The organism is Massilia hydrophila, assembly GCF_020208145.1.
Taxonomy (GTDB): domain Bacteria; phylum Pseudomonadota; class Gammaproteobacteria; order Burkholderiales; family Burkholderiaceae_D; genus Telluria; species Telluria hydrophila.
On sequence record NZ_JAHYBX010000001.1, the window covers coordinates 56,496 to 114,166 of the forward strand.

Sequence of the window (57,671 nt, forward strand, 5' to 3'; positions counted from 1 at the left end):
GGCATGATCACGTCGGTGAACAGGAGGTCCACCGCTTCCCGTTCCAGCAGCTCGAGCGCGCGTTCGCCGCTAGGCGCCGACAGCACCTCGTAGTCGGCCGCCGCCAGCATGGCCTCGGCCAGTTCGCGTACGTCCTCGTTGTCTTCCACCACCAGGATGCGGCACTTGCGGTCCGGGGCACAGGGCGCCGCCGCGGGGCGCCCGCCACCGGCGCCCTCGTGCCTGGCGTGCCGGTCCGCCGGGAAGATCATGCGCACCAGGGTGCCGCGGCCGGGCTCGCTCTCGATGTCGAGCCGTCCGTGCGACTGCTGCACGAAGCCGTGCACCATCGCCAGGCCGAGGCCGGTGCCCATGCCCTTGGTGGTGAAGAAGGGTTCCGTCGAGCGCTTGAGCACGTCGGGCGCCATGCCTTCGCCCTCGTCGCGGACGCAGATCGCCACGTACTCGCCCGGCGGCAGCCGGCTGGCCGCGCGCCGTGTCTCGTTCACCACCGCCGTGCCCACCGTGACCACGCCACCGTCCGCCATGGCGTCGCGCGCATTGATCACCACGTTGAGCAGCGCCATCTCGAGGTAGGTCGGGTCGATCGAGCAGGCGGGCAGGCCGGGACGCAGGTCGAGCCGTAGTTCGACCTGCTCGCCCAGGGTACGCACCAGCATGTCGGAAAAGTCCAGCACCAGCGTGTTCAGGCTGACCTGCCTGTGCTCCAGGCGCTGCTTGCGTGCAAAGCTCAGCAGCTGCTGGGTAAGCTTGCCGGCCTGCATGGTGGCACGCTGGGCGCGCCGGATCGGTTCAGCCGCCGCGGTCTGGCCGGCCACCAGCAGGGCCAGGTCGAGGTTGCCGTTGATGACCTGCAGCAGGTTGTTGAAATCGTGCGCCATCCCGGCCGAGAGCTGGCCGATGGCTTCCATCTTCTGGGCCTGCAGGTTCGATTCCAGCATGCTGCGGCGCTCGGTGATGTCCATCTGCGAGGCGAAGAAATACAGCAGCTTGCCTTCCTGGTCGAAGATGGGGCCGATGAACAGGGCGTTCCAGAAGGCCTCGCCGTCGGCCTTGTAGTTGAGGATGTCGACCGCCACCGCGCGCTCTTCCTGCAGCGCGCGCCGCACTTCGGCCACGGTGGCGCGGTCGGTGTCCGGGCCCTGCAGGAAGCGGCAGTTGCGGCCGATGACCTCCTGTTCCCGGTAGCCGGTGAGGTCGAAGAAGGCGCCGTTGGCGAAGACGATCGGATTGTCTTCCTTGTTGGGGTCGGTGACGACCATCGGCATGCGCGTCATCTCGACGGCGGCGAAGAAGATGTTGCCGCGTTCGTCCAGCCCGCCGTGGCCGATGTAGCCGGCCTGCCAGTGGTGCATGCCCGCGCCGCCGGTCGGCGAGATGGCATTGCCTTCGACTTCGCCGACCGCCTGCACGCCGGCGCTCTGGCCGCCGCCCTGCACGTCGCGCGGCCTGCCGCGCTGTTCCTCTTTGTCCGATCCTGTCGCCATCGTGTGTCCCGAGCAATGGCCGCAAGCGCGGCCGGTTCCGGGCTCACTCTAGCCGCGTGCGGCCAGGCATTCCGTACGTGAGCGCACACAGCGGCCGGGCCAGCCGCAGCGCTTGATCCCGGCTAACGCGCGGCCTCGACCCTGGCGCTGCCGTCGGTGATGACGATCTCGCCGATGCCGATGCCGAGCGGGCGCGTATCGCCGGGCTGGCCGCGCTCGGCCGGGGACACCGGCTGCGGCACCTCGATCGCCAGCGTGCGGGCCGTGCCGTCGGTGTCGAAATGCAGGGCGAACTCGCGCATGTGCCAGCCGACCCGAAACTCCTTGGTGACGCCGCCGACGCGGGCCTGGAAAGGCAGCTGGGCGTTGACGTCATAGGCGCGTGCATTGAACAGCACGCCCACCCGGCGCGGCAGCGGTCTGGCGAAATGGAACACGACCTGCTTCGCGTCCGACCAGCGGCCCCATGGCTCGATGCGCGACAGGCCCTCGATGCCGGTCAGCACCGCCGGGTCGGGTGGCAGCGCCAGGTTGATCCGGCTCAGCGTGGTTCCCGGATCGGGCAGCCGCACCACCGAGTACCAGGGCGTGCGCTGCAGGGTCAGGACCTCGTCCGGCACCGTGAAGTCGCCCAGCAGGACCATCCATTTCTTGTGCAGCGGCAACTGGTATTCAGCCAGCGGGCCGAAGCCCTCGTAGCTCAGCAGCGTCGTGTCGGGGTGGTCGATGTGGAACTGGGCGCGGATCATCAGGCTCAGGTCGAGGCCGGCGATCACGACATCGCCGCGCTCGGCCGCCGGCACATGCTCGCGCGTGAACACGGCCGCCATGTCGGTCGGGGTGGGCGTGCGCAGGGTCGCCAGGTGGCGGCCCACGCCCTGGTAGCTGGCCGCATAGGCCGCCGGCAGGGCCAGGCATACGAACAGCAGCGGGGCCAGCCGCGTTCCTGCCCAGCCGGGCAGCCGGACGCTTGCCGCCCAGCCCAGCAGCAGCAGGAGCTGCAGGCCGACCAGGATGCGGAAGGACTTGCCGGCCAGGTTGATGCCGAAGATGTCGGGACCGTCCACCACGTTCATGGTATAGCCCTGCAGCCGGCTCAGCGCGAGCAGCAGGGTCGCGCCCAGCAGCGCCGCCAGCACCCAGCGCAGCCACGGGTGGCGCGGCCCGGCCGTGGCCTGTCCCGGCGCCACCGCGGCCGCGGCCACCACGGCCAGCAGCGGGAACACGAAGCTGTAGTAGCGCAGGTGCAGGCGAAAGCCCTCGCGGCTGCCGGGCACGTGCAGGCCGGCCGTGTACATCACCGTCAGGCCGGCGGCCGCGCCCAGCATCAGCAGGGTGTACAGGTGCAGCAGTTCGCGCCGTGCGGTGGCGGGGGCGTGCGCGGCAGCCGCCTGCGCGCCGCGCCAGGACAGCAGGCGCGCGCCCAGCGCATGTCCCAGGATCGCCAGCGGCAGGCCGTACACCAGGGCCAGCGTCATCAGGTGGCCGCGCGCGTTCACCGAGGCCGCCGCCAGCAGGGCCAGGCGGTCGACGCCCAACTTGGTCGACTCGTAGAAATAGCCGAAGATGCTCAGGCCGTTCTTGCCGGCGAACACATAGCCGAGGCCGAACTTGAGCGCGAAGGTGAGTACCGCCGCCAGCGCCGCCATCGCCAGGCCGCGCAACAGCCAGGCACCGCCGCGCTGGTGGCTGGCCAGCAGCAGGAAGGGGCACAGGGCGGGCAACAGGAACAGGGCATGCACTTTTACCAGGCTCATCAGGCCGAGCACGGCGCCGCTGGCCAGCGCCTGCGTTGACGGGCGCCAGTCGCCGCCCGTCAGCGCGACCCAGCTCAGCACGCAGAAACCGAAGTAATACATGGTCTCGGGCATGAAGTAGGCGGTGAAGGAGTTGAGCGGCGCCAGCGTGCTCAGTAGCGCGACCGCGGCCGCCAGCGGCTTGCCCGCGTAGCGGCGGGCGATCAGGTAGACGAAGGGAGCGGCGCCGATGAAAAAGGCCAGGTTGCCAAGGCGCACGCAGTCGAGGAAGCCGGTGCCGCAGGCGCTGCTGGCGCCGAACAGCCACAGGTAGAGATAGGACGGCAGCATCGAGTCGGCCAGTGGCGTCAGGCGCGACATCTTGCTGTAGTACCACTCGTCGGCGAAGACGGAAGGCTGCAGCCCCGTATTGCGCTGGTAGAGGAAAAAGGCGACGCCGGCCAGGACCAGGGCCAGCAGCAGCGGCCAGGCCAGCTCGCGCGCGGCCGGGCGGGACGTCGTCATGGGCTGGTCTGTCATGGCGCGCTGGTCCTTTCCTCGATGCGCAGGCGGGTCAGCGAAATGCCCAGCTCGCGCGTATCGGTGGAGTTGCCCAGTTCGCTCGGGCGCTTCGGATGCGGCACCTCGATGACCAGACTCTGCTGGCGGCCGTCGGTGTCCAGGTCGAGCACGACTTCGCGCGCTTCCCAGGGCAGGCGGAAGCTGGCCTCGGCTTCGCCCGCGCGCAGCACGAAGGCTTCGCCGATGTTGGGGCCGAAGGCGCCGGCGGTCAGCACCACCGTCAGGCGCGCCGGCAGCGGCCGGGCGAACCGGAGTTCGATCCGCTTGCCTTCCGACCAGCGGCCCCAGGGCTCGACATTGGCCAGCCCGCTGGCGGCCTGCACCAGCTGATTCGGGCCGGGCGCGACATTGAAGGCATACTCGCCGATGCGGCTGCGCTGCGGGCGCGGCAGCTTGACGACGGCGAAGCCGTCGCCGGCCACCGTGGGCTGCAAGCCTGGCGGCAGCCCGTGGCTGCCGACCGCCACCAGCCAGCGCGCGCCACTGGGCAGGCGGTAGGCTTCGACCGGGGCGCCATCGGGCAGGTCGAGCAGGGTCAGTTCCGGGGTGTCGATGTAGAACTGGGTGCGGAACAGGTCGGCGCCATTCGCGACGATCATGGTGTCGCCGCGCTCGGCCAGTGGAATCGCGTCGCGCGCGGCGAGGCCGGCGCGGTCGGCCGGAGCGGGGGCCGCCAGGTGGCCCAGGTAGGTGCGCACCTCGACGTCGGTCAGGTGCAGCGCCAGCGGCAGGGCCAGCAGCACGAAGCCCCAGGCCGCGGCGCGGCGCCAGCGCAGCCACGCCACCAGCAGCAGGGCCTGCAGCAGGAACAGGGTGATCACGAGCGGTTCGCGCTTGACCAGGGCCGTGAATTCCGGACTGTCGGTGATGCGCGGATCGAAGCCGGGCAGGCGGATCCAGGCCCCCGCCAGCAGGGCGCCCAGCAGCACGACGATGGCCGCCCGCAGCAGGCGGCGCACCGGCTTGTCGTCCTGCGCGCGGGTGGCTGCGGCGCCCACGACCAGCAGCAGCGGCAGCGCGAAGCTGTAGTAGCGCGAGTGCAGCCGCAGGCCCTCCAGCGGCCCGTCGTTGGCGATCGAGGCGGTGTACAGCACGGCCAGGCCGAGGGCCGAACCGAAGCTGAGGGCGGTGAACACGGCGAGCGGCCCGAGCGGATCGGCGGCGCGGTAGGTGGCGGGGCGCAGCAGCGCGTGCAATAGCGCCGCCAGCGGGAAGGCCAGCAGCACCGCCAGCGCCATCGCATGCCCGCGCGCGCTGACCGAGGCCGGGAACAGGCGTGACAGCAGGCTGTGCTGCGAAGCCGAGCTGGCGCCGGCGCCATAGAAGGCGCCGAACAGGGTCAGGCCGTTTTCGCCCGCCAGCAGCCAGCCGAGCAGGAGCTTGATGGCGGCGGCGGTGAGCGCCGCCAGCAGCGCCGCGCCGACTCCGTGTGCCAGCCAGGGCTGGCGGGTCGGCTGGGCGCGGCTCCAGGCCGCGTACACCAGGAACAGGCACAGGGCAGGCAGCAGGAACACGGCATGCACTTTTACCAGGCTCATCAGGCCAAGCACGGCGCCAGCGGCCAGCGCGTGATGCAAGGGGCGCCAGGCCATGCCGGCCAGCGCCACCCAGGCCAGCACGGCGAAGCCGAAGAAGTACATCGATTCCGGCATGAAGAACGTGGTGTACAGGTTCAGCGGCGCAAGCAGGGCCAGCAGGGCCACGGCGCAGGCCAGCGGTGCGGGCACCACGCGCCGCGCGACCAGGTACAGGAAGGGCGCGGCACCGACATGGAACAGCACGTTGCCGATGCGCGCGCAATCGAGGAAGCCAGGGTCGCAGGCGCTGCTGGCGCTGAACACCAGCAGGTACAGGTAGGAAGGCAGCACCGCTTCGGACAGCGGCACCAGGCGCGCCATCTTGCTGTAGTACCACTCGTCCACGAATACGCCTGGATACAGGCCGAGCGTGCGCTGCATCAGGTACCAGGCCACCAGGGCCATGCCGGCGGCCAGGAACAGGGCGGGCAGGCGGCTGCGCGCCTGCTTGTCGATGACGGACTGCGTCATTTGAAGATCCAGTATTTGCCGAGCAGGAAGCCGTTGACCGTCACCAGCGGCAGCGACAGCAGCTTCCCGGCCAGCGGGTTGCCCAGCGTGGCCTGGGCCAGCGCGACGCAGCCCAGGGTCAGGAGGTAATTCAGGCCCACCAGGCACAGGTAGCGCGCCAGGCTGCCCGGATTGGCCGAAGCGGAAAAGGTCACGCCGCTATGGAAGGCGAAGTTGACCAGCAGGCCGGCGGCGAAACCGGCGCTGGCCGCTGCCGTGTAGTGCATGCCCGCCTGCAGCAGCAGCTGCAGCAGGCCGATGTCCACCAGGGCGCTCAGCACGCCGCCGGTGACGTACAGCAGGAACTGGCGCGAGGCGAATTTCGAAGCGATCCTGGCCGGGCTCATGGCGTGCTGCGGTACAGGGTCTTCTTGTGCAGCGGACGGCGCGGCACCGAGGCCACGTCGTGCGCCAGGAAGGCCAGGATCAGCTGCACGCCCATGATCACCGGCAGCGCCGCCAGCATCACGGTGCCGGCCGGGGTCTCGACGTGCGAGCGGGCCGAGGCGATCCAGTGCGACAGGCCGTAGCCGGCGCCGAACAGCGTGAGCAGCACACCCAGCGGCAGCTCGATCGAGGCCACCGACATGTTGCGCAGGTAGTAATTGTAGAAGATGCGCTTGCCGAAGTTGCGCACGTGCTTGGTGAAGAATTCGGTGACGATCTTCGAGATCTTGAGGTTGCTGACCTCGTCGCCGTACACGGCGTCCATCGGCACGTCGGCCACCACCGCGCCCAGGATGTTCAGGCGGAACAGCATGTCGGATTCGAAGAAGTAGCGTTTGCTGATCTTCTCGAAAGGCAGGTAGCGCGCGCAGTCGGCGTGGATCGCGGTATAGCCGTTGGTCGGGTCGAACAGGTCCCAGTAGCCGGAAGACAGCTTGGTCATCAGCGACAGCACGGCATTGCCGAACAGGCGCAGCGGCGGCATCGCGCCCAGGCGCTCCAGGTTGAAGAAGCGGTTGCCCTTGGTGTAGTCGGCTTCGCCGGCCAGGATCGGGCCGATGAAGGCGGGGATCAGGCTGCCGTCCATCTGGCCGTCGCCGTCGATCTTGACCATCACCCTGGCGCCGTCGGCGATGGCCGCGCGGTAGCCGGTCATCACGGCGCCGCCCACACCCTGGTTCTCGGCGTGTTCCAGCACCACCACGCGCGGATCGACGCAGTGCTCGCGCACGAAGGCGCCGCTGCCGTCCGGGCACTTGTCGTCGACCACGTAGATGCGGGCGACTTCCGGGCCGATGCCTGCGATCACGCCCAGGATGTGGCGCGTCACCTTGTAGCTGGGGATCACGACCGCGACCGCGTCGGCCGCGTCGCGCGAGGCGGGGGTGAGGGGATGGTTCACGGGAAGGTTGTCGGGAGCGTTCATGGTTTGCCAGGAAGTTGACGCACGCTGATCTCGCGCAGGAAGAAGGCGAGCGGGCGCGGGTCGCCCGGACCGGGCGCCTGCGGCGTGGCGTGTTCGAGTTCGATGTCGAGGGTGGCCGCGCGGGCGGCCGGCGGCAGCGGGAGCAGGCCGGCCTGGTCGAGCGCCTGCCAGCCGAGGTCCTGGCCGTTCACGACGACCCGGGTCTGGCGGTTCGGCGCCAGGTAGTGGCCGGCGATCAGGAGGGACTCGGCCGGGCCGCCTTCGAGCCGCAGGCGCACGCGCGAGCGGGTGCCGAGCGACCAGGCGCCGTTCCAGCCCGGACCGTTCGCCTCCAGCGTGCTCCAGCCCGAAACCAGCGCGGCGGCCGTGCCGGTCTTGAAGGCATCGTACTGGAAGCTGCGCTGCGGCTGGCTGCCGGCCACGCAGCGCAGCGGGCCATCGATGTAGCGCCAGCCGTAGGCGCTCGGCGTGACCGGCAGGTCCGGCGCCAGGCGCGCGCCCTGGCCGCACAGCTGCGCGTCGAGCTGCAGGTTGGACGCGTGCACCAGGGTCTTCACGGCCACGCCCTCGCGCTGCAGCACGTAGTGCTTGTCGGGCTGGATGTAGTTGTCGTGGTTGCCGGCGCGCTCGGCGAAGATCTCCGGTTCCGGGTGGTAGTACTGCGGCGCCCAGGTCAGCATGCGCACCGCGGCCGGGCTGAAATGCACGTAGTCGTAGCGCTGGGCGTGCAGCATGGCCACGGCCTGGATCGCGGCCAGGCCGGCCAGCACCACCTGCAGCCCGGCCGGCCAGCGCGGCAGGCGGCGCAGCAGCACCAGCAGCGCGAACACGAGGGGCATCGCGGCCCAGAAGGCATAGCGCATCACGCCGGCCGCGCCGGAATTCCAGTTCAGCACGGCCAGCGCCGGCAGCGCCAGCGCCAGCGTCAGCAGCGCCGCCAGCAGCAGCGCGCCGCGCGCCCGTCCATCCGCGCGCGGCCGCAGCACCAGCACCAGCAGCGCCAGCACCAGTCCCGGCACGCCGATGATCATGCCCTGGTTCAGGTCGAAGTAGAACGAAGCCAGGCGGGTGGCGCCGACCAGGGCCGGGTCGGAGAACAGCTTCGCGATGATGTTGGGCACGCCGAACTGCCACAGGTTGAACAGCGGCGGCAGCGCGAACAGCGCGGCGCCGGCGGCCAGGCCGGCCAGGTTGCGGCGCGTGAGCTGGGCGCGCAGGTTGGCGCCGAAGCCCAGTGCGCGGTCGTAGTCGAGCCACAGCTTGAACAGCGGAGCGAACACGAAGAAGAACACGATGGTCGGGTTCTGCTGCCCGGCCAGTCCGGCCAGCAGGCTGCCGGCGACCGGCGCGCCGCTGGCATACAGCAGCAGGCCGGCCAGCAGGCAGGCGGCGCTGACGCATTCGGGGCTGCTCCAGTGCAGGTAGAGCACGCCGCCGCACAGCATGAACAGGCCCAGGCCCAGCCAGGCCTTGGCTTCCGACCCGAAGAAGCGGCGCAGCGCCAGCGCCAGCGCGAACACGGCCAGCAGGTTCACCGCCTGGAAGGCCTTGAAGGGCGGGATGCCGAGCGCCTCGAACAGCTTGAAGGGACCGGCCGCCAGCAGCGAGTAGCCGAAGTAGTGGACCGGGAACACGCTGCCCTCGCGCCCGCGCACGAAGGCGGCGTAGAGCTTCTGCTCGCCGGCGCGCATGCCCTGTTCCAGCAGGTCGAAGGGCTCGGTGAACATGCCCGGCAGCAGGGCGCGCACGCGCGCGATGTCTTCTAGGCGGATGTCGGGCGAGCCGTGGTCGGCGATCGCCACCGTGGCCAGCGTGTACTCGACCACGTCGCCGCCGTAGTAGGGCTTGTACGTGGCCAGCAGCGCGGCCAGCGCCAGCGCCACCAGGAGCGGGAAGCGCCAGGCCGGGGTAGGGGAGAGAGAGGCGGGAGTCTGCATGGATTCAGAAAGTGGCGAGGAGGGCGAGGGCGAGGCAGCAGGCCACGACGACGAGGCTGGTCCGGTCCTTGCTGACGTACAGCACCGGGTCTTCGTTGACCTGGCCGCGGAAGGACAGCACCCACAGGCGGCCGAGCCAGAACACCAGCAGCGGCAGGATCCCGGCCAGCCAGGCCGGGTTGCGGTACAGGTCCAGCACACTGCCGGAATTGAAGTACAACATGAACACCAGCACTGACAGGAAGGCGCTGTTCACACCCATCATGGCCACCGGCATCCAGTCCTCGACCGTATAGCCGCGCCCGCGGGTCTTGTCCTTGCCGCGCTGCTGCAGGTTGACCAGTTCGCTGTGGCGCTTGAGCAGGGCCAGGCTCAGGAACACGAAGAAGGAAAACGCCAGCAGCCAGAACGAGGGCGCGATGCCGGTGGCGGCGGCCCCGCCCAGCACGCGCAGGCTGTACAGGATGGCGAGCGCCACGATGTCCACCATCAGCAGGCGCTTCAGGACCAGCGAATAGGCGAGGGTGCTGATGAAGTATACGCTGACCGCGGCCAGCAGCAGCAAATCGAACGAGGCGCACAGCAGCAGCGCGCCGATTGCCAGCAGCGGGCTGGCGCCCAGGGCCAGCGGCAGCGGCAGCGCGCCGGCGGCGATCGGGCGCGTGTGCTTGGTTGGATGCACGCGGTCGTCCTGGGCGTCGAGCGCGTCGTTGAGCAGGTAGGCGCTCGAGGCGCACAGCGAGAACGCGAGGAAGGCCACCAGCGAGGCCGTGAACGCGGGCAGGTCGAGCGCATGGCCGGCCAGCATCGGCACGAACACCAGCAGGTTCTTCAGCCACTGGCGCGGGCGCAGGGCCTTGAACAGGGCCGGCAGCGGATGGGCGCGCACGCTGCCGCAATGGCGAGTGCTGCGCCCGTCCGCCAGGCGGAAGGGTCGACGGGTCACCGACAGCGCCTCGGCGCAGTCCAGCCACACCGGCAGGTCGGCGCGCGCGTTGCCGAGGTAGTCGTAGCCCTGGGCGCCATACAGGCCGGTGAGCCTGCGCGCCTTGTTGTGGGAGGTGAGATTGATGCCGTCGCCAGTGGCCAGCACCAGGTCGAACAGGCCGAGGTGGTCCGCGACCTGCTGCGCGAAGCGCTGCTGGCTGCCGGTGGCCAGCACCAGCGTGCGTCCGCGCGCGCGCTCGGCGCGCAGCAGCTCCAGCACCGCCGCGTCATAGGGGAGGGCGGCCGGGTCGAGCGCGACCGCGTTCGCCAGCTTCGCCTTGAAGCCAGCCTTGCCCGCCAGCAGCCAGAATGGGAGCAGCCACGCGCGCAGCAGGTGCTGCTTGAGGAACAGCACGATCGATTCCCACAGCAGGTCGGAATGGATCAGGGTGCCGTCGAGGTCGACGACCAGCGGGCGCGCAATTCCAGGCACCCGGGCCGCGGCCAGCGCGCCGCCGGGCTCACGCATCGGGCGCATCGGTGCCGGGCAGCACGCGGTACCACTGCTGGCGCACTAGGCCGTCGAGCACCTGCTGCGCGCTCTGGTCCCAGGTCAGCCAGGGCATGCCGGTCGATTGCGGGGCCTGGCCGGCGCGCTGCAGGTCGAGCCAGGCGGCAATGGCGTCGGCCAGGTCGCGCGGCGCCAGGCCGTCGAAGTAATAGGCATGTTCGCCCGCCACTTCGCGGAACACCGGCAGGCTGCGCGCGATGATCGGGATGCCGTGCTGGGCCGCCTCGATCAGCGGCAAACCGAAACCTTCGCCTTCCGACGGCGACAGCAGGGCCGCAGCGCCGCCGTACAGCTTGAGCAGCATCTCGTCGGAGATGCCGTTCATCCAGAACAGGCGGCGGCCCGCTTCCGGATGCGCGGCCATGCGCTCGCACAGCTTTTCCATCATCCAGCCCTGCTTGCCGACCACCACCAGGTTGACGTCCACGCCGCGCTCCCACAGCAGCTCGAAGGCGTCCAGCGACTGGGTATGGCCCTTGCGCGGCTCCACCGTGCCGACCATCAGGAAGCTGGGGCGCTGCTTGAGGGCGGCCAGCACCTGGTCGGCGTCCGGCGGCAGCCCGAAGCTGGGCGCGCTGGCGTCGATGTCGGCGCCGAGATGGAAGTGGCCGAGCCTCAAGGGAGCGCGGCGCTGTAAACCCTGGCTGGCGATCCAGGCCGCCAGTTCGTCGGCCACTGCGCGCGAGATGCACAGCACGCCGTCCGAGACCTTGTGCACGGTGCGCAGGAAGTCGCCGAAGTACTGCTCGGTGCCGAAGGGGAAGACGTCCGGGCGCAGCATCGGCAGGATGTCGAACACCACGAAATAGATGCCGACGCCGCGGTCGCGCATCGACAGCAGCAGCTGTTCGTTCTGCGAGGTGCCGTTGGTGAACAGGTCGAGTCCGAAGAACACGTCGCCCGGGCGCAGCTCGACCGGCGCGTCTTCCATCAGCAGCGCGCCGTTGTTGCCCTCGCCGACCATCTGCAGGCCGAACTGGCGCGCGTACTGGTAGCTGCGGTTGCCGCCGTGCGAATACACCGGCTCGATCCGGAAGCCCGGCGGCGGATCGGCGATGAGCGACAGCAGGATGCTGCGCACCACGCGCTGGATGCCGGTCTTGAGGTCGGACTGCACCACCGCCGAGACGTCCACCAGCAGCTGGCGCGGCGCCTGGGGCGCGCGGTTGAAGGCGATCGCGGCGGCCAGGGGCGGCAGCTGGTGGTCTTCGAAGTGGGGCGCGCAGGCGCGCACCACCTTGCGGTAGCTGCTGGCGCGGCCCAGGCGCGCGCAATCCTCGATGGCCTCGGCATACAGGCGGCCGACGTGGGCCGGCGCGTGTTCGCGCGCCATGTGCGCCAGCGCGCGCGCCGCCAGTTCCGCGCGCAGCGCGGGTTCGCCGCGCAGGCGCGCCAGCGCGGCGGCCAGCTCCTCGCGGCTGAATGCATCGGGCAGCTTGAGCAGCAGCGTGTCGTCGATCGAGGCGGTGGAGCCATGCGCGTTGACGATCGTCGGAATGCCGTACAGCAGGCAGTCGAGCACCGAGGCCGAGGTCTCGCCGCGGGTCGAGGTGCGCAGCTGTACCGCGCAGTCGCTGGCGGCCAGGTAGTCGGCGTAGGTGGCGGCGTCGACGAAGCCGCTCACCTTGATGCGCTGCGCGGCCGCGCTGGCGCCGATGGTGCGCACCAGGCCGGCGCCGTACAGGCCGGGGTCGTTCTCGCCGACGAACACCAGGCGGCAGCGCGGGTCTTGCGCCAGCGGCGAGGCCAGGAAGGCATCCAGCAGTTCCTCGTTGAGCTTGGTGCGGCCCAGCATGCCGAAGCTGGTCACCAGGAAGTCGTCCTCGGCCAGGCCCAGGCGCGCGCGGGCGGCGGCGCGCGCCTCCGGCAGCGCCGTCGCATCCTGGCGGCCGCGCAGCAGCGGAATGGTGCGCCAGCCCTCGGCCGCGCCTTCGCCATACCAGCGGGTGGCCAGCGCTTTCGAAAAATCGGCGTGGACGATGACGCCGTCCGCGCTGTCGAGCACGCCCTTGTTGACCGGGAAGGCCCAGATCGCGGGGTTGCGCCCCTCCTTGCGGTGGGCCAGCAGGCCGGTGTAGCCGTGCGATTCGTACAGCGCCTTCATGAAGCCGTTAGGCAGGTAGGCTTCGCGCTCCAGGTTGTCGAGCACGCCGGACAGGTAGAAATCGTGCAGCACGACGATGCCGGGCACCTCGCGCAGCAGTTCGAACATGTGCTGGTGCGCGTGAGAATTGCCGACGTGGTAGAGCACGCGCTCGCAGCTGTCCGCATGCGCGCGCAGCCAGTCCGGACTGCGCAGCGGATAGCCGTCGAGACGGCGGTCGCTGGACTGGACCTGGTCCTGGTCGACCACCAGCTCGATCTCGTAGTACTTCGCCAGTTCCGGTATCAGTTCCGCGCTGTAGTCGGCGATGCCGGAGCGGGCCGGCGGCAGCGGCGACACATAGGCCAGGCGCGACTTGCGGCCTACGGGCGCGGCTACTGTTTCGGCGGCGGTGGCGGCCAGCTGCGCCAGCAGGCGGCCGGCGTCGGCCGTGGCCGGGTCGCAGGCGAGTACGGGAAACGGCAGGCCAGTGGCAGGGGCGGTGGCGGCAGGCAGCAGCACGACGTCCGGCGCCATGCCGGCCAGCGCATGTTCGCGCAGGGCGGCGCGCGGCGCGCCCGTGGCCGGCAGGTCGAAGGCACGCACCTGCACCGGCAGTTCGGCACAGGCCAGGCGCAGGGTCTGCAGCCAGTCGGCGTCGGCCAGCGGGGCGGCGATCACCAGCCGCATCGGAGGCACAAGTTCGCTGCCCAGCGCCTGGGCCAGCTGGAGGGCGGCGGACGCGTCGTGCGCCGCCAGGTCGAGGAAGTCGAAAACGATACGCATGCTGGTCAACCGGCTGGACGGGCGGGGTGGCTGGCGCGGGCGCGGCGCAGGTCGGCCATGGCCGTGCGCACCGAGACCGGCAAACCCTTGAATTCATCGGGAACGGCGGCCGTCACGGCGGCCACGGCGGCGGCCATCTGCGGCGCCGCCACCGGGTCGGGCGCGGCCTGCCTGATCGCCGACAGCGAGGCGCTGACGCGCTGGCCCAGGCGCGGGTAGCGCAGCAGGACCGGGATCAGGAGCCGGCGCAGGCGCTCGTTGCCGGTAATGCGGTTGAGCGCGCGCCGCACCAGTGCGGACGGGCGCTGCCGGCGCAAGTGGTGTACCAGCAAACCGGCAGCGCGCAGCGGCGCCGTCAGGCGCCAGGACGTGCTGGCGCGGGTGGCCAGCAGCTCGCGCTCGATGCCGTGCGCCCATTCGCTCAGGTGGTGGCTGCTGGCCAGGGAGTCGGCCAGCGCGGCCTGCAGGGCGGCCTTCTCGGCCTCGGCCTGGCTGCGGATTGACGTTTGCTCGGCCAACGCCTGGGCGCGCAGGGAGGTCTGCTCAGCCTCGGCCTGGCTGCGCAGCGCGGCCAGTTCGGCCTCGGTGCGCACGCGAAGCTGCTCGGCCTGCTCCTCGGCCTGGCGCGCCGCGTGCTCGGCATTGAGCGCCGCTTTTTCCGCTTCTAGCCGGCCGCGGTCGGCGGCCGCCAGCCCGAGTTCGGCCTGGCGGCGGTCGTGCTCGGCCTGGCGGCGCGCCAGTTCGGCTTCGCGCCTTTCCTGGTCGGCCTGGCGCCTTTCCTGCTCGGCGCCGTCCGCGCGCAGCAGGGCGTGGTCGGCTTCCTTGCGCAGCTGTTCGGCCTGGCGCGCGGTGGTGTTCACGGCCACCGCCAGTTCGGCCGCATGGCGCTCGGAGGCGCGCAGGGCCTGGGTCAGCTGTTCGCCCGCGGCCCAGGCCTTGTCCAGGTGGTGCGAGATGTAGTCGTCGAACACGTTGGGCGGCAGCCTGAAGGCGTCCAGCAGGTCGGCGTGTTCCTCCGCCACGTAGTAGCGGTTCAGGCCGTCGAACCAGGCGTAGCGGTAGCGCTGGCCGGTGACCAGGCCGTCCCAGGCTTCGTGCATGCTGTCGCGGCCGTTGGGCAGCGTGGCCTCGATCACCAGCACCCACGGGCGCCAGCGCGCGAAGTCCATCCCGCGCAACACTTCGCCCTCGAAGCCCTCGACGTCGATCTTCAGGAAGTGGATCTCGCCCTGCACGTATTCCTCGCACACCGAGGCCAGGGTGCGTACCGGCACCGTGATCTCGGCCACCTCGTGGCCCTCGGCGCGGTGCATCTCGGCCACCGCCTTGTCGGGCGAGGCCCAGCCGCGCACCTGCGGCGTGTCGTACAGGGTCAGCTCGCCGTTGCCGCTGCCGGCCGCGATGGCCAGGTTGATGTCGCGCGGGCGCTGTTCCAGGAAGGCGCCGTGGAAGGCGGGCAGCGGCTCGATGCTGATGCCATGCCAGCCGGCGTCGTAGAAGGCCTTGGTGACCGAATGCTCTTCCGGATCGTTGGCGCCGACGTCGATGTAGAAGCCGTTCTTCACGTGTCCGAGGGCACGCCACAGCAGCACGTCTTCGCCGTTCTGGGAATAGGATATGAAGCTCATGGGTCGATCAGGTACGTTGGATGTCGATGGCCGGGTCCAGCCAGGCCGAGCCCTCGAAATGGGGGCGGCGCATGTTCATCACGGTGAACACCAGCGCCAGGTCGCGCCATTCGTAGTTGTTCACCAGGTGGGTCTCGGTGCTGACGATCGCGGTAGCCACCGAATAGGTGCCGGGGCCGAGGTTCATCGGGAAGGCGAAGCGGTACACCACCTCTTCCCCTAGCGCGACGTTCTCGAGCGGCAGCCCCTTCAGGTGGGTATTGGTGCCGTACATCGGCTGGCCGAGGCGGTCCTTGATCATGTAGCCGAGCACCATGCGCGGGATCGGGGCCTTGACCTTCACCTTCACTTCCAGGGTCACGGCCGCGCCCACGTCCACCACCTCGACCCGCTGGCCGTTCTCGTCGAGCAGGGCGATGTCGCCCACGGTCGCCTCGCCGGTGCCGGAGATGGTCTGGACCTTGCCATCGTCCGTGGCGTTCTGGCGCACGGTCTCGTTTTCCCGCTCGGCGATCATGGCGTTGTAGTAGTCCATGATCTCTTCCGGCTTGCCCGCGCGCGCCAGGCGTCCGCCATCGAGCAGGATGGCGCGGTCACATACCGACTGGATCGCCTGCTTGTCGTGCGAGACCAGCAGCAGGGTGGTGCCCTCCTTGCGGAACTGGCGGATGCGGTCAAACGACTTGTGCTGGAAGTAGGCGTCGCCCACCGACAGGGCTTCGTCGACGATCAGGATGTCCGGCCGGCGCGCGGTGGCTACCGAGAACGCGACCCGCATCTGCATGCCGCTCGAGTAGACCCGCACCGGCTGGTCCATGTACTCGCCGATGCCGGCGAAGTCCTCGATCTGCGGCATCAGGCGGCTGATCTCGTCCACCGTCATGCCCAGCAGCTGGCCGGCCATGTAGACGTTCTGGCGCCCCGTGAAATCCGGATGGAAGCCCATGCCCAGTTCCAGCAGCGCGGCCACGCGGCCCTGCATCCACACGGTGCCGGTGGTGGGTTGCGTGGTGCCGGTGATGAGTTTCAGCAGCGTGCTCTTGCCGGCGCCGTTGATGCCGATCAGGCCCACGGCTTCGCCCGGCGCGACCTGGAAGCTGACATCGGTGAGTACCCACTTGAGCTGGTGGCGCGGCCCGCGCAGCGGAAGCAGCCACTCGGCCAGGCGCGACCAGCGCGTCGGGTACTGCTTGTAGGCCTTGCCCAGCTTGGAGACGACGATCGTGCCCATCAGAGTTCGTCCACCATTTCGCCGGAGCGCTTGCGGAACAGGCGCAGGCCCAGGATGCACAGCAGCAGGGCCAACAGGCCGGCCGGGATCAGGGCGTTCCAGTCGGGCAGGCGGCCTTCGACCAGGATCGACTGGTGGGCCTGCACCACCGCCGCCATCGGGTTGTAGATGAGGATCGGGCGGGCCGCTTCCGGCAGGATGCTGGCCGGATAGACGATGGGCGTGAGCCAGAACCAGAACTGCATCGCGATGGTGACGAACTGGCCGACGTCGCGGAAGAACACGTTCAGGATGCCGCTCACCATGCCCAGGCCGATGGCCAGCAGGATCTGCAGCAGCAGCACCGGGATGATGGCGAAGAACACCATGCCCGGAAAGTTGCCGGACACGAGCAGGAACACGAGGAACAGGCCGAAGATGATGCCGAAGTTCACCAGGGCGTTGAGCACCACGATGATCGGCAGGCAGATGCGCGGGAAACTGATCTTCTTGATCAGGTTGGCCTGCTCGAGAAACATGTTCTGGCCGCGCGAGACGATCTCGGCGAACAGGCCCCAGGTGAGGATGCCGGCGCACAGGTAGATCGAGTAGGCGGCCGTCGAATCGTTGTTCGGCAGCTTGGCACGCATGACCTCGGAAAAGATCACGGTGTACACGAGGATCATGGCAAGCGGGCTGAGCACCGACCAGACGGCGCCCAGCATCGCGTTCACGTATTTCGACTGGAATTCGCGCTTGACGCTGCCCAGCACGAAACCGCGGTAGGCCCAGAGCCCACGCAGCATCAGTGGCGAGATCATGGGGCGGCCCGCGCTGGCAGCGCCCCGGCAAGGTGCGTCAAGGTTGTCAACATGTGGAATGGCTGAGCCGGATGAACCCAAAATTATACTTCATCCAACAGCCAATCCGTTGTTACAGGTGTAACATCTTGTCGTTAGTTAAGGCTGATTTGTCATGGATTATCCTGCATCCGGCCGGGATTCCGCTCAGCTGCCGAGATTGGTAAAGATCCCGACCGCCAGCTCTGCCCAGCAATACAGGAACAGCAGGCCGATCAGGCCAAGGGCGACGAGGCGGCCTTGCGTACCACGCAGCTTGCGCAGGGCAAGGCTCACGGCGACGCCGGCGATCGCCAGCAGGGTGCCGGCGGCAACGAAGTCGAGCGGAGTCCACACCACTTCGTTCGTGAACTGCATGGCGACCAGCGGAATCATCAGGATCGCGGCCGTCACCACCGCGACCACGCGCAGGCTCTTGCCCATGCCCGCTTGAAGAGGGCTGTTCTTGCCCGTTAGTGTGCTCATCGTCATCTCCCCCTTGTCATCGAAAACAGCCGACCGTCCGGTGTCGTGGCGTGGGCGGGACACCCGCCCATCCTTCGTGAACTGTAGCACGCCCAAGTCAGGGCGAGCCGGACATCAGGATCCCTGCACCAGCTTCTGCAACGCGTCCGGCTTCATGATGATCAGCCGGTGTGCATCCTTCTGCACGATTCCCTGCTGCGCCAGCGCGGTGAGCGCCCGCGTCACTGTTTCGCGGCTGGTATTGATCATGTTGGCGATGTCCTGGTGGGTCGGCAGGTTCTCGACCACGGCCGGGGCGCCCGGTTCGGCCTGCTTGTTCTTCTGCATCAGCGTCAGGTAGGTGTAGATGCGCTTGGCCGTGTTGTTAATGCTCAGCAGCGAACGGAATTCGGAGTCGCGCTGGATCTTCTGGGCCAGGTGCTTCAGCATCTGGGTCGCCACCGAGGGCGAGTGCGCGAACAGGTGCATCGCGGTGGCGGCCGGCAGGAAGGCCACCAGCGCATCCGACATCGCCACCACCGAGGCGGAGCGGGTCGAATTATTAATCAGGGCGATTTCGCCGAAGAAGTCACCCGGCATCAGCATGCGCAGGCCGATCGCGCGCCCGTCCTCGGTCACGTCGATCACCTGCAGCTGGCCGGACAGCAGGAACATCAGGCCGTCGCCATGGCCGCCCTTTTGCAGGACGATGTCGCGCTTGCCATACTGGCGGATCCGTACGTCCTGCTTGACGCGGGTGATCTCCTCGTCAGACAGGCCGGCCAGCAAGGGAATCTTGCGCAGGTGAATCTGTACCTGCCGCTCCTCGGGAAGGGCGGCATCGTTCTGGGCGGGAGCCCGGCGGGCACTGGCGGTCTTGGCGGTCGCGGTCATGGTGCGGGGAGGATAGCAGTCCTCAGGAAAAGCTCACGTAGAGTTGGGCGGCGGCGGCCGTGAACGCGATGCCGGCCGCGTTCGCGCCGATGTCGCGCCAGCAGAAGCGCCGGTCGGGCACCAGTGCCTGCAGGCATTCGATCAGCCAGCCCGCCACCAGCAGGCCCAGCAGCCAGTACAGCGCCTCCAGAGGGCCCTGCGCCACGCGCAGCGCCAGCATGGCCAGCACGGCGAAGCTGGCGAAGTGAAGGAACTTATCGTTCGGCAATGGCGGCAGCCAGCGATTCGGAACCAGGCATCCCACGCATACGGCAGCCGCGGCCATGCCCAACAGCACCATGTCTCCCACCACGATCGCACAGCCCTTCCAGAATTTCTGACAGCCGTGATTGTATACGGTCGAGCCTGCTTCTGGTGGGTTCCAGCCGGTCATGCAGGGTGGGTGGCGCGTGCCTGCAACGATTATAGGGGAAGCGGCCCAGGGGGCGGCAAGCCCCCTCCCTTGATGCCGCTCAGGCCGCGCGGTCGGCTGCGCCGAAGGCCGGCGCCGGCGCGGACGCACTCCGTCCCAGCCAGCGGCGCGCAGCGCGCAGCGCGGGCGCTTCGACCAGGTGCCAGCTCAGCATCGCCAGCGGCAACACCACGGCCAGCGTGGCCAGGCTCAGGCCGATCGGGCCCACCGGCGGCAGCACTTCGCGCAGCATGATGATCACCGGCCAGTGCCAGATATACACGCCATACGAATAGTCGTGGCGCTGCACGTGCGCAGCCCAGGACAAGCGCAGGCTGCCGACGCACAGGGCCAGGCTCACCGCCAGCAGGGCGATGCCGAACCAGGTCAGGGGGCTGGGCGTCAGGGCTTCCGAACGGGTCCAGTTGAGCAGCAGCAGCGCCAGCGCGCAGCCCACATGGCGCCAGCCGATGCGCAGCTCCGGGGCCAGGGTGTGCAGCAGCATCCCGACCAGGAACAGCGACCACATGCGCACTTCCCACACATAGCCGCTCGCCACCTCCGGGAACAGGTTGGCCGCGAGCAGCAGGAACAGGGCGGCGCCGCGCATCCAGCTGCGCAGGGGAGCGGCGGCCGCCAGGCCCACCAGGGCCACCATCACGTACATCCGGCCTTCCCAGTACAGGGTCCAGAGCGGACCGTTCAGGTCCTGGCCGCCGAGCACGCCGGGAATGCGCAACTCTTGCGCCGGAATGTGGTAGACCAGCCCATGCAGCACCGTGTTGCCGAAGATGTAGCGCCAGGGCGCGCCGTCGAACAGGCCGCGCCAGCCGGCGCTGGAAAAGAACAGCACCGCCACCACCGTGCTCAGCAGCAGGCAGGCGAACAGCCCGGGCACGATGCGCGCCACGCGGCGCAGGGCGAAACGGCCCAGGTGCGGGTCGCCCATCCAGCTGCGCGTGATGAACATGCCGCTGATGACGAAGAACACGCCCACCGCGAGCGCGCCCAGGTCGGTGTTGGGCGCCAGCAGCCGGGTCAGCGGATCGGCGTGCGGCGCCGCCCGGTTCATCATCCAGGTATGGTAGGCCACGACCAGCAGGGCGCAGACGAGGCGCACCAGGTTGAAGCCGTTGTCGTGGGAGGCGGTCGCAGTGCCGAGCGGGCGGATGGGTGTCATGGGCGTGTCGTCGCGTAGCGGTCCTACCAGCCGTTCCATTGCCAGGCCAGCTGCAGCACGCGGTTGTTGTATTGAAAAATCGAGATGTTTTCCGCATTGCGGATCAGGCGCGTTTCCAGCACCAGGCTGTTGCTGCGGTCCAGCGCATAGCTCAGGCTGGCCCGCAGGACGCGCGTGCGCTGGCGGCGCACGGTGTCGATCAGGCCCGGCGCGTAGGGCGTATCGCTGTTCCAGGTTTGCTGCGACAGTCCCAGCTCAGCGCTCAGCGGGCCGCCGATCGGCAGGCGCGATTGCAGCGACAACTGCCAGCCGCGGCGGTCGCCACCGGGACGGGCGCCGCTCGCATGGTCGCTCTGGACGGCGGCGCCGGCGTTCACGCTGACGTTGCCATGGCGGATTGCCAGCTGGCTCCTGAACTCGGCGCTGGTGGCGTCGAAGTTATCCAGGGTCGGATAGCGCATCCGCACCAGGTTGGCGCTCAGCTGCAGCTGCGGCTTCAGGGGCAGGGCCAGCGGCGTCGCGATCCTTCCCTGCAGCTGCAGCTGGCGCTGGAACAGTTCGCCGCCGAAGCTCACCACGCCGAGGGCGCCGCCGGCGCTGGCGGTCCAGCGCCCGAAACGCCAGGCGCTGTCGGCACCCATGGTCAGGGCGCTGTTGTCATACTTGTGCATGCTGTCGTTGCGGCGGCTTTGCATCTGCACGAAGCCAACGGTGCCGTTCGGGGTCAGGTCGCGCCGGTATTCGGCCGCCAGCAGCTTGTAGCCGTCGTGCAGGGGCAGGAATTCCCCGGTCAGCAGCAGCTCGGCCGGCTTGTCTTCGTTGATCACCGTGTAGCGCGGGTTGCTGGCGCCCTGGTTCACGTTCTGGTCAATGCCGCGTCCCGCCACGACCGTGACCTGGCTCTGTGGCTGCCAGGCCGAGCAGCCCTGGGCGCGCGAACGGGTGATCAGCTCGACGATGCCGGGCGGCGGATCGAAGCGCTGCTCGATGGTACGGAACAGCTGCTCGGCCTCGTTGCCATGGCCAAGCGCGCATTGCAGCAGCGCCAGTTCGAGCCAGGCACCGGCATGCAGGGGTTCGCTCTCGATGGCGCGCATCAGCATCGCGCTGGCGTCGCGGTTGCGGCCTTCGGAGATCGCCTGCAGCGCCTGCTGGTACAGGTCCAGTCCCGGGGCGGGAGCGGCCTTCGCCTGCGCCGCCGCCTGGGGCAAGGGCAGGGCCAGCAGCGCGGCCGCGCACCATGCGCGCAGCGATGGCAGGATGCGGCCCTTCATGTGGTCTCCAGGGAAGTGGCGGCTGCCCGCGTGCCCGTACCGCCGCCCAGGTCGAGGGTGTACAGCATGGTGGCGCGTTCCTTGCCGCGCAGCAGGCGTTCGCCCAGGGGCAGGAAGCGGTGGCGGGTGGCGCGTGCCACGGTGCCGCCGCCGATGATCAGGTCGTGCGGAAAGTCTCGCGCCGCCTGTTCCAGGCGCGCGGCGGTGTTCACGCCGTCGCCGACCGCCGTGTAGATCGAGCGCGCGCTGGTGCCGAAGTCGCCGGCCATCGCTTCGCCGCTCTCGACCCCGATGCGCACCCGCAGCGGCCGTCCGCCGGCGGCCACCCGCGCGGCGCTGAACGCGGCGACACGGCGCAGGATCTCGTGGGCGGCGTCGAGTGCCAGGTCGGCGTGGTCGGCCAGCGGCAGCGGGGCGCCCCAGAAGGCCATCAGGCCGTCGCCGGTGTACTTGTCGAGGGTGCCGCCGCGCGCCAGCACCGGACCGGTGAGGCATTCGAGGAAGTCGCGCGTCAGGTGCGCCGCTTCTTCCACCGGCAGGGCTTCGACCTGGGAGGTATAGCCTTCCATGTCGGCCACCAGGGTGGTCACGTCGCGCCGCGCCGGACGCAGCGGGTCGGTCAGGCCGCGCTTGAGCATCTCGTCCACCACCGAGCGTGCCACATACTGGCGCAGGGCGGCCAGCAGGTTGTGCGAGCGCTGCTGGGTCAGCTGCCACTGGAAAGGCACCGCCACCAGCAGCAGGAACAGGCAGGTCGCCAGCGGGCCCGTGGTCACCAGGCCGGGGTCGTGCTGGCTGAGCGGCATTGCCAGCAGCACCCAGCCGGCCGCGGCGCCCGCCAGCAGCAGGGTCGCGGCCAGGGCCGACACGCGGCCGAAGCTGAGCGTGGCCAGCAGCGCCACCGCGGCCGCGTACAGCAGGGCGATGGCGCGTCCCGGCCATGGACGTGGCGCGAGCCCGGCCTGGTGGTCGAGCAGGGTGGACAGCATCGCCGCCTGCACCCCCAGGCCGGGCCGCTGCGCCGCCAGCGGGGTGGCCACGCGGTCGGCCTGCCCCAGCGCAGACGAGCCGATCAGCACCAGGCGGCCGTCGATGTCGGACGCTTCGGGCAGGCTGGCGTCGAGCAGGCGCGCGGCCGGGATCACGTCGAAGGCTTTCCAGTCGCGCTTGTAGGAAACGCGCATGAAATCGGCATCGGGAAGCACCAGCGGCGGCCCGCCCGCGCAACAATTGATCAGCTCGGCCGCTAGCGGCAGGTGGACCCGGCCCTCGAAGCGGGTGCGCAGAGGTACCCGGCGCAGCACGCCATCCTCGTCGGGAATGAAGCCGATGTTGCCCACATGGGTGGCCTGGGCCGCCAGCAGCGGGTGGTTGCCGATATAGCCGCTGGCCGCCACGCCGCGTCCGTCCCGGTCCGGATGGCCACCGCCGACCGCGCCGTCGCGTAGGCGGGCGCCGATGTAGTGGTAGTCGAAAGCCTGGGCCAGCACCAGCGGCGCGTGGCGCGCCAGCAGGGCCAGGCGCTGGTCGCCATTGTCCTTGCCGGCCTCGGGCAGCATGATGTCGAGCGCCACGCCGCGCGCCTTGTAGGTGGTCAGCAGCTTCTCGACCAGGTCGGCGATGCGCGCGCGCGGCCAGGGCCAGGGGCCCAGTTGCGCCATGCTGGGTTCGTCGATGTCGATCACCAGCACGCGCGGCTCCGCGGCGGTGCTTTCGTTCAGGCGCAGGTAGGCGTCACGCAGCCATTCGTCGCCAAAACGCGACACTCCGGGTGGGGGCGGCGACAGGGTCCAGGCCCCCAGTAGCAGGGCCGCCGCACCTATGAAAATGCGTGCCAGCGTCAGCACCAGATGGCGGCGAGGGGACTGAACTTTTGACAACAAGATTATTCTGGAAGAAATGAGGAATCGCGTAGTATAGCCGGTCACATCTCTTCCATAGAGAAATTGTTACTTTGGTGATAGAGACACCATGTTCATTATTGCGGAGAATGTGATGGCCGTCACAGACTGATAGGGCCGGTGCCGGACAATAATGATGGAAAAATGGGAACAACCGTGATCAAAAGAACCATACTATGCATGGGCCTGTGGCTGGCGGCCGGGCTTGCATCTGCCGCGGAGGCTGGCAAGGTGATTTTCGTGGCCGGCGACGCGCGCGCCGATGCCCGTCCGCTGGTCATGGGAGCGGCCGTCAACGAGGGCGAGCTGCTCAGCACTGGTACGGATGGCTACGTCTACATCAAGACCCTGGACGACGGCCTGTTCATCCTGCGTCCCAAGACCCAGGCGCGGATCGCGGCCTACCGCGTGGACCGGGTCAACCCGGCAAATACCCGCGTCAAGCTCGAACTGTTGAGCGGCGTCGCGCGTACCCAGTCGGGCAATGCGGTCAAGCTGGCGCGCCAGAACTTCCGCTTCAATACGCCGGTCGCCGCCATCGGCGTGCGCGGTACCGACTTCACCGTGTTCACCGACGACCAGACCTCCAGCGTGGCGGTGCTGTCGGGTGGCATTACCATCAGCGGCTTTACCGGCGCCTGCGCGCGCGAGGGCAGCGGCCCCTGCGAAGGCGCGGCCAGCCGCGAACTGTCGGCGTCGCAGAAAGGGCAAATGCTGCAGATCCGGCGCGGCCAGGGCGCGGCCCAGCTGGTGACGGGCGGCGCCACGCCGGACGTGGTGGCGCCGCCACGCCCGGACGAGCCGCTGGCCAAGGCCGCCGCCTCGAGCGCGCCGGAACCCTATATCGCGCCGCAGAAGGTGGCGGTGCTGCAGGAACAGGTCAAGGCGCCGCCTGTGACGGTTCCGCAACAGCCGCAGCCGCAGAATCCGCAGCCGCAGCAACCGGGCGAGAATCCGGGCGAGACGGGGCCTGTCCAGCAGCCCGAACCGGAAGCGCCTGTCCAGCAGCCGGAACCGGAAGCGCCGGTCACGCAGCCCGACATGCCGACCGTGCCGGTCGATCCGAAGCCGCCGGTAGTGGTCAATCCGGATCCGGCAGGCCCGGCCAAGCCCGACCCCTCGGTGCCGGCCCAGCCCGCACGCGCCCTGACCTGGGGCCGTTTCGCGGCGATTGCCGACAGGCCGGTCCAGGTCGATCTGGTACAACAGCTGGAAAAAGGGAATACCCTGATCGCGCAGAAGGGCGATTACGCGCTGCTGCGCACCGATGGCGAATTCGTGATGCCGCAGCGCGGTAGCGTGGGTTTCCAGCTGCAGGAAAGCGAGGCTTTTATCTATAGCGGCAAGGAGGGCGTGCAACCGGTCCAGGCTACGCTGGAAAACGGCCAGCTGCGTTTTGATTTCGATAAGCGCAAATTTTCCACCAGTTTCGATCTGGTAAATGCGGCCGAGCGATTCAATATGTATGCATCAGGTTCGGTGGCGGGAGATGGACGCTTTTCCGTTGATAGCCAGTTTGCCGTAGGAAATAATATGGTGGTAGACGGCGTCCTTGGAGGACGTAATGCAGATTCCGCCGCTTATCTGTTCCAGGGGCGTCTGTCGGAAGATCGCCGGGTATTTGGCGCAACGTCCTGGGGCAAGGCGCCAGGGCAATAAAAAATCCGTTTCTCCGAGCAAGGCCGGAATCGTCAAAGACGATCCCGGCCTTTTTTATTTGCCTCAAAAAATCCAGCAAGTCTCGGGCAAGATCGCCCATTGTCGGCGATCAGGCAGGCAACACTCAATCGTTAAATGTAGATTGAAATTCGTCCGCAATTTACATAAATATGAATAAATACACTATATCGAAGCATGTGATAGTTTTGGTGAGATTCTCTGTTTCAATAAACGTGAATATTCACAATTTGTAATGAAATGTCTCTGAATCGGCTGAATGTTTTTATCGCCCGCCGTTTTCTTGCCTGCCCTGGATATATCAAATATGATACCGCGGCCCTTGTTCTCAGCCATTGTGGTTTTTTTTCAGAATGTATGGCTCGATGTGATGTTCGTCACATCTGTTGTACTTCCCGTTCTGACATGATGCCGTCACTGGAATGCACCCGAGTACCTGGCAATCCAAGTTAACTTGAAACGTTTTGTCCTTCCTAATCTAGGAGCTTAAATGAGTATCTACACCAACGATCTGCAATCCCTGTACATCGCCTACTTCAACCGCCCAGGCGATACCTCGGGCATGGCGTTCTGGGAAGCAGCTCTGGCAAGCGGTCGCGCCACCCTGGCCGACGTGCGCGCTGCGTTTGCAACCGCCGACGAATACAAGGCCGAATACGCCAACAAGACCAACGCGCAAGTCATCTCGCAGGTCTACATGAACCTGTTCGGCCGCCTGCCGGACCTGGCTGGCCTGGAATTCTGGACCACCAAGATGGCCGAAGGCGTGGTCACCATCGACCAGGTCGTGGCGCAAGTTGCTGCCGGTGCACAGAACCAGGACAAGATCGCTTTCGAGTCGAAGACCCAGGCTGCCGTGGCGTTCACCGCCGCCCTGGACGACATCAAGGAAGTGCTGGCCTATGAAACCGCCGCTGGCCAAGCCATCGCCAAGAACTACATCTCGGGCGTGAAAGACGCTGCCACCCTGGCTTCGTCGACCACCACCGCTGCCCTGGACGCGCTGACCGCACAGATCGTCAAGGCCGCGAACCTGGACGACGCTACCCGCACCGTCTCGCTGACCAACGACATCGACCTGCTGACCGCGAACGTGTTCAACTCGGTCCCGACCTACACCCCGGGCGGCGACGAGTTCATCAACAGCCTGCAGGATGAAGACGTCCTGATCGGTGCTGGCGACAACCCGACCCTGAACCTGACCCTGGGCACCGCCAACGACGGCGCCGAGACCGAAATCGCCCCGACCCTGATCGGCATCGAAACCATCAATGCACGCATCAGCGGCTCCGCTGGCGCAACCGACGGCGGCACCGTCACCGCCCTGAACCTGGCAGACGCTTCGGGCCTGAAGACCATCAACGTCGAGCGCATCACCGGCAATGCTCCGGAGTTCGAGTTCCGCGAACTGGACGCATCGGTCAACAACATCAAGCTGGCCAACGCCACCAACACCGGCACCGTCACCTTCACCCACAAGGAAGAAGTCCTGACCGGCACCAGCGAAGCCCTGGACGTCACCCTGACCAACGTGCGTAACCACGCGGTCAACTTCCAGGAAGGCGGCGACCTCGGCGCTGATACCGGCTTCTACTTCGAGAACATCAACGTTGTTGCCGCCGGCACCAACGACATCGACACCCTGACCTTCCAGTCCAACGGCCGTGAAGACCTGGTTGCCGGTAACGACGAAGACACCACCAAGCAGACCCTGACCATCACCGCTGGCGCGGCTGCTGGCGCTGCCGGCTCGTTCGAAGTGAACGTGCTGAACGCAACCGGCGTCGACACCATGACCATCCACGCCAACCACCGCGTGGACATCGCTGCTGACAAGGCTGCCGCCCTGTCCGCTGGCGACGGCCTGAACACCGCCGACCTCGAGCGCCTGAACATCGACGGCGCCGCCAACGTGCGCATCGACGGCCTGGAAGGCCAAGTCGCCGCCTTCGGCGACACCAAGGGCCTGACCGTGGCTGCTGGCACCATGACCGGCAACCTGCGCGTCGGCGTCACCGGCGGCACCAGCGGCGACGACCTGTTCGCCCTGACCTCGGGTTCGGGCAACGATGAAATCCGCGCCTTCGGCAACCTGGGCGGCGACGTCGCTACCCAAGACGGCAACGACACCGTCGTCGTCAGCGGCAACATGCTGGGCACCGCAAGCATCAACGCCGGCGAAGGCAACAACGTCGTGACCGCCGCCGACATGCTCGGCGCCGCTGCTAGCGACCGCGACCTGGCCAACAACGGCGGCTTCGACGACATCCAGGCTGCGACCATCGTCACCGGCTCGGGCAACGACGTCGTGACCGTGCGTGACCTGCTGAACCAGGCTGACTGGGACAACATCACCATCACCGACGGCAACAACAACGACCAGCAGTTCATCGTTGGCGCCATGGTCGACACCGGTGCCGGCAACGACACCATCAACTTCCGCAGCGTGGCTGAAGGCGCAATGGTGCAAGCCGGCGAAGGCGACGACATCGTCAACGTCGCGCTCAGTAACGTGGGCACCGTGCTGGCTGGCGACAGCCAGGCCAACCGTGCAACCCTGGTCACCGCCACCAGCGGCGTGGCTACCGGCCGTACCGACGAAGTCAACCGTGACGGCACCGTGAACCGTCTGGGCGCGATCGTCGACCTGGGCGCAGGCACCGCCGACGTCGCCAACTTCACCGAAGTTGACCTTGTTGTCGACACCGACTTCATTGCTCCGGCCGAAACGACCGTATCGACCACCTTGATCGTTGGCCAGGATGCTGAACTGCGTGGCGCCGAAACCGTGAACGTGACCGCCCTCGACCGCGTGAACGTCACCACCACCACCACCACCGTGGACCAGGATGGTGTCACCACCGGCGTGCAGAACGACATCAACGCCAACGTGATCGGCACCCAGAACCTGAACCTGACGATCCTGAACCAGATCGAAGACAACGTCGATGACGCTGTCGTGGCCCACACCACCATCGATGGCGCAGTCGTCAACGACAACAACGCAACCGACGGCCACATCTACGCCGACGTGATGCGTTTCGACAGCGCACTGCAGAACATCGCCCTGGTGTCGCAGGAAGCCGCGCTGCAGACCGGTTCGGCCACCGAAGTGTACGAAGCCGGTACCCGTACCGAGTTCAGCCTCGACAACATGCGTTCGGGCATCAACCTGTCGCTGCGTGCAAACGAAGCAACCGGTGTTGCCGCTGGCGCCCTGCGTGACGACAGCCAACTGGTGATCAGCTCGACCACCGGCCTGGTGACCACCAACGCTGCCGCCGCAGACGTCCGCCTGAACCTGAACTACGACAACGCACGTGGCCTGAACGACGCTGCAGTCCTGAACGTCGACGCAGCCAGCGGCGCATTCGACCTCGACCTGCGTATCGGCGCAACCGTCACCGACGTGCTGGACACCGATGGCGACGGCAACTCGGCAACCGTGGCGAACGCAGCCTCGACCACCGATGACGACACCATGCGCATCGAGAACTTCACGGTCAACTTCGCTGACGCGAACAGCCACTCGATCAACGCCAACGGCTTCGGCGACGTGGTCTTCCGCGGTGCAACCGACCGTCCGGCAGCCGTCGCTGGCGACGTGAGCTCGACCGCTGCAACCTCGTTCACCGTGAACTCGGCTGCCGCAGCTGGCTCGACCATCGCTATCGACAACGTCAACGCCGACGTCATCCGCGTGAACAACGCTGCTGGCACCGCCGTGACCGCCGCCAACGTGGTCGTCCGCGTCAACGCGAACAACAACTACGACATCCGCACCGGTACGGGCACCGACGTGATCGACATGCGTGCTGACGACGTCCGTTCGGACGACAACGCCACCGCACTGGACCGCGCCGACCGCATCGACGCCGGCACCGGCCGCGACACCATGATCGTCAGCGGTACCGACAACCTGGGTCAGAACATCCTGCCGGCCATCACCACCACGGTTGATGACGACGTGTTCGCCACTCTGCGCGGCATCGAGAAGATCCTGGTCGACTCCGACGCCGCAGCTGGCGTCCAGCAAATCACCCTGGACGAGCAAGCCACCACCACCGGCGTGGACACCATCGCCCTGGTGGGTGCTGGCAACCAGACCCAGCGTATCGTCATCGGCAACAACTTCGTCCTGGCGAACAACACCGGCGACAATGCCAACGGCCAGCTGACCACCGCTGCCAGCGCATTCGTGGTCGACGCTTCGATGCACACCGGCATGAGCAGCATCGCCATCGAAAGCAAGGATGACGACACCGACGTCGCACTGGTCAACCTCGACCTGCGCGCCAACTCGGTCGGCGGCGCCAACGTCAACCTGGTGAACACCGGTGACCCGTCGGCACGCGTGGAACTGCGCCTGACCGCTGCCCACGAAGATGACGGTTTCAGCCTGACCAGCGCAGTCGTCGCTGGCGGCGACGGCAACGTCGGCCTGCAGGTTGCTGCTGGCAACGTCGACAAGATCGTCATCTCGGACATGGCTGGTGTCTCGACCGTGTCGCACGCTGACGCGACCGTGACCACCGCCGCTGAAGGCGCGATGACCGTGAACATCGACGCATCGTGGACCGGCGCGGCATTCGAGCTGGACATGTCGGGTGTGGCTGACACCGACGCCAACCAGGCAACTGGTGGCGCTACCATCCGTGCTGCTTACGGCGACACCGCAACCCTGAACATCAAGGGTACGGCCAATGCCGACAACATCATCGGTGGCCGCGGTGCTGACGTCATCGACGGCGGCGCAGGTAACGACATCATCGTCGGCGACGAAGTCACCCTGCAGAACGAGCTGGAAGTCGTGACTTTCGCAGCCAACTACGACGGTGGCGACGTCATCACCATCACCCATGGTGGCACCACCCAGAGCTACACCGTGGCAGCTGGTGGCGAGACCGGTGCAGCTGTCGCAGCCGTGTTCGCTGCCCGTGTATGGGGTTCGGCTACCGCCGCTGTTGATGCCGCAAGCCGTCAGCTGCGTCTGACCGGTACCACCGAGGGCATTGACTACGTGGCTAGCGCAACTGTGAACAACGACAACGACACAGCTGCGGCTCCATCGAGCACCGTCCTGGCGTTCACCGGCAGCACCGACCCGCACGCTAACATCCGTGTCACCGTCGGCGGCCAGACCTATGACATCATCGACCTGAACTCGGATAGCTCGGTTCCGGCAGGTGTCCCGGCTGCACTGCTGACCGCACTGGGCGCTACTTCGGCAACGGTGGCGGCAACCGCAACTGGCATCGCGCTGACCTTCAGCCGCGCTACCGGTGGCGATATCGCTGACATCACCGCAGTGCAAGTGCTGACCGGCCCGGCGATGACCTACACGCTGACTGAAACTAACAGCACGGCACCGATCAACCAAGTCAACCCGCAGTTCGTCACCGAAACCCAGGCACGCACCGTGCTGGGCGGCGCTGACACCATCAACGGCGGCGCAGGCAACGACACCATCGCTGGCCTGACCGGCGCTGACATCCTGGACGGCGGCGCTGGCGTCGACACCCTGGACTACAGCCTGAGCCTGGGTGGCGTGACCGTCGATATCGCTGCGAACACCGCTTCCGGCGGCGACGCACAGGGCGACGTGATCAGCAACTTCGAGTCGATCGTTGGTTCGGCCTACAACGACGTCCTGACTGGCAACAGCCTGGACAACCTGCTGGCAGGTGGTGCTGGCAACGACACCATCAGCGGCGGCGCTGGCGTGGACACCATCTTCGCTGGCGTGGGTGCTGACATCGTCACCGGCGGTACCGGCAACGACATCATCGACCTGGGTGCTGACACGGCACGCGACATCGTCCGCTTCGCAAGCGGCGACGGCGTCGACACCGTGACCAACTTCCTGTCGACCGCTGTCGACATGTCGACCACCGACCAGATCCAGTTCACCGACTTCGCTGACCGTGACCTGATCCCGACCTCGCTGCTGCAACAGACCGCAGCTGGCAACGCCAACGCAGTCATCTCGGGCGCAAGCACCGAGCTGCTGATGGTGACCGGTGCAACCACCTTCGTCGGCGGCGTGACCACCGCCAACGTGGCTGCTGCCCTGGGCGCTGCCTTCGACATGACCGCGCTGGCCGATGGCCGCACGATCTTCGCGATCCAGGTCGACACCGACGGTAACGGCACCACCGAAACCGTGGTCGGCTACTACACCGACGTCGGCGCGGATGACGTCATCGACGCTGGCAACATCGAGATCCTCGGTGTGGTCAACGGCGCAGTCGGCACCGACAACTTCTGGCTGCCGACCGTCTAATCGACGCAAGGTAAGCAGAAGATCCACCGGCTCCATTCCTCACGGGATGGGGTCGGCAGGATAGTCAGTCACCACCCTGCAAGTCTCCGGACTTGCAGGGTGTTTTCGTTTACATGAGAGGCTCCCGCTTCTCCACGAGGCCGGCTCCCCCCCACGTATGGTGGAACGGCGACACATCCGGTTGTAAAAATGTGATGTACGTCACATTTTTTTGGGGAATTGAGCGATAATGTGCGCTCGTATTTCCTGTCGAGTTCGCTTGACTGGATGCGCACCTTCCCACGTCAAACGACCCGATGAATACCAAACTTCTCAACAAGAAAAACGAAATCGAACAGGCCCTGCTTGCTTTCAAGAGCACGTTCTGGACTGTCGGCACGTTCAGCGCCATCATCAACCTCCTGATGCTGGTCCCGTCGCTGTACATGCTGCAGGTCTACGACCGCGTGCTGGCCAGCCGCAACGAGCTCACGCTGGTCATGCTGACCGTGCTGATGCTGGGCGCCTACCTCCTGATGTCCGGGCTGGAACTGGTGCGTTCCTACGTGCTGGTACGGGTCGGCGCGCGCTTCGACATGGCGATGAACAAGCGGGTCTACACCGCGGCCTTCGAACAGAACCTGAAGCAGGCCGGCGGCAATGCCGGCCAGGCGCTGACCGACCTGACCACGATCCGCCAGTTCCTCACCGGGAACGGCCTGTTCGCCTTCTTCGACGCTCCCTGGTTCCCGATCTACCTGATCGTGATCTTCTTCTTCGAGCCGGCGCTGGGCTGGTTCGCGCTCGGCGGCACCCTGGTGCTGGTGGTGCTGGCCTTCGTCAACGAGCGCGTCACCAAGGCGCCGCTGAGCGAAGCCAACAAGCTGGCGGTTGCCTCCAGCACCATGACCACCAACAGCCTGCGCAATGCCGAAGTCATCGAATCGATGGGCATGCTGCCGAACCTGATCCAGCGCTGGTTCTCGACCCACGGCCGCTTCCTGCAGCTGCAGGCCGAGGCCAGCGAAAAGGCCGCCAAGGTCGCCGCCGCCACCAAGTTCGTGCAGGTCTCGCTGCAGTCGCTGGTGCTGGGCTTCGGCGCGCTGCTGGTCCTGGAAAACAAGATGACCCCGGGCATGATGATCGCCGCCTCGATCCTGGTCGGCCGCGCCCTGGCGCCGGTGCAGCAGGTGATCTCGGTGTGGAAGTCCTGGGGCTCGACCCGCAGCGCCTACGAGCGCCTGACCGCGCTCCTGACCCTCAATCCGGCGCGCGAAGCCGGCATGCCGCTGCCCAAACCGCAAGGCCGCCTGACGGTGGAGAGCGTGACCGCCGGTCCGCCGGGCGCCAAGACCCCGGTAGTGGCGAATGTCAGCTTCGGCATCGCCCCGGGCGACGTGCTGGGCGTGATCGGCCCGAGCGGCTCCGGCAAGTCGACCCTGGCGCGCCTGCTGGTCGGCGTGTGGCCGGCGGCGGTGGGCAAGGTGCGCCTCGACGGCGCCGACATCTACCAGTGGAACAAGGGCGAGCTCGGTCCGCACATCGGCTACCTGCCGCAGGACATCGAACTGTTCAGCGGCACCATCAGCGAGAACATCGCGCGCTTCGGCGAAGTCGATGCGGACAAGGTGGTGCTGGCGGCCAAGCGCGCCGGCGTGCACGAGATGATCCTGCACATGCCAGCCGGCTACGACACCCTGCTGGGCGACGGCGGCGCCGGCCTGTCCGGCGGCCAGAAGCAGCGCATCGGCCTGGCGCGCGCCATGTACGACGATCCGGCCCTGCTCGTGCTCGACGAGCCGAATTCGAACTTGGACGACATCGGCGAACAGGCCCTGGTGCAGGCCGTGCTCGACCTGCGCCAGCGCGGCAAGACCATCGTCCTGGTCACCCACCGCACCAGCGTGCTCGGCGCCACCAACAAGCTGCTCCTGATGCGCGAAGGCGCGGTGCAGATGTTCGGCGCCACCAATGAAGTACTGGCCGCCCTGCAGGAAATGGGCAAGAAGGCGATGCTGGCGCAACAGCAGGCCCAGGCCCAGGCCCAGGCGCAAGCCCAGGCCCAGCAGGCCAACCAGCAGCGACCACAGGCGCAGGACAGCGCCACGGCGGCAACCGGAGAAACCAACTGATGAAACTGCTCAAGAGTGATGCAGCGGACGTCGTCTCGCACGAGGTGGCGCCGCTGGAAGTGAATACCGACGCCGGCCGCTACGCCCGCCTCGGCTGGATCGTGGTGATTCTCGGCTTCTGCGGCTTCGTGCTGTGGGCCTCGACCGCACCGCTGGACAAGGGCGTGCCGCTGTCGGGCACGGTGTCGAAGGAATCGAACCGCCAGTCCGTGCAGTACCAGGCCGGCGGCACGGTGCAGGAAATCCTCGTCAAGAACGGCGACGTGGTCAAGCAGGGACAGGTGCTGGTGCGCATGAACCCGATCGTGGCCCGCTCCGCCTTCGAGATGAGCGAAGCCCAGTACCTGACCGCGCGCGCCACCGAGGCGCGCCTGATGGCCGAGATGGCGAACCGCAGCAGCATCGCCTTCCCGGACGAGCTCAAGCAGCGCGCCGGCGAGCCGCGCGTGGCCGAGATCCTGCGCCTGCAGGAACAGCTGCTGCAGTCGCGCCAGTCGGGCCTGCAGAGCGAAGTGGCGAGCGTGAACGAAAGCATCGCCGGCCTCAAGATGCAGATCCAGGGCCTGCAGGAATCGCGCGAGAGCAAGAAGGAACAGATGAACTTCCTGAAGGAGCAGCTGGAAGGCATGCGCGACCTGGCCAAGGACGGCTTCGTGGCGCGCAACCGCCTGCTCGAGCTGGAGCGTACCTATGCCCAGCTGGGCGGCCAGATCTCCGAAGACATCGGCAACCTGGGCCGCGCCCAGCGCCAGGTGATGGAACTGGGCCTGCGCCGTACCCAGCGCAGCGCCGACTACCAGAAGGAAGTGCGGACCCAGCTGGCCGAGACCCAGAAGGAAGCCGAAGCCCTGGCCGCGCGCCTGGCGGCCCAGAAGTTCGAGCTGCAAAGCGTCGACGTGAAGGCGCCGGCGGACGGCATCGTGGTCGGCTCGACCGTCTTCACGAATGGCGGCGTGGTGCCGCCGGGTTACAAGATGATGGACATCGTGCCGACTGGCGACCCGCTGGTGGTCGAAGGCCAGCTGCCGGTCAACCTGGTGGACAAGGTGCATGCCGGCCTGCCGGTGGAACTGATGTTCTCGGCCTTTAACACCAATACGACCCCGCACATCCAGGGCGAAGTGGTGCAGGTGGCGGCGGACCGCTCGATCGACGAGCACACCGGCGCACCGTATTACGTGGTGCGCGTGAAGGTGACGCCGGAAGGCGCCAAGCAGGTTGCCGCGCACAAGATGAACATCATCCCGGGCATGCCAGTGGACCTGTTCGTCAAGACTGGCGAACGCACCATGATGAACTACCTGCTGCGCCCGATCTTCGACCGCGCCCCGGCGGCAGTGACCGGAGACTGAGCGTGAGCCGACAGTGCATTCTCCCATCGCTGCGCCTGCGCGCCTGCGCGCTGGCGGCGGTCCTGGCCGCTACGGCCGCCGGCGCTGGCCAGGCTGGCGCCGTCACCCTGCAGCAGGCCTATGAGGCCGCCCTGAAGAACGACCCGACCTACCGCATGAACTACTATGCGAACGAGGCGACCAAGGAAAACCGCATCCTGGGCCGTTCCACGCTGCTGCCGACGGTGTCGGCCAGCTACAGCAACACCCGCAATGTGATGGACCGCGAAAGCATCCAGACCATTGCCGGCAAGCCCTTCAGGTCGGTGACGCATCCGAAATACAGCAGCCACTCCTCGGTCGTACAGTTGCGCCAGCCGCTGTTCAACATCGAAGCGATCCAGCGCTATGAACAGGGCAAGGTGCAGACCGCCCAGGGCGCCAAGCAGTTCGAGGCCGACACCAACGAGGTCGCGGTGCGCATGACCAGCGCCTACATGGACGCCCTGTTCGCCGAGGACCAGGTGGCCCTGGCGCGCGTGCAGCGCGACATGTATGCCGAGCAGCAGAAGATGAACGCGCGCCTGTTCAGCAAGGGCGAGGGTACCCGCACCGACATGCTGGAGACCCAGGCCCGGCTGGAAGTGGCGGAAGCGATGCTGATCGAGGCCCAGGACAATGCCCGCGTCATGCGCGAAACCCTGGAAGGCATCATCGGCGGCCCGGCCGGCCAGCTCGACCGGCTGGTGGACGGCTTCCGTCCGGCCCAGCTCGCACCGGCCTCGTTCGAGGAATGGCAGAAGCTGGCCCTGGCCAACAACAACGAGCTGGCCGCGGCCCGCCTTGGGGTCGAGAACGCGCGCCTGGACATCGGCCGCATGAAGGCGGGGCACTTCCCGCGCGTCGACTTCGTCGCCAGCTACAGCAAGGGCGACAACGAGACCATCAACACGATCGGCGAGCAGAACACCAACCGCGCGCTGGGTGTGCAGGTGAATATCCCGCTGTACCAGGGCGGGGCGGTGAATGCCCAGGTGCGCCAGGCGGCCGCCACCTACGAACGTGCGCGCGCCGACCTCGATGCGCGCAGCGACAAGGTGACGATCGAACTGCGCCGCGCGCACAGCCTGGCCCAGAGCAGCGTGCGCAAGATCGATGCGCTGGTCAAGGCGGTGGATGCGGCCCAGCTCCTGATGAAGGCGACCGAGCAGAGCATCAAGGGCGGGGTGCGCATCAACCTCGACCTGCTGACGGCGCAGGAACAGTTGTTTACCAGCCAGCGCGACCTGGCCCAGGCGCGCTATGCCTACCTGATCGCGCTGCTGCGCCTGCGTGCGCTGGCCGGGAATATCGGTACCCAGGAAATCCGGGAGATTGCCGCCTACTTCCGTTAAGGAGCGTTCTGCTGGATCATGACGGGCGGCCTGGTGCCGCCCGTTTTACTTCATGGGCGTTGGTTGTTCCAGGCAGCAATAACTATTGCCTATCTAATTGATTTATTGGATAAATCTGGCACAAGCTGGTGCAGAAAACGTACACGCGGGCTCTTGATTACGGTATATTTTTGATATCGAATCCGAGGAGCCGTGATGAACGTCGATTACATCAATGAAGTGCAGAGCCTGTACGTCGCCTATTTCAGCCGTCCGGCGGACCCGGGCGGGCTCGCTTTCTGGAACCGCTACCTGCAGGACCGTCCGGACGCCATCCAGGACATTGCTCGTGCCTTCGCCAGCTCGGCCGAGTACCGCAGCGTGTATGGCGGCCTGGACAACCGCGCCATGATTGCCGAAATCTACGACAACCTGTTCGGCCGTGCCGCCGAGGGGGCGGGGATCGACTTCTGGGCCAGGGCGCTCGACACCGGCGCGCTGGGTATCGACAATGTGGTGCTGGGGATCGCGGCCGGTGCGCAGGACGCGGACCGTGTCGCGTTCAACGCCAAGGTGGACGTGGCGATGCTGTTCACCGATCACATCGATACAGTGGGCGAGGCGCTGGCCTACCAGGGCGAGAAGGTCAGGATTGCGGTGGACTACATCGCCGCAGTCAAGGATGCGGAGACCCGGCTGCTGTATATCGATCCGGTGAAAATCGACGAGACGATCCTGAAGATCGTCGGTACGCAGACCATGGCGGAAGCACTCGATCCCGTATTGGTTTGATGTTGTATCGGCTTAACTGCCCTGGGAGACGCCGGCCGGCGCTTCCTGGGTGGCCGTTTCCGTCTGGCGGCCGCCGGCGCAGTGCGGGCAGGACACCCCCGGCACATACTCGGGCGCCAGCTGCTGGCGAGGCGTGACCACGGCGCGGCAGGCGAAGCATTGCGTGGTCTCGGTCGGTTCCAGCTTCGGATTGAGCGCGGTGCGGTAGTCGAACACGAAGCAGTCGCCCTGGTAGTGCTCGCCACCAACGTCCTCGAAATATTTCAGGATGCCGCCCTCGAGCTGGTACACGCGCTCGTAGCCGATGTTCTTCATGTGGATCGCCGCTTTTTCGCAGCGGATGCCGCCGGTGCAGAAAGTGACCACGGTCTTGCCCGCCAGCTCATCCTTGTGCTGAGCGGCCACTTCCGGGAATTCCGTGAACTTGTCGATCCGGTAGTCGAGCGTGTTCTCGAAGGTGCCGACGTCCACTTCGAAGGCATTGCGGGTTTCCATCATCACCACCGGCACGCCCTCGTCGTCGTGACCCTGGTCGAGCCAGCGCTTGAGGGTCTTCGGATCGACCGAAGGCGCACGGCCGAGTTCCGGCTTGATGAGGGGCATGCGCATGGTGATGATCTCTTTCTTGATCTTCACCAGCATGCGCTTGTGCGACTGCTCGTTCGACAGGCTTTCCTTCCATTCCAGGTCGGCCAGGCGCGCGTCGCTGCGCACCCAGGCCAGGTACTGGTCGATCTGTTCACGCGGGCCGGACACGAACATGTTGATGCCTTCCGGGCTCAAGAGGACAGTGCCCTTCAGGCCGAGTTCGTTGCACAGCGCCTGGTACTGCGGGCGCATTTCTTCGAGATTGTCGAGGGTGACGAATTTGTAGGCGGCGATATTGACGTGCATGGCGGCGAAGAGACAAAACGGGTGGGACAGCCGGCTATTATAAGACAGCAGGTGCTGATTCGGCCCAGGAAGAGGGGAAAGGGCATTGTTTCGCAGTAGAATGGATGAACGAGAACAACAGGCCATACCACATAACAACAGGCCGGACCCGCCATGCATTCGCTGAACATCCAATACAATCCCCGCCTCGACCAGCTGCGCTGGCTGGCCGCCACCCTGGTTTTCCTGTTCCACTTCCACCTCGAATACGCCGGCAGTGGCGGCATCCGGCTGGACGGACCCTGGAGCGCCCTCGTCACCGAAGGCCATACCGGGGTGGGCCTGTTCTTCACCCTGTCCGGCTTCCTGTTCATGCAGATCGCGCTGCACCAGCACGCGGCCGGACGCGAGATCGTCTACCGCGACTTCCTGCGCAACCGGGTGCTGCGCATCGTGCCACTGTACCTGGTCGTGTTCCTGGTGGCGACCTCGATCGGCCGCGACAAGTTCGCGCCCGCCGACCTGCTGTACCTGTTCGCCTCCAATCTCGGCCTGGCACCGACCTCGGGCACGGTGGTGACCGGCGCCGCCTGGACCATTTCGCTGGAATTCCTGTTCTACCTCGTCTTTCCCTTCCTGGCCCGCTTCACGCTCGAGCGCGGCATCGCCTACCTGGGCGGCTGGCTGGTGCTGATGGCCTTTTTCAAGCTGGCCGCCTATACCGTCAACGATAACAGCACCCTGATGTATTTCAGTACCTGGGTCGGGCGCTTCGACCAGTTCCTGATCGGCATGGCGGCGGCCGTGCTGCACCAGCGCTGGCGCGTCCAGCTGGCGCGCCTGGCGCCGCTGCTGCTGCTGGCCAGCGTGGCCCTGGTACTGTGGGACACGGCGCTGATGCACCGCGTCGCGCCGTTCGGCGCCACCCCCAGGTCGGCGTTCTGGATCTGGTGGTCGCTGCTGGAAAGCGCCGGCTGGGCCGCCCTGATCCTGTCCTGGGTCGCCTTTGCGCCGCGCCTGCCTGGGGTGCTCGAGCGGGCGCTGAGCCAGGGCGGCAAGGTCAGTTTCTCGTTCTACCTTCTGCACATGGGCCTGCTCCACATCTTCGCCACCCGGGTTGGCCTGGTTGCGCCGACCGGCACGCCCTGGGTCGACGGCCTGATCATGCTGGCGGTGGCCTATGGCGCCACCTGGGCGCTGGCCACGCTGAGCTACCACATCGTCGAGGAACCCTTCCTGCGCATGCGCCGCAGTTATGGTGCGGGGCGCCTGGCCGTACCGGCCGTGGTGTCGTAGGGTGGGCAAGTTCCTTGCCCACGCGTTCAACAAGGGATGAATCGCCACAAGGCATGTACTGGCTGACCGGTGGGCGGGAAGACCCGCCCACCCTACAAGCCCGGTTTCGGCTATGATGTCCGCCATTTACTGAACAATCGACGCACGCGATGGAGTATCTGACACTGGCCGGCAAGGGCATGCTCGACTATGGATGGCGCATTCTCACCGCCTCCATGCTCTTGCTCGTACTCGAGCTCGCCTTCGGCTGGAACAAGTATTCGATGAAATCGCGCCTGCGCGGCGCGCTGCTGTGGTCCGTGTACATCGTGATCACGGTTGCCTTCCTCACCGCCTTCAACGCCCTCTGGAACAAGCTGGGCGTGCAACCGCTGGTGGTGATCAGCCTGGGCGAGTACTTTGCATCCGACAACAAGTTCGTGACCGTGCTGGGCTGGATCGTCACGCCCATCCTGGCCGTCCTCGCCAGCGACTTTTTCTATTACTGGTTCCATCGCGCCCAGCACACCTGGGCCTTCCTGTGGGCCTTCCATGCCGAACACCACGCGATCCGCGAGATGAGCGCCTGGAACAGCAACCACCACTGGACGGAAGAAATCTTCCGCATCCCCTTCATCATCATCCCGATGAGTCTCCTGATCCGGGTCGACCCGGGCTTCGTGCCCCTGATCGCCTGGCTCTTGATCGGCGCCCAGGGCCAGTACATCCATTCGCATACCAAGCTGTCGCTGGGGCCGCTGCGCTACATCGTGGCCGACAACCGCTTCCACCGCATCCACCATTCGGTCGAGCAGCCGCACTGGAACCGCAACTTCGGTTCTTTCTCCTCGGTCTGGGATACGCTGTTTCGCACCGCCTATTTTCCGAAGAAAAACGAGTGGCCGGACACCGGACTGGACGAGCACGACGAAGCGCAGAACGTGCGTGAATACCTGTTCCGCCCGTTCCGCAAGGTGCTGACCAGGCGCTAGGCGCTGCCGGCGCTGCGTGCCTTTTGACAACATCGGATTTCCCGGTCCGGGGTAAAATGCGGGGATGACTTCCCCGACTTTCACCCACCTTCGCGTCCACTCCGAATACTCGATCGTCGATGGCCTCGTGCGCATCGACGACATCGTGGGGGCCGCCGCCAAGGACCGCCAGCCGGCGCTGGCCGTGACCGACCTGGCCAACATGTTCTGCCTGGTGCGCTTCTACAAGGCGGCGCGCGGCAAGGGGATCAAGCCGATCGTCGGGGTCGATGCCTGGATCACCAACGACGACAACCGGGACAAGCCTTCGCGCCTGCTGATCCTGGCCAAGAACCGCACCGGCTACCTGCAGCTGTGCGACCTGCTGTCGAAAGCCTGGCTCACCAATCAATACAAGGGCCGCGCCGAGATCCGCGCCGAATGGCTGGAAGCGCTGGCCACGTCCACCTCGACGCTGGAACCGGAGGCGGATCAATCCAATGCCCTGATCGTGCTGTCGGGAGCAGCGTTTGGCGACGTCGGCCAGGCCATCGACCAGGGCGACATCGAGCGCGCCGAACGCGCGGCCGAGCGCTGGGCGCGCATCTTCCCCGGCCACTTCTACATCGAGATCCAGCGCGCCGGCCAGCCCAACCAGGAGCAGGGCGTGCGCCACGCGGTGGCGCTGGCCGCGCGCCTGGAGCTGCCGGTGGTGGCCACGCATCCGGTCCAGTTCCTGGACAAGGACGAGTTCATCGCCCACGAAGCGCGTGTCTGCATCGCCGAGGGCGAGATGCTGGCCAACGCCAAGCGCGTGCGCCGCTTCAACGAGAGCATGTGCTTCAAGACCCAGGAAGAGATGGCGATCCTCTTCGCCGACCTGCCGGGCGCGCTCGCCAACTCGGTGGAAATCGCCAAGCGCTGCAACGTCACCCTGACGCTGGGTAAGCCACAGCTGCCGGACTTCCCGACTCCCGACGGCATGAGCATCGACGACTTCCTGGTGCTCGAGACGAAGAAGGGCCTGGAAGAGCGCCTGGTGCAGCTGTATCCGAACGAGGAGCAGCGCGAAAAGGAACGCCCGCGCTACGAGGCGCGCCTGGAGTTCGAGAACCAGACCATCATCAAGATGAAGTTCCCGGGCTACTTCCTGATCGTGGCGGAGTTCATCCAGTGGGGCAAGAACAACGGCGTGCCGATCGGCCCGGGCCGCGGTTCCGGTGCGGGCTCGCTGGTGGCGTATGCGCTGAAGATCACGGACCTCGATCCGCTGAAGTACAACCTGCTGTTCGAGCGCTTCCTGAACCCGGAACGCGTCTCGATGCCCGACTTCGACATCGACTTCTGCCAGGAAAAGCGCGAACTGGTGATCCAGCACGTCAAGGATTTGTACGGACGTGATGCGGTCTCGCAGATCGCCACCTTCGGCACCATGGCAGCGAAAGGCGCGATCCGCGACGTCGGCCGCGTGCTCGACTTCGGCTACAACTTCTGCGACGGCATCTCCAAGCTGATTCCGTTCAAGCCGGGCAAGCCCGTCTCGATCGCCGAAGCCATCGAGGAGGAGCCGCTGCTCAAGGAGCGCCTGGAAAACGAGGAAGAGGTCAAGCAGCTGCTCGACCTGGCCCAGCAGGTCGAGGGCATCACCCGCGGCATCGGCATGCACGCGGGCGGCGTCTTGATCGCGCCGGGTAAACTCACCGACTTCTGCCCGCTGTACACCCAGGGCGGCGACGCCGGCGTCGTCTCGCAGTACGACAAGGACGACGTGGAAGCCGTGGGCCTGGTGAAGTTCGACTTCCTGGGCCTGACCACGCTCACCATCCTCGACCGGGCGGTGAACTACATCCGCGCGCTCGACCCGCAGGACGCCGAGTTCAATCTCGAAACCCTGCCGCTGAACGACCGGCCGTCCTACAAGCTGTTGTCCGAAGCGAAGACCGTCGCGATCTTCCAGCTGGAATCGCGCGGCATGCAGGGCATGCTGAAGGATGCGCGTCCCGACCGCTTCGAGGACATCATCGCGCTCGTCGCCCTGTACCGTCCGGGCCCGATGGACCTGATCCCCGACTTCTGCAAGCGCAAGCACGGCGAGAAGTTCGACTATCCCGATCCGCGCACCGAGTCGATCCTGTCCGAGACCTACGGCATCATGGTCTACCAGGAGCAGGTCATGCAGATGGCGCAGATCGTCGGCGGCTACTCGCTGGGCGGCGCGGACATGCTGCGCCGCGCGATGGGCAAGAAGAAGGCCGAGGAGATGGCCGAGCACCGCGCCATCTTCCGCGCCGGCGCCGCCAAGGACGGATTGAGCCAGGAAAAGGCCGACGAGATCTTCGACCTGATGGAGAAGTTCGCGGGCTACGGCTTCAACAAGTCGCACGCGGCCGCCTATGCGCTGCTGTCCTACCACACGGCCTACCTCAAGGTGCACCACACCGCCGCGTTCATGGCAGCCAACATGTCGCTGGCGATGGAAGACACCGAGAAGATCAAGATCCTGGTCGAGGACGCGAAGGATGTGTGCAAGCTCCAGATCCTGCCGCCGGACGTCAACGAATCCCACTTCCGCTTCACGCCGGAAGGCCAGCCGCGTTCCGTGACCGGCAAGCAGGTCTCGAACATCCGCTACGGCCTGGGCGGCGTGAAGGGCGCGGGGCAGGGCGCGATCGAGGCGATCATCGCCGCCCGCCTTGAAGGCGGCAGGTTCAAGGACCTGTTCGACTTCTGCATGCGGGTCGACCGCAAGCAGATCAACCGCCGCACCATCGAATCCCTGATCCGCGCCGGCGCCATGGACTGCTTCGGCGTCGACCGCGCGGTCTTGCTGGCCTCGGTCGGCTTCGCCATGGAAGCGGCCGGCCAGGCCGCCGCCAGCGCCAACCAGGTCAGCCTGTTCGGCGGTATTGACTCCGACCTGGTGGCCCCGCCGGAATACGTCAAGGCGACCCCGTGGACCGACCGCCAGAAGCTGGCCGAAGAGAAGATCGCGCTCGGCTACTACCTGTCGGGCCACATGTTCGACTCGTACGCGCAAGAGGTGCGGCGCTTCGCCAAGACCAAGCTGAAGGACCTGGAACCCTCGCGCGACCCGCGCATGCTGTGCGGCGTGATCACCGGCGTGCGTACCCAGATGACCCAGCGCGGCAAGATCCTGATCGTGGCGCTGGACGACAAGACCGGCGTGGTCGAGGTGACGGTCTACAGCGAGCTGCTGGAGCAGAACAAGAACATCTTCAAGGAAGACGAATTCCTGCTGGTGGTCGGCAAGGTGTCGGAAGACCGCTTCAACGGCGGCCTGCGCATCACCGCCGAGAAGGCCTATGACATCGCGCAAGCGCGCATCCAGTACGGCTTCAAGCTGGAGATGGATGTGTCCTGCGACCTCAATCCGGCCAAGCTGGCCGAGGTGCTGCAGCCCTACCGCCAGCAGGATGGCCTGCCGGTCAGCCTGCGCATCAGGCCACAGGGCGTGGAAGCCACGCTGCAGCTGGGCGATGACTGGCGCGTGGCGCCGTCGGATACGCTCAAGCACCAGCTGGAGCTGACGCTGGGGGCGAAGGACGTGGCGGTCGAGTACTGATGCGGCGCTGGCGACCAGTAGGGTGGGCGGCTCCGCCCGGCCGGGTGCTCGATCTGCGCCACATGCGCCGCCCACGCGTTCAATCCCGCGCGTCATCAGCCGTCCTGCCTGCCTGCTCGAGGGGGATTTGAACGCGTGGGCGGCATCGGGGCCGCGAACCAATCCTGGCGCCGGGCCTAGCCGCCCACCCTACCTGCGATACCGGCGTATCCACCCTCCGTAGCCCATGCATCTGGTGCATGTCCCGCCGCCGCCGCGCCGGAGTTCGATGGAAGACGAGTAGAATCCAGCTTTGACAAGAGGGCATGCAATGAAAAAGACCGATTTGGCCAAGAGCGACGCGAAGAAACTGATAAACCAGATGAGCGCGAAAGGGGCTGCCTTCGGCGCGACTGCGTCGGCCAGGGAACTTTCTGTCGAGCGCCGCGAGCAGCGCGAGCGGGAGCGCGCGCTAGGGCTGGTACCGTTTGCCGTCAAGCTCAACAGCGATCTGGTCAAGCAGATCCAGGAGCTGAGCAAGGAGCGCGGCGTCGAGTTGAACCAGGTGGTGGCCGAGCTGCTGCAAAAAGGCTTGTCTGGCTGAGTGCCGGTCCGGCTCACAGGTGGACCGCGAGGCCGCCTGTCAGCCCGGGGCAGAAGGCGCTTCGTCCGGGTGCTCGCGCAGCCCACGCACTGCCTGGACGGTCTTGTCCACGGCCCGTTGCAGCACCACCTTGCGGTTGCTCGATTCCTCGTCGCGCTGGGCCTCGCGGTGCCACAGGTGCAGCACCTCGGTGGCCAGGGCACCGTCCTTGCGCAGCACGCCGGCATGGAACAGGCGCAGCACCAGGTCGGAATCTTCGTGGCCCCAGCCCACGAAACTCTCGTCGAAGCCATTGACCCGTTCGAGGTCGCTGCGCCATACGGCCAGGTTGCAGCTCTTGATGCGGCGCCAGCTGAAGCTGCGCCGCACGCGGCCGATGTCGGGCCAGCGCAGCACCGTCTGCAGCACCTTGTTCATGTCGCCGCGCAGGCGGTAGCGCAGGCGTTCGGGCAGGCCCAGGCCGGCCAGGTCGATATGCTCGCGCAGGACGCGCTCGGTCAACGCCTGGCTCAGCAGGATGCGGCTGCCCGAGACCAGGCAGCCCGGCTGCGCCAGCGCGCGGTGGCGGGCGATGAAGTCGCGCTGCGGCACGCAGTCGCCGTCGAGGAAGATGATATAGTTGCCGGCTGCGGCCAGGGTGCCGCGGTTGCGCGCCATCGCGGCGCGAAAGCCCTGGTCTGGCTGCCACACGTGCTTGAGCGGCATGGGGGCCCGTTCGCGCAGGCGGTCGATGGTTTCCCGCGTGTTGGCAGTCGAGCCGTCATCAGCGATAATGATTTCAAAATTCTTGTCATCCTGCATGAAACAGGCTTCCACGACCGCTGCCAGCGCGTCCGGACGGTTGTATGTGGTGATCACGACAGAGATGGTCGGACCGGGCTGCATCGTTTGCTGCATGGGCTCTGCTCATGGGAAAGGCGTCAGGGTCTGCAAGAATATCCCACAAGAACATGAATGAACAATAATCAGACGAAAATCGGGATGCCGATGCAGCGTGGGATCGGCTTCCTGGTTTTCCTGTTCCCTTTCCTTAGCCTCATCACTCCCTCCGGCATCGGCTTTTCCAGCATCGCGTTCGTGCTGGCCCTGCTGTGCGTGCCGCGCAAGGCCTGGGCGGCGATGGCGCCGCACTGGCGCGAGATCCGCTGGGTAGTGGCGGCCTTCGGCTTTTATTTCGCGTTCGCGCTGCTGTGCGTGCTGGTGCGTCCGGAGACCCGCTGGGACTATCTCGACAAGCCTTCGCGCATGTTCCTCGGGCTGAGCGCGGCCATGCTGGTGGTGCTGGCGCGCCCGCCGCGCGCCGTGCTGTGGTGGGGCGTGATCGGCGGCGCGCTGGCGGCGCTGCCCTTCATCGCCTGGCAGCGCATCGTGCTCGACATCTACCGCCCGGGCGGCTTCCTGAATCCCATCACCTTCGGGGACATCGCGCTGGCCCTGGCGCTGGTGGCGATGGCCGCCGCCATCGACTACCGCCATAGCGCCCGCAAGGCGCTCTGGCCGGCGCTGGGCGCGCTGGCGGGGCTCGGCGCCACGCTCCTGAGCGGCACCCGGGGCGGCTGGATCGCGCTGGTGCTGGCCGCGATCCTGTTCCTCACCTATGCGCGCCTGCTGCAAACCAGGCCGGTGCGCCTGCTCCTGATCGGCAGCTTCGCGCTGTTCGCCTCGACCTTCTTCATTCCCGCCTTCGGGGTGCAGGAACGGGTCGGGCAGGGCATGCACGACGTGCGCACCTGGCTCGATGGCGGCAGCGCCCTGTCGAACATCGGGATCCGGCTCGAACTGTGGACGGGCGCGCGCTACATCATCGCGCAGCACCCGCTGTTCGGGCTCGATCCGTTGAGCGTGCGCGCCGAGCTGAAGGAGCTGGCGCAGCAGGGCGTGATCCAGGACGTGGTGCTGCCTTTCGAGCACCTGCACAACGACGTGCTGCAGGCCCAGGCCACCGGCGGCGTGTTCGGCCTGCTCGCCTATGCCGGCATCCTGCTGGCTCCCTTCCTGTTCTTCGCGCGCTCGGTCGGACGCAGCGCGCGGCGCAGCATGCCGCAGTTCGCGCCCGCCATGGCCGGCATGCTGGTGGTGCTGGCCTATTTCGGCTTCGGCCTGACCGAGGTGATCTTCTGGTCGCTGAAAGGAAGCATGTTCTACGTGCTCATGGTGGCCCTGCTGATGGGCTTCTGCCTGAGCGCGCAGGCCGACCCCAATATGGAAACACAGAGTGGACAATAAAATCATCGTCAAACGCCTGCTGGCGGTCGTCAAACCCTACCAAACGCGTTCCTGGCTGGCCCTGCTGTCGATGGCGCTCACCGCCGCCACCCAGCCACTGCTGGGCTGGGCGCTCAAGCTCTTGATCGACCTCGGCTTCAAGGAAAAGGTGCCGTTCAGCCTGTGGTGGATTCCGGGCGTGCTGGTCTCGATCTTCGTGCTGCGCGGGATCGGCACCTTTTCCACCGCCTACCTGAACAACTGGGTCACCAGCCGCGTGCTGAACGACCTGCGCGCGATGGTGTTCGAACGTGTGCTGCAGCTGCCGGTGGCGCGCTTCCATGCCGAATCGACCGGCAAGATCATCAACACCGTGGTGGCCGAGGTGCGCCAGGTGGTGGACATGCTGCAGTCGGTGTTCGTGGCCTGCGTGCGCGATACCCTGGTCGTGGTCGGCCTGCTGGCCGCGCTGCTGTACATGAACTGGAAGCTGACCCTGGTGGCGATCGTGGTCGTGCCCCTCACCGCCGTGATCGTGCGCACCACCACCGGCCGCCTGCGCCGCCTGAACCGCGAGAACCAGCGCGTGACGGCCGAGATGACCCAGGTGGTGGAGGAAGCCACGCGCGGGCACCAGGTGATCCGCGTGTTCTCGGGCGAACGCTACGAGCGCGCACGCTTCCATGCCCGCAGCGAAGCGCTGCGCGGCTTCTCGCAGCGCATGACGGTGGCCTTTGCGGCCACCACCCCGGTGACCCAGATCGCCACCTCGCTGGCGCTGTCGCTTGTGATCGTGCTGGCGATCCAGGCCGACCTGACGCAGGGCGAGTTCGTCCAGTTCGTGACCTACATGCTGATGCTGCTCACACCCCTGAAATCGCTGGCCGAGGTCAACGGCCCGATGCAGCGCGGGATGACGGCCGCCGAGACGGTGTTCAACATGATCGACTCGCCGCCAGAAGCCGACACCGGCACCCGCGAGCTGGGACGCGTGCAGGGCCACCTGCGCTTCGAGAACGTCGGCTTCCGCTATCCGGAAGCGCACAACCCGGCGCTGACCGGCGTGACGCTGGACGTGCTGCCGGGGCAGACCGTGGCCCTGGTGGGGGTCTCGGGCGGCGGCAAGTCCACGTTTGTCAACCTGGTGACGCGCTTCTACGACCCGCAGGAAGGACGCCTGCTGATCGACGGCATTCCCTATCAGGACGTGAGGCTGGCCAGCCTGCGCGCCCAGCTGGCCATGGTAAGCCAGAACGTGGTGCTGTTCGACGACACGCTGGCTTCCAACATCGCGTATGGCGTGGAAAAGATCGACTACGAGCGCCTGGCGGCGGCGGTGAAGGCGGCGCACCTGACGGATGTGGTGGCCAAGCTGGAACAGGGCGTGGAGACACGCATCGGCGAAAACGGCATGCGCCTGTCGGGCGGCCAGCGCCAGCGCGTGGCGATCGCGCGCGCGATCTACAAGGATGCGCCGATCCTGCTGCTGGACGAAGCCACCTCGGCGCTGGACAACGAGTCCGAACGCGCGGTGCAGGCGGCGCTGGAAACCCTGATGGCGGGCCGCACCACGATCGTGATCGCGCACCGGCTGTCGACCATCGAGCGGGCCGACCGCATCGTGGTGATGGAACACGGCCGCATCGTCGAGCAGGGCACCCATGCCGAACTGCTCGATGCGAACGGGATGTATGCGAACCTGTACCGCCTGCAGTTCGTGGCGGCCGATGAGCAGGCGTAGGGTGGGCAGGTTTCCTGCCCACGCGTTCAATCCGTCTGCGAGTTGCCAAAACGTCGGTTCAAGCCGGAGCTGACCGCGTGGGCGGGAGACCCGCCCACCCTACGAACGCGCAAGCGTCGCGGATCAGCTGGCGTAATGCGCCGCTTCGCCCGGCAGCTGCGCATCGCGCCCATGCGCGCGGTCCTGCACCGCTTCCATATACCGCCGCAGCGCATCGTCCAGCGACGGCAGCATCAGCGCCCGTTCGCTCGACAGCGCGCTGTATCCCGGCCGGCGCGCCACCAGATCGCAGCGTTCGGTCGCGACCACCTCGAGCTTCGCCGCATCCACCCCCGCCGCCGCGCAGGCGCGCCGCGCCAGCTCGGCCCAGCTCAGGGCTTCGGCATTGGTCAGGTGCCAGACGCCTTTCTCGCGGTCGATCAGGAGGTCGAGCGAGACATTGACCAGGTCGGGCACGTAGGTGGGCGAGACCACCATGTCGTCCGCCGCCTGGAACGGTAGCCCGGCTTCCAGCGCGTTCAGGGCCTGGGTCACGAAGTTGTGCCGGTCCCAGGGGCCGAAGAAGGCGCTGGTGCGGATCACCAGGGCCTGCGGGTCGGCCTCGAGCACGCGCCGCTCGGCCTCCGCCTTGCTGCGGCCGTACACGCCAAGCGGGTTGACCGGGTCCGACTCGACGTAGGGGGCGCCCTTGGCGCCGTCGAACACCAGGTCGGTGGAAAAGGTCATGAAGCGCAGCTGGTGGCGGATGCAGGCCAGCGCCAGCACCGTCGGGCCCAGGGTGTTCTCGCGCATGCAGCGCTCATGGTCGGCCTCGGCGTCGTCCACCCGCACGTAGCCGCCGGCATTGATGACCGCCCAGGGCTTGTAGCGTGCGATCGCCGCTTCCACCGACGCCGGGTCGGTGATATCCATTTCCTGGCGGGTCAGCACGTGGAAGGCCAGGTTGCGGCCCTTGCAGATGCGGGCGAAGGCCGAACCCAGGGTGCCGGTTGCGCCAGTGATCAGGATCGGCTGCACCACGCTCGACTTGTACTGGCTGCGGATCGCGATGTCCGCCACCGCGGTGCTGGTCGCCACCGGCTTGCACAGGAAGCGGCCGGGACGGCGCCACCAGCCTTCGCCCTGCAGCACCGGGTTGGAGAGCGGGCGGCCGGTGGACAGCTCGCGCATCAGGGTCGCGACCGCGGTCGGGCGTGGTTCGCCGCCGCGCACGTCGAACGGGCCTGGCTCGTAGTAGCCGCGGCATTCGGTGACCAGGCAGTTCCAGTCGTAGGAACCGAGCAGGGCCCAGACCGTCACCGCGCGCACGTCGGCACCCTGCTGGCGCGCGCTGCGCGCCGCGTTCCAGATTTCCAGCAGCCAGCGCATCTGGTCTTCCCGGTTGGCGTCGATATGGGCCTCGGTGATCGCGATCGGCAGGCCGTAGCGCTCCCAGGTTTCCATGAGCAGCGGGCCGATGCCGGGCGTCGGCGTGGCCAGTGCGCGCGGCGTCTCGATGTCGGCGTGGGGGATGCCGCGGTAGACATGGCGGCGGTCGGGCGGGTAGCGCTCCGGCCGGTGGTCGAGCCAGCGCTCGCTGGTGGCGTAGTAGTTGACGCCGATGATGTCGGGCGGGCAGGGATTGTCGCGCAGCCAGAGCAGCTCCTGCTCGCTGGCCTGCGCGTCGAGCAGGTAGGACCACAATGCATGCTGCTGGTCCACCTTCCCGCACAGCAGGTCCCAGCCCAGCCAGCGGCGCTCGTTGAAGAAGCCGACCACTTCCTGCATCTCGGGCGTGCCGTAGGTCTTCGACAGGTCGTCGGTCGCGACCAGCTTGGCGTCCGGGTTCACGGCGCGGATGGCGCGCATGGCCAGCACCGTGGCGCGGCACTCGTTGAGCAGGGCGCGCACGAAGGTCGCCTCGTCGCTGCCATGCGGGTACCAGACGCCCGCCAGGCCCGAGAAGCGCGCCGTGGTCAGCGGTTCGTTGACCGGGGTGTAGTACTCGACCCAGGGATAGCGCCGCGCCACCGCGCCGGCATACTCGGCCAGCTTGTCGGGGAAGGCGGGATCGACCAGGCTGGTGTCGCGCGGGCCGCTGCCATGGTGCAGCAGGCCGACAATCGGGGTCACGCCCAGTTGCTGCAGGGCTGGCAGGCGTTCGTCCGACCATGACCAGTCGGCCGACTCGATGCCGTCCGGCGCCGTGCGTTCCCACAGCACCGGGTAGCGGATCGCCTTGATGCCGAGCGAGGCAAAACGGTCGATGTCCTGCAGGCGCTCGGCGTGGCCGTTGCGCTCCATCTGGCTGAAGTAATTGTCGCGCACGCGGTTGACGGTGCATTCGAGTCCGCCCCAGAGTTCAAGCTCCGGGGACTGCTCCGGCTGGGAATTCATGTTTGTGTTCATGTTCTGACCCGCTGTTTGTGAAAACAGGCTCCAGCCTAATTGCCCACTGCGACGGGTTGTGTGAACTGGCCCACATAAAAGGATCATTTCGGACAAATCCTACTTTTTGTAAGCATTCTCCTTGTTTCTGTGCTTAACTTCTTCTAACAAGAAACCTTTATTGCCGAGCCGGCGCGGACCGGTGCGCCGGACAGCGCAGGTTCGGGTGACAATGCGCTGAAACGGGAGGGCATGATGTACATGGTGTACTGGACGATGGTCGAGGGCGAACGCTGCACGCCGCACGAAAAGCTGTTCGAGACCACGGAAATGGTGGCGGCGATGCAGTACATGGAAACGCTGCGCAAGCGCCAGCGCGAAGGGGAGGGTGTCCGCTTCATCACCATGTGCTCGGAGCATCCGGACCTGGTCGGCCACCCTGGCGTCGATGTCACCGGCCCCGACTACAACTGGAAGAAGCGGCGCCGCTGAGCCCCTGCGCCGCTCCTGCCCTCCAGCCTTGCGCGCGCGGGTTTATACTCCTTCGTGCAACCGGCCGCAGACCGGAGAACGAACAGGGCTGTCCACATGAACCACCCCATCATTCCGATCGCCTCCCTCGGCGACGGTCCCAGCCGCCAGCGCAAGCGCGCCGCTCCCAAGGGCCGCCGCGTCGACCCGCAGGCACTCGGCGAGATCCAGTCCCTGCTGGGCGCGGCGCCGCGCCGGCGCGACCTCTTGATCGAATACCTGCACCTGGTGCAGGACCGCCATGGCTGCCTGTCCAGCGCCCACCTGGCCGCGCTGGCCCATGAGCTGGGCCTGGCCCAGGCCGAGGTCTACGAGGTGGCCAGCTTCTATCACCATTTCGACCTGGTGAAGGAAGGCGAGGCGCCGCCGCCCGCGCTCACAGTGCGGGTCTGCGCCGGCCTGTCGTGCGAGATGGCCGGCGCGCGCGCCCTGCTGGAGCGCCTGCCGGCGCTGCTGGGCCGCGCCGTGCGCGTGCTGGAAGCGCCCTGCGTCGGCCGCTGCGAGACGGCGCCGGTGGCGGTGCTCGGCCAGCACGCGCTGCCGCATGCGGATGTGGACGGCGTGCTGGCCGCGGTCGGCGCCGGCCACACCGTCGAGACGGTGACCGGCCACATCGACTACGCCGCCTACCGCGCTTCCGGCGGCTACGCGCTGCTGCAGGCCTGCGCGTCCGGCGTACACGATGCCGACGCGGTGATCGCGACCCTGGAAGACTCTGGCCTGCGCGGCCTGGGCGGTGCCGGCTTCCCGCTCGGGCGCAAGTGGCGCATCGTGCGCGCCGAACCCGGTCCGCGCCTGATGGCGGTGAACATCGACGAGGGCGAGCCGGGCACCTTCAAGGACCGCTTCTACCTGGAGCGCGACCCGCACCGCTTCCTGGAAGGCGCCCTGATTGCCGCCTGGGCGGTGGGCATCGAGGCCATCTATCTCTACCTGCGCGACGAATACCACGGCTGCCGCGCCATGCTGGAGGCCGAGCTGGACAAACTGCGGCGCGAGCCGCCGGTGTCCGGCCTGCCGGCCATCCACCTGCGGCGCGGCGCCGGCGCCTATATCTGCGGCGAAGAGTCGGCCATGATCGAATCGATCGAAGGCAGGCGCGGCATGCCACGCCTGCGTCCGCCCTATGTGGCCCAGGTCGGCCTGTTCGGCCGGCCCACGCTGGTACACAACATCGAGTCGCTGCACTGGGTGCGCGAGGTCCTCGAGCGCGGCGCCGCCTGGTTCGCCGGCCACGGCCGCCACGGCCGGCAGGGCCTGCGCTCGTTCTCGGTCTCGGGCCGGGTGCGTGAGCCGGGCGTGAAGCTGGCCCCGGCAGGCATCACGGCGCGCGAACTGATCGCCGAATACTGCGGCGGCATGCCGGACGGCCATGCCTTCTACGCCTACTTGCCGGGCGGCGCGTCGGGCGGCATCCTGCCGGCGTCCATGGGCGACATCCCGCTCGACTTCGATACGCTGCAGCCCTACGGCTGCTTCATCGGCTCGGCCGCCGTGGTCGTGCTGTCGCAGCACGACAGCGCGGTGGCCGCCGCCCGCAACACGCTGGCCTTCTTCACCGATGAATCCTGCGGCCAGTGCACGCCCTGCCGCAACGGCACCGCCAAGGCGCTCGCGCTGATCCGCCAGCCGCAGTGGGACACCGCGCTGCTGGGCGAACTGTCGCAGGTGATGCGCGACGCCTCGATCTGTGGGCTGGGACAGGCGGCGCCGAATCCGGTCGACTGCGTCATCCGCTACTTTCCACACGAGCTGGCCCCATCATGAACGCGCCCATCCCGACCATTGCCTTCGAACTGAATGGCCGCAGCGTCGAGGCGCTGCCGCACGAAACCCTGATCGAGGTCGCCGCGCGCGAAGGCATCGCGGTGCCGCGCCTGTGCTACAAGGAGGGCATGGCGCCGGCCGGCAACTGCCGCTCCTGCGTGGTGGAGGTCGCTGGCGAGCGGGTGCTGGCGGCATCGTGTTGCCGCACTCCGGTCGCCGGCATGCAGGTGCGCACCGACAGTGCCCGCGCCCTTGCGGCCCAGAAGATGGTGCTGGAACTGCTCCAGGCCGACATGCCGGAAACCGGCTACACCCGCCGCAACGAAGTCGACCTGTGGGCCGCCAGGCTGGGCGTCGGCAAGCCCCGCTTCGCGCCGAGCAGGCGCCAGCCGCCGCCAGACCTGAGCCACGCGGCGATCGCCGTCAACCTCGACGCCTGCATCCAGTGCACGCGCTGCGTGCGCGCCTGCCGCGACGAGCAGGTGAACGACGTGATCGGCCTGGCCCTGCGCGGCCAGGACGCGAAGATCGTGTTCGACCAGGACGACCCGATGGGCGCCTCGACCTGCGTAGCCTGCGGCGAATGCGTGCAGGCCTGTCCGACCGGCGCCCTGATGCCGGCGCGCGACGCTGCCCTTGCCGTGCCTGACAGGCAGGTCGATTCGGTCTGCCCTTATTGCGGGGTCGGCTGCCAGCTCACCTACCAGGTGAAGGACAACCGCATCCTGTACGTCGAAGGGCGCCAGGGCCCGGCCAACGCCGGCCGCCTGTGCGTGAAAGGGCGCTACGGCTTCGACTATGCGCACCATCCGCAGCGCTTGACGACCCCGCTGGTGCGCCGCGAAGGCATGTCCAAGGCGGGCGACTTCGTCATGGACCCGGCGCGCGTGCTGGAGGTGTTCCGCGAGGCCAGCTGGGAAGAAGCGCTGGCCCTGGCCGGCGGCGGCCTGGCGCGCATCCGCGACGGGCACGGCGGCGCGGCCCTGGCCGGCTTTGGCTCGGCCAAGGGCAGCAACGAAGAAGCTTACCTGTTCCAGAAGCTGGTGCGTACCGGGTTCGGCACCAACAACGTCGACCACTGCACGCGCCTGTGCCACGCCTCCTCGGTCGCCGCCCTGCTGGAGGGGATCGGCTCGGGCGCCGTCTCGAACCCGGTGATGGACGTGCTGCGCGCCGAAGTGATCGTGGTGATCGGCGCCAACCCGACCGTCAACCACCCGGTGGCGGCCACCTGGATCAAGAACGCGGTGAAGGCGGGCGCCAGGCTCGTCGTGATGGACCCGCGCCGTTCCGAGCTGGCGCGCCACGCGCACCGCTACCTGCAGTTCAAGCCCGACACCGACGTGGCGCTGCTGAACGCCATGATGCACGTGATCGTCGGCGAAGGCCTGGTCGACCAGGGCTTCATCGCCGACCGTACCCTCGGCTACGAGGAGCTGGCGCGCAACGTGGCCGGCTACAGCCCCGAAGCGATGGCGCCGCTGTGCGGCATCGACGCCGAGACCATCCGCTACGTGGCGCGCCTGTACGCCACGTCGAAAGCTTCGATGATCCTGTGGGGCATGGGCGTGTCGCAGCACGTGCACGGCACGGATAACGCGCGCTGCCTGATCGCGCTGTCCCTCATGACGGGCCAGATCGGGCGTCCCGGCACCGGCCTGCATCCGCTGCGCGGCCAGAACAACGTGCAGGGCGCGTCGGATGCCGGCCTGATCCCGATGATGCTGCCGGACTACCAGCGCGTGGACAACCCGGCCGCGCGCGCCAGGTTCGAGCAGGCCTGGGGCGTGGCGCTCGACCCGCAACCCGGCCTGACCGTGGTCGAGGTGATGGACGCCATCGATGCCGGCCAGGTGCGCGGCATGTACATCATGGGCGAGAACCCGGCGATGTCCGACCCGGACGCCAACCACGCGCGCGCCGCGCTGGCGCGGCTGGAACACCTGGTGGTGCAGGACATCTTCCTGACCGAGACCGCCTACCTCGCCGACGTGATCCTGCCGGCATCCAGCTTCCCGGAAAAGAACGGCACGTTTACCAATACCGACCGCCTGGTGCAGCTGGGCCGCCAGGCGATCGACCCGCCGGGCCAAGCGCGCCAGGACCTGTGGATCATCCAGCAGATGGCGCAGCGGCTCGGCCTGGACTGGCACTACGGGAGCGTAGCAGATGTCTTCGACGAGATGCGCCGCACCATGCCGAGCATCGGCGGCATCACCTGGGAGCGCCTGGAACGCGAGGGTGCCGTGGTCTACCCGTGCACGCAGGAGGGCGACGCTGGCCAGCCGGTGGTGTTCACCGAACGCTTCCCGCGTGAAGGGGGCAGGGCGCGCTTCGTCCCGGCCGACATCATCCCGGCCGCCGAGCGGCCCGATGCCGACTATCCGATGGTCCTGATCACCGGCCGCCAGCTCGAGCACTGGCACACGGGCAGCATGACCCGGCGCGCCGCCGTGCTCGATGCGATCGAGCCCGATCCGGTGGCGCTGCTGCACCCGCTCGATCTCGAGCGCCTCGGGGTGCAGCCGGGCGACACGGTCACGATCGCATCGCGCCGCGGCGAGGTCGTGCTGTATGCGCGCGCCGACGACGGTTCGCCCGTGGGCGCGGTCTTCGTTCCCTTCTGCTACTACGAGGCGGCCATCAACCGCCTCACCAATGCGGCGCTCGACCCGTTCGGCAAGATCCCCGAGTTCAAGTACTGCGCCGTCAGGCTCACCCCCGGCGGGACCGTCGCCGCCCAGGGCAGCTACGGTGGCGGCCAAATCCTGGCTGGCATGGCACAATTGGCAACATGAACCGTCCCGACCTGCCACGCTACCGTCCGGCCCTGTCCGATGCGCGCGCGCCCCTGACCCACGACGTGGGCGCGCTGGACGAGCGTGGCCGCGCCTCCACCATCGCGATCCCCGCCGAGCGTCCGCTCACCGTCTACGTGGACAAGCGCGAGATCGTTACCCTGATGACGCTGGGCGGCGCGCCGGAAGCGCTGACCCTGGGCTACCTGCGCAACCAGCGCCTGGTACGGACGCTCGATGACATCGTCTCGATCCAGGTCGACTGGTCGGTCGATGCGGTGGCGGTGGTCACCAGGAACGGCATCCTGGATATCGAGGAGCGCACCGCGAAGAAGGTCGTCACCACCGGCTGCGGCCAGGGATCGGTGTTCGGCGGCCTGATGGACGAGGTGGACCAGATCGTCCTGCCGCTTGACGCGCGCCTGCCGCAGTCGGTCGTGTACCGCATCGTCGAGACCATCCGCAGCCAGCAGTCGGTGTACAAGCAGGCCGGTTCGGTGCATGGCTGCGCCCTGTTTTCAAGCAGCGGCGAGCTGCTGTATTTCGTGGAAGACGTCGGCCGCCACAATGCGGTGGACGCGATCGCCGGCCGGATGTGGCTCGATGGCCTGGCCGGGGGCGACAAGGTGTTCTATACCACCGGGCGCCTGACCTCGGAGATGGTGATCAAGGGCGCGCAGATGGGCATTCCCTTCCTGCTGTCGCGCTCGGGCACCACGCAAATGGGCCACATGGTGGCGCAGAAGGTCGGCATGTCGCTGCTGGCGCGCTGCAGCGGCAAGCACTTCCTGCTGCTGGCCGGCCAGGAGCGCCTGGTGTTCGAACCGGACCTGCTGGAGCCCCCGAACGCGCCCTTCCACGCCCCACGGACGGCTTGACCGTGCTGGACGCCACCGCGCACGCCTTTGCCCTGCTGTTTTCCGGAGACGAAGCCCTGTGGCGCATCGTCTGGGTCTCGGTCAAGACCAGTGTGCTGGGACTGCTGCTGGCGGCCCCGCCCGCGATCCTGCTGGGCTATGCGATCGCCATGCACCGTTTTCCCGGACGGCGCCTGGCGATCTGGCTGGCCCAGGCCGCGCTGTCCCTGCCCACCGTCCTGATCGGCCTGCTGCTCTACCTGCTGCTGTCGCGGCGCGGGCCGATGGGCGGACTCGAATGGCTGTTCTCGCAGGAAGGCGTGATCCTGGGCCAGATGGTGATCGGCCTGCCGGTGCTGCTGGCCTTTACCCTGGCCGCGGTGCAGGCGGCCGACCCCCGTTACGCGGAAACGGCGCTCTCGCTGGGCGCCTCGCGCTGGGGCGTGATGCGCACCGTCCTGCACGAGGCGCGCTACGGCGTGATGGCGGCGGTCATCAGCGGCTTCGGCCGGGTGATCTCGGAAGTAGGCTGCGCGCTGATGGTGGGCGGGAACATCGAAGGCCAGACCCGCACCATCACCACCGCCATCGCGCTCGAGACCAGCAAGGGCGAGTTCGCGCAGGGCATCGCGCTGGGCATCGTGCTGGTGTCGCTGGCGCTCGTGATGAACGGCGCCCTGGTGCTGCTGCAGGGCGAGGCCCATACGGCGGGAGGCCGCTGGTGACGCTGGCCGCGCCCCTGCTCAGCGTGCAAGGCATGCGCAAGCGCCACGGCGAGCGCCTGCTGTTCGAGATCGAGCGGCTCGATATCGCGGCCGCCAGCGCCTACGTGCTGACCGGCGTGAACGGGGCCGGCAAGTCCACCTTGCTGCGCATGCTGGCCGGGCTGGAACGCTGCGATGCCTGCCGCATCGTATTCGAGGGACGCAGCATGCCGTTGCATCCGTATCCGGCGGCGCTGCGGCGCGCGATCGGCTTCGTGCACCAGCACCCGATCATGTTTTCCACCAGCGTGGCCCACAACATCGCCTACGGCTTGCTGGCGCGTGGCGAGCGGCGGCAGGCGGTGGCGCCGGCCGTGGAAGAAGCGATGCGCTGGGCCGGCGTGGCGCACCTGCGCGATACCCATCCCGCGCGCCTGTC

38 protein-coding genes (2 of these 38 cut by a window edge) are annotated in these 57,671 nt (G+C 67.3%); 18 read left to right on the forward strand and 20 right to left on the reverse strand.

Annotated elements, in window-relative coordinates:
• The 17 genes from LE190_RS00275 to LE190_RS00355 form a co-directional block, all read right to left on the reverse strand.
• A protein-coding gene (locus LE190_RS00275; protein ID WP_307734635.1) for a histidine kinase famiy protein crosses the window boundary here: on the reverse strand, positions 1-1,487 show its 5' portion. 205 nt of this gene lie to the left of the window's left edge; the window shows 1,487 of its 1,692 coding nt (coding positions 1-1,487); the start codon lies at positions 1,485-1,487; the stop codon falls past the left edge of the window.
• 122 nt (positions 1,488-1,609) lie between these two features.
• Positions 1,610-3,748 carry a DUF7024 domain-containing protein gene (locus LE190_RS00280; RefSeq protein WP_225236844.1) on the reverse strand — a complete coding sequence of 713 codons (2,139 nt, stop codon included), beginning with the start codon at positions 3,746-3,748 and terminating at the stop codon, positions 1,610-1,612.
• Positions 3,749-3,759: 11 nt separating this feature from the next.
• Positions 3,760-5,853, reverse strand: a complete 2,094-nt coding sequence (locus tag LE190_RS00285) for a DUF7024 domain-containing protein (RefSeq protein ID WP_225236845.1) — start codon at positions 5,851-5,853, stop codon at positions 3,760-3,762.
• The gene (locus LE190_RS00290) at positions 5,850-6,239 is read right to left on the reverse strand and encodes a GtrA family protein (protein WP_225236846.1); all 390 of its coding nucleotides are present in this window, start codon (positions 6,237-6,239) and stop codon (positions 5,850-5,852) included. Before LE190_RS00290 ends, LE190_RS00285 begins: the two co-directional genes overlap by 4 nt.
• A complete protein-coding gene (locus tag LE190_RS00295) occupies positions 6,236-7,264 on the reverse strand; it encodes a glycosyltransferase family 2 protein (protein ID WP_225236847.1) in 1,029 nt (342 codons plus the stop codon). The genes LE190_RS00290 and LE190_RS00295 overlap by 4 nt, the downstream gene beginning before the upstream one ends.
• Positions 7,261-9,201 (reverse strand): hypothetical protein, encoded by a 1,941-nt coding sequence (locus tag LE190_RS00300; RefSeq protein ID WP_225236848.1) that lies wholly within the window; start codon positions 9,199-9,201, stop codon positions 7,261-7,263. Before LE190_RS00300 ends, LE190_RS00295 begins: the two co-directional genes overlap by 4 nt.
• 4 nt (positions 9,202-9,205) lie before the next feature.
• A complete protein-coding gene (locus LE190_RS00305; RefSeq protein WP_225236849.1) occupies positions 9,206-10,657 on the reverse strand; it encodes a UbiA family prenyltransferase in 1,452 nt (483 codons plus the stop codon).
• A complete protein-coding gene (locus LE190_RS00310) occupies positions 10,650-13,568 on the reverse strand; it encodes a glycosyltransferase (protein WP_225236850.1) in 2,919 nt (972 codons plus the stop codon). The genes LE190_RS00305 and LE190_RS00310 overlap by 8 nt, the downstream gene beginning before the upstream one ends.
• 5 nt (positions 13,569-13,573) lie before the next feature.
• Positions 13,574-15,196, reverse strand: coding sequence for an FkbM family methyltransferase (locus LE190_RS00315; protein WP_225236851.1), 1,623 nt, complete (start codon positions 15,194-15,196; stop codon positions 13,574-13,576).
• 7 nt (positions 15,197-15,203) lie between these two features.
• The gene (locus LE190_RS00320) at positions 15,204-16,427 is read right to left on the reverse strand and encodes an ABC transporter ATP-binding protein (protein WP_225236852.1); all 1,224 of its coding nucleotides are present in this window, start codon (positions 16,425-16,427) and stop codon (positions 15,204-15,206) included.
• The gene (locus LE190_RS00325; RefSeq protein WP_307734637.1) at positions 16,427-17,227 is read right to left on the reverse strand and encodes an ABC transporter permease; all 801 of its coding nucleotides are present in this window, start codon (positions 17,225-17,227) and stop codon (positions 16,427-16,429) included. The genes LE190_RS00320 and LE190_RS00325 overlap by 1 nt, the downstream gene beginning before the upstream one ends.
• Before the next feature lie 186 nt (positions 17,228-17,413).
• Positions 17,414-17,731, reverse strand: coding sequence for a hypothetical protein (locus LE190_RS00330; protein WP_225236853.1), 318 nt, complete (start codon positions 17,729-17,731; stop codon positions 17,414-17,416).
• Between the two features lie 114 nt (positions 17,732-17,845).
• The gene (locus LE190_RS00335; RefSeq protein WP_224947694.1) at positions 17,846-18,604 is read right to left on the reverse strand and encodes a Crp/Fnr family transcriptional regulator; all 759 of its coding nucleotides are present in this window, start codon (positions 18,602-18,604) and stop codon (positions 17,846-17,848) included.
• A 22-nt stretch (positions 18,605-18,626) separates the two neighbouring features.
• Complete coding sequence (locus LE190_RS00340) at positions 18,627-19,037, reverse strand: VanZ family protein (RefSeq protein WP_225236854.1); 411 nt, start codon at positions 19,035-19,037, stop codon at positions 18,627-18,629.
• Positions 19,038-19,116: 79 nt separating this feature from the next.
• Positions 19,117-20,235 carry an acyltransferase family protein gene (locus LE190_RS00345; protein ID WP_225236855.1) on the reverse strand — a complete coding sequence of 373 codons (1,119 nt, stop codon included), beginning with the start codon at positions 20,233-20,235 and terminating at the stop codon, positions 19,117-19,119.
• 23 nt (positions 20,236-20,258) lie between these two features.
• Entirely contained in the window at positions 20,259-21,509 is a 1,251-nt protein-coding gene (locus tag LE190_RS00350; protein ID WP_225236856.1) for a tetratricopeptide repeat protein, read from the reverse strand.
• A complete protein-coding gene (locus LE190_RS00355) occupies positions 21,506-23,356 on the reverse strand; it encodes an adenylate/guanylate cyclase domain-containing protein (protein WP_225236857.1) in 1,851 nt (616 codons plus the stop codon). The genes LE190_RS00350 and LE190_RS00355 overlap by 4 nt, the downstream gene beginning before the upstream one ends.
• A 234-nt stretch (positions 23,357-23,590) precedes the next feature.
• Between LE190_RS00355 and LE190_RS00360 the strand changes: the two genes are divergently transcribed.
• From LE190_RS00360 to LE190_RS00385, 6 genes are all read left to right on the forward strand, one after another.
• Positions 23,591-25,069, forward strand: a complete 1,479-nt coding sequence (locus LE190_RS00360; protein WP_225236858.1) for a FecR family protein — start codon at positions 23,591-23,593, stop codon at positions 25,067-25,069.
• 508 nt (positions 25,070-25,577) lie between these two features.
• On the forward strand, positions 25,578-31,370 hold the full coding sequence (locus LE190_RS00365; protein WP_225236859.1) for a DUF4214 domain-containing protein: 5,793 nt from the start codon (positions 25,578-25,580) through the stop codon (positions 31,368-31,370).
• Between the two features lie 296 nt (positions 31,371-31,666).
• Positions 31,667-33,481 carry a type I secretion system permease/ATPase gene (locus LE190_RS00370; RefSeq protein WP_225236860.1) on the forward strand — a complete coding sequence of 605 codons (1,815 nt, stop codon included), beginning with the start codon at positions 31,667-31,669 and terminating at the stop codon, positions 33,479-33,481.
• Positions 33,481-34,833 carry an HlyD family type I secretion periplasmic adaptor subunit gene (locus tag LE190_RS00375; RefSeq protein ID WP_225236861.1) on the forward strand — a complete coding sequence of 451 codons (1,353 nt, stop codon included), beginning with the start codon at positions 33,481-33,483 and terminating at the stop codon, positions 34,831-34,833. The genes LE190_RS00370 and LE190_RS00375 overlap by 1 nt, the downstream gene beginning before the upstream one ends.
• A gap of 2 nt (positions 34,834-34,835) precedes the next feature.
• Positions 34,836-36,206, forward strand: a complete 1,371-nt coding sequence (locus tag LE190_RS00380) for a TolC family outer membrane protein (protein ID WP_225236862.1) — start codon at positions 34,836-34,838, stop codon at positions 36,204-36,206.
• A 195-nt stretch (positions 36,207-36,401) separates the two neighbouring features.
• Positions 36,402-36,977: a DUF4214 domain-containing protein gene (locus LE190_RS00385; protein WP_225236863.1), complete on the forward strand. Its 576-nt coding sequence runs from the start codon at positions 36,402-36,404 to the stop codon at positions 36,975-36,977.
• Positions 36,978-36,989: 12 nt separating this feature from the next.
• On the opposite strand, the gene LE190_RS00390 is transcribed toward LE190_RS00385, so the two are convergent.
• Positions 36,990-37,871, reverse strand: coding sequence for a sulfurtransferase (locus LE190_RS00390; protein ID WP_225236864.1), 882 nt, complete (start codon positions 37,869-37,871; stop codon positions 36,990-36,992).
• A 153-nt stretch (positions 37,872-38,024) separates the two neighbouring features.
• Between LE190_RS00390 and LE190_RS00395 the strand changes: the two genes are divergently transcribed.
• The 4 genes from LE190_RS00395 to LE190_RS00410 all read left to right on the forward strand — a co-directional run bounded on the left by LE190_RS00395 (position 38,025) and on the right by LE190_RS00410 (position 44,262).
• Positions 38,025-39,146, forward strand: a complete 1,122-nt coding sequence (locus LE190_RS00395; protein WP_225236865.1) for an acyltransferase family protein — start codon at positions 38,025-38,027, stop codon at positions 39,144-39,146.
• A gap of 149 nt (positions 39,147-39,295) precedes the next feature.
• Positions 39,296-40,117: a sterol desaturase family protein gene (locus tag LE190_RS00400; protein WP_225236866.1), complete on the forward strand. Its 822-nt coding sequence runs from the start codon at positions 39,296-39,298 to the stop codon at positions 40,115-40,117.
• A gap of 64 nt (positions 40,118-40,181) precedes the next feature.
• Positions 40,182-43,679, forward strand: coding sequence for a DNA polymerase III subunit alpha (gene dnaE / locus LE190_RS00405; RefSeq protein ID WP_225236867.1), 3,498 nt, complete (start codon positions 40,182-40,184; stop codon positions 43,677-43,679).
• A gap of 310 nt (positions 43,680-43,989) precedes the next feature.
• Positions 43,990-44,262, forward strand: a complete 273-nt coding sequence (locus LE190_RS00410; RefSeq protein ID WP_225236868.1) for a hypothetical protein — start codon at positions 43,990-43,992, stop codon at positions 44,260-44,262.
• Between the two features lie 39 nt (positions 44,263-44,301).
• Here LE190_RS00410 and LE190_RS00415 read toward each other — a convergent pair whose 3' ends face one another.
• Positions 44,302-45,159 (reverse strand): glycosyltransferase family 2 protein, encoded by an 858-nt coding sequence (locus LE190_RS00415; protein WP_225236869.1) that lies wholly within the window; start codon positions 45,157-45,159, stop codon positions 44,302-44,304.
• Between the two features lie 57 nt (positions 45,160-45,216).
• Here LE190_RS00415 and LE190_RS00420 point away from each other — a divergent pair, with 57 nt between their 5' ends.
• Both LE190_RS00420 and msbA read left to right on the forward strand, forming a co-directional pair.
• Positions 45,217-46,488 carry an O-antigen ligase family protein gene (locus LE190_RS00420; RefSeq protein ID WP_225236870.1) on the forward strand — a complete coding sequence of 424 codons (1,272 nt, stop codon included), beginning with the start codon at positions 45,217-45,219 and terminating at the stop codon, positions 46,486-46,488.
• Positions 46,478-48,208 (forward strand): lipid A export permease/ATP-binding protein MsbA, encoded by a 1,731-nt coding sequence (msbA, locus tag LE190_RS00425; RefSeq protein WP_225236871.1) that lies wholly within the window; start codon positions 46,478-46,480, stop codon positions 48,206-48,208. The genes LE190_RS00420 and msbA overlap by 11 nt, the downstream gene beginning before the upstream one ends.
• A gap of 123 nt (positions 48,209-48,331) precedes the next feature.
• On the opposite strand, the gene LE190_RS00430 is transcribed toward msbA, so the two are convergent.
• Entirely contained in the window at positions 48,332-50,584 is a 2,253-nt protein-coding gene (locus LE190_RS00430; protein ID WP_225236872.1) for a family 1 glycosylhydrolase, read from the reverse strand.
• Between the two features lie 243 nt (positions 50,585-50,827).
• Between LE190_RS00430 and LE190_RS00435 the strand changes: the two genes are divergently transcribed.
• The 6 genes from LE190_RS00435 to LE190_RS00460 all read left to right on the forward strand — a co-directional run.
• A complete protein-coding gene (locus LE190_RS00435) occupies positions 50,828-51,067 on the forward strand; it encodes a hypothetical protein (RefSeq protein WP_225236873.1) in 240 nt (79 codons plus the stop codon).
• Between the two features lie 96 nt (positions 51,068-51,163).
• A complete protein-coding gene (locus LE190_RS00440) occupies positions 51,164-52,873 on the forward strand; it encodes an NAD(P)H-dependent oxidoreductase subunit E (protein ID WP_225236874.1) in 1,710 nt (569 codons plus the stop codon).
• On the forward strand, positions 52,870-55,671 hold the full coding sequence (gene fdhF / locus LE190_RS00445; protein WP_225236875.1) for a formate dehydrogenase subunit alpha: 2,802 nt from the start codon (positions 52,870-52,872) through the stop codon (positions 55,669-55,671). The genes LE190_RS00440 and fdhF overlap by 4 nt, the downstream gene beginning before the upstream one ends.
• Complete coding sequence (locus LE190_RS00450) at positions 55,668-56,549, forward strand: formate dehydrogenase accessory sulfurtransferase FdhD (protein WP_225236876.1); 882 nt, start codon at positions 55,668-55,670, stop codon at positions 56,547-56,549. The genes fdhF and LE190_RS00450 overlap by 4 nt, the downstream gene beginning before the upstream one ends.
• Positions 56,546-57,253 (forward strand): ABC transporter permease, encoded by a 708-nt coding sequence (locus tag LE190_RS00455; RefSeq protein ID WP_225236877.1) that lies wholly within the window; start codon positions 56,546-56,548, stop codon positions 57,251-57,253. The genes LE190_RS00450 and LE190_RS00455 overlap by 4 nt, the downstream gene beginning before the upstream one ends.
• Positions 57,254-57,285: 32 nt before the next feature.
• Positions 57,286-57,671, forward strand: partial view of an energy-coupling factor ABC transporter ATP-binding protein gene (locus LE190_RS00460; RefSeq protein ID WP_225238021.1) — the 5' portion only. 241 nt of this gene lie beyond the right edge of the window; only the first 386 of its 627 coding nucleotides appear in the window; its start codon is at positions 57,286-57,288; its stop codon lies beyond the right edge, outside the window.

Excerpts from the sequence above, each read along its gene's own strand:
- LE190_RS00370 (WP_225236860.1), top strand. The coding sequence starts at position 31,667 with ATGAATACCAAACTTCTCAACAAGAAAAACGAAATCGAACAGGCCCTG.
- LE190_RS00395 (WP_225236865.1), top strand. The coding sequence starts at position 38,025 with ATGCATTCGCTGAACATCCAATACAATCCCCGCCTCGACCAGCTGCGC.
- LE190_RS00415 (WP_225236869.1), bottom strand. The coding sequence starts at position 45,159 with ATGCAGCAAACGATGCAGCCCGGTCCGACCATCTCTGTCGTGATCACC.
- LE190_RS00450 (WP_225236876.1), top strand. The coding sequence starts at position 55,668 with ATGAACCGTCCCGACCTGCCACGCTACCGTCCGGCCCTGTCCGATGCG.
- LE190_RS00360 (WP_225236858.1), top strand. The coding sequence starts at position 23,591 with ATGGGCCTGTGGCTGGCGGCCGGGCTTGCATCTGCCGCGGAGGCTGGC.
- LE190_RS00375 (WP_225236861.1), top strand. The coding sequence starts at position 33,481 with ATGAAACTGCTCAAGAGTGATGCAGCGGACGTCGTCTCGCACGAGGTG.
- LE190_RS00420 (WP_225236870.1), top strand. The coding sequence starts at position 45,217 with ATGAACAATAATCAGACGAAAATCGGGATGCCGATGCAGCGTGGGATC.
- dnaE (WP_225236867.1), top strand. The coding sequence starts at position 40,182 with ATGACTTCCCCGACTTTCACCCACCTTCGCGTCCACTCCGAATACTCG.
- LE190_RS00330 (WP_225236853.1), bottom strand. The coding sequence starts at position 17,731 with ATGAGCACACTAACGGGCAAGAACAGCCCTCTTCAAGCGGGCATGGGC.
- LE190_RS00390 (WP_225236864.1), bottom strand. The coding sequence starts at position 37,871 with ATGCACGTCAATATCGCCGCCTACAAATTCGTCACCCTCGACAATCTC.
- LE190_RS00305 (WP_225236849.1), bottom strand. The coding sequence starts at position 10,657 with ATGCGTGAGCCCGGCGGCGCGCTGGCCGCGGCCCGGGTGCCTGGAATT.
- LE190_RS00300 (WP_225236848.1), bottom strand. The coding sequence starts at position 9,201 with ATGCAGACTCCCGCCTCTCTCTCCCCTACCCCGGCCTGGCGCTTCCCG.
- LE190_RS00365 (WP_225236859.1), top strand. The coding sequence starts at position 25,578 with ATGAGTATCTACACCAACGATCTGCAATCCCTGTACATCGCCTACTTC.
- LE190_RS00315 (WP_225236851.1), bottom strand. The coding sequence starts at position 15,196 with ATGAGCTTCATATCCTATTCCCAGAACGGCGAAGACGTGCTGCTGTGG.
- LE190_RS00310 (WP_225236850.1), bottom strand. The coding sequence starts at position 13,568 with ATGCGTATCGTTTTCGACTTCCTCGACCTGGCGGCGCACGACGCGTCC.
- LE190_RS00345 (WP_225236855.1), bottom strand. The coding sequence starts at position 20,235 with ATGACACCCATCCGCCCGCTCGGCACTGCGACCGCCTCCCACGACAAC.
- LE190_RS00335 (WP_224947694.1), bottom strand. The coding sequence starts at position 18,604 with ATGACCGCGACCGCCAAGACCGCCAGTGCCCGCCGGGCTCCCGCCCAG.
- LE190_RS00410 (WP_225236868.1), top strand. The coding sequence starts at position 43,990 with ATGAAAAAGACCGATTTGGCCAAGAGCGACGCGAAGAAACTGATAAAC.
- LE190_RS00350 (WP_225236856.1), bottom strand. The coding sequence starts at position 21,509 with ATGAAGGGCCGCATCCTGCCATCGCTGCGCGCATGGTGCGCGGCCGCG.
- LE190_RS00285 (WP_225236845.1), bottom strand. The coding sequence starts at position 5,853 with ATGACGCAGTCCGTCATCGACAAGCAGGCGCGCAGCCGCCTGCCCGCC.
- LE190_RS00435 (WP_225236873.1), top strand. The coding sequence starts at position 50,828 with ATGATGTACATGGTGTACTGGACGATGGTCGAGGGCGAACGCTGCACG.
- LE190_RS00430 (WP_225236872.1), bottom strand. The coding sequence starts at position 50,584 with ATGAATTCCCAGCCGGAGCAGTCCCCGGAGCTTGAACTCTGGGGCGGA.
- LE190_RS00295 (WP_225236847.1), bottom strand. The coding sequence starts at position 7,264 with ATGAACGCTCCCGACAACCTTCCCGTGAACCATCCCCTCACCCCCGCC.
- LE190_RS00385 (WP_225236863.1), top strand. The coding sequence starts at position 36,402 with ATGAACGTCGATTACATCAATGAAGTGCAGAGCCTGTACGTCGCCTAT.
- LE190_RS00320 (WP_225236852.1), bottom strand. The coding sequence starts at position 16,427 with ATGGGCACGATCGTCGTCTCCAAGCTGGGCAAGGCCTACAAGCAGTAC.
- LE190_RS00325 (WP_307734637.1), bottom strand. The coding sequence starts at position 17,227 with ATGATCTCGCCACTGATGCTGCGTGGGCTCTGGGCCTACCGCGGTTTC.
- LE190_RS00340 (WP_225236854.1), bottom strand. The coding sequence starts at position 19,037 with ATGACCGGCTGGAACCCACCAGAAGCAGGCTCGACCGTATACAATCAC.
- fdhF (WP_225236875.1), top strand. The coding sequence starts at position 52,870 with ATGAACGCGCCCATCCCGACCATTGCCTTCGAACTGAATGGCCGCAGC.
- LE190_RS00400 (WP_225236866.1), top strand. The coding sequence starts at position 39,296 with ATGGAGTATCTGACACTGGCCGGCAAGGGCATGCTCGACTATGGATGG.
- LE190_RS00280 (WP_225236844.1), bottom strand. The coding sequence starts at position 3,748 with ATGACGACGTCCCGCCCGGCCGCGCGCGAGCTGGCCTGGCCGCTGCTG.
- LE190_RS00440 (WP_225236874.1), top strand. The coding sequence starts at position 51,164 with ATGAACCACCCCATCATTCCGATCGCCTCCCTCGGCGACGGTCCCAGC.
- LE190_RS00290 (WP_225236846.1), bottom strand. The coding sequence starts at position 6,239 with ATGAGCCCGGCCAGGATCGCTTCGAAATTCGCCTCGCGCCAGTTCCTG.